Raw genomic sequence first — 42,253 nt, 5'->3', positions numbered from 1 at the left:
TTAAACCTCGCATCCTGAAGTTGCGTAATGGGTTTTATCGCACAAGTTTTAAATCTCTTACCCCTCACGGGGATGGAAACTTTGTGCCTGTCCCCGTACCAGTGGTCATTTCCTGCCACGTTTTAAATCTCTTACCCCTCACGGGGATGGAAACTCTGGAGGAAATTTGCTTAGGGCAGACTTCATCTGCTTAATGTTTTAAATCTCTTACCCCTCACGGGGATGGAAACCATTCCCAACAGCAGATGGGTTACCCCCGTTAGCGGGTTTTAAATCTCTTACCCCTCACGGGGATGGAAACAATTTGCACCCCAGCGGATACAACTTTTCCAATCACCACTGTTTTAAATCTCTTACCCCTCACGGGGATGGAAACAATTGCCAATTTTGACTTGAACAATTTTCTAGTAAGTTTTAAATCTCTTACCCCTCACGGGGATGGAAACAATCATTGTTGTGTTATTGAGGAGATGTAGAATATCTGGTTTTAAATCTCTTACCCCTCACGGGGATGGAAACCTTTGTCTATTTGTGCTTGAACATTGTAACCGTTTTCACGGTTTTAAATCTCTTACCCCTCACGGGGATGGAAACATTGATGAGGACTCTAGTCCTATCAATCGAACCCCCTTAAGTTTTAAATCTCTTACCCCTCACGGGGATGGAAACTAATACAACCAGACGTGCTTCGTCTGTTGAAATTTTGTTTTAAATCTCTTACCCCTCACGGGGATGGAAACTTTCCAGTCACCATACTTCCATCTGGAGTCCCCCAGTTGTTTTAAATCTCTTACCCCTCACGGGGATGGAAACTGTCTTCGGTATACAAACAAACATGAGGTTTTCTCTTGTGTTTTAAATCTCTTACCCCTCATGGGGATGAAAACGAATACCCATCTCTCTGTCAACCACACATCCAAGCGATAGGTATTTTAATTCCTTATAATTAACTGAAAATGACAATATAAGTAGGTAAGCATAAATTAACCTAACTATGTAACCAAATGAAAACCGTCAAAGTCCTTGTGATTGCTTTGTTAAACTGCATTTCAGTCGCAATGACATACTTATAAATTTTCCCACCCACCTAGCTTGAAAAAGGGGTGTAGGGGTGTAAGGGAAAGACTTTTTCATGTGTTCTGGTGTACGCAGTTCATGATGGCTACTTAAACTGACTCACTTTCATTGAAAAATGGAGGTAGATAAATGATTCAATCGCTACCAATTACTATTAATGTTGACCAGTTTCTAGACTGGTATCCTGCTAATTCAACGCAGTTTCGTTACGAACTGCATAATGGATTTATCAAGCAAATGCCACCACCAACAGGAGATCATGAATTACTTATCGCGTTCTTGATGAAGCAAATTTTGCTGGAGTGCGCCCGTCTTTCAAAACCCTATGACATTCCTAAAATGGGGTTTGTTCAATCATCTGAAAGTGAATCTGCTTTCTTACCCGACTTACTGTTGTTGAATCGCCTCAATTTAGTCAATGAGCCTTTGTGGAGAAGTAAATCAACAGTTAGTCAAGCGTCATCAATTCCATTAGTTATAGAGGTTGTCAGCACAAACTGGCGTGATGATTACTTTACCAAGCTTGGTCAGTACGAAGCTATTGGCATTCCCGAATACTGGATTGTAGATTATGCGGCTTTGGGTGGTAGAAAATTTATTGGCAATCCTAAACAAGCAACTATCTCAATTTACTCGTTATTTGAAGGGGAATACCAAGTGAAGCAGTTCCGAAATGGCGATTGTATAGAATCGTTAGCTTTTCCAGAGTTAGTTCTGACTGCTGAACAAATTTTTGAATCGGCCAATCCACAGACCTAGCCACGACTGAGCAAAACTGTTGCTATACATTCTTACTTTTTCTTTACTGGGTAAACGATTATGTAATTGCTTGAATAATTAAACTATGGCTAAGTCGGGGGTAGTACCTCCGGCTTTTTTTATGCCTTTTTAGCAACTCATATAACCCATATACGAACTCATATAAAAATAGCCTTTACGCAAATACGAACTCATATATCAACCTGACAAAATTGAAATATAGGTAAGGAAAGAAAACTTTCTCACCTACAACTAAACCTAGTTGACTTCAATTTATGTCTACCATTTACATCACAGAACAAGACGTATCTTTTCAAATTCAACACCAATATTTAAAGGTGTTTCATCAACAAAATCAACGCATTAGTATTCCAATTCGCAATCTCAGCCAGTTCATTATTTTTGGTAATATCAGATTACCAAAAGAAGTAATTAAACTTGTTACTTCACATCAGATTCCTGTGTTATATTTAACTCAAACTGGTGAATATTTAGGACGATTAGAAAATCCATCCCAACTACAAGCAAAATATCTCACCTACCAACGTAGACGCGCACGCGATATTGAATTTAACCGTGCTACAGCAGAAAGTATTATCTGGGCAAAACTGCACAATCAGCATACTGTTCTGCAAAACTGGACTCGCCACTATGCTAATCACACAACTCAACGAGCATTAAATTACTTGATGCTGTTGATGGATAACTTACCAGTAGCTTCAGGAATAGATCAACTGCACGAATATAGCCAGGAAGCTGATAACATCTATTACTGTGCTGTTGCTTCTTTAATCAGTTTCTACAATCAATGTCCGCCTATAACTGCAAAGCGCATTAGCGGACTAATCAATCTGGGAAATCAACTCCTACATCAATATATTTACACACTGTTGAACACGGTAGGACTTGACCCTAATTATCCAATTTTACACCGCGATATTCATCAAGAACTGCCCTTAGCATGGGACTTTACCGCCGAGTTTCGCGCCCCGATTGTTGATGATTTAGTGTTAAACTTTGTCCGCAATTCAACTAATACCAATGGTAACGGTAATGGGAATGGTAAAAGCCATTCACAGAAACTTCTACAAAAATTTCTCCAACATTGGGAAGGAAAACTGCGGACTTTTGTACTGCATCCTTACGCCGGAGAAGTAAGTTATCGCCAATGTCTTGATTTACAGGTACGGGAATATCTTGCATCTTTACTCGGAGATGTAGAGTTTTACCGTCCCCTAGCGTTAAAGTTTCATCCTGCAAATTCCGATTTCATCAACACTATCAAACCGCCAACTATTCCCCTAAAGCTGGTGAAACGATGATGTTTTATTTGGTTTGCTACGACATAGTGAGCGATACCCGGCGCAATAAAGTAGCGAAACTTCTGGAAGCTTATGGTTTGCGGGTGCAAAAGTCGGTTTTTGAGTGCGTTTTGGATGAAAAGCAGTATGAAAACCTATCCAAATACCTCTTCCGACTCGTTAACAAACGCGAAGACCAAGTGAGATTTTACCCTATGTCTGCACACAATCGTTGCAAGGTTGCAGTATTGGGAACGCAACCTGAGTTTGTAGTAGATGATGCTGCGTTTATAGTTTAGCTCACGCAACCCCTAACAAAGTATTACCCACACAAATTATCACAAAATGAACGCTTGGAAAAAAGCACGCGCTCCACCTGTGCAAAAATCTCTGCGCTTTCGGTCAAGGACATTCGGAAACTTTTGAATGCACATTCAAGCTGTCAAATTCCGTTTGATTTTCGCAGCAAAAGCCCAAAAACAACTTGATTCATTATCCCCAAAAGACCGCAAGCAATACGATAAAGCTTTTGAATGTTTCGCTAATAATGGGGCTGCATATCCTAGCTTAAGAACTCATCGCTATCGTTGTAAAGATGGTGAACTCTGGAGTTCTTCTGCATCAATGGCGAAACGGTTTTACTGGCATTATACGGAGGAACAGAGCATCATCATCACACATTTGGATTCGCACTAATCACGTAATAAATAAATTTGGAAGAACCCCTCTCCAAACCTCTCCCCGACGCGGGGAGAGGCTTAAGACCCTCATTTTTTGGTACTCAGTTATAGATTTTGAGCAGCCTTACCTACAAGAAGGGGTTAGGGTTAGGTTCTGTCCAACTCACGTTAAATAATAAGGACTTACGCAAGTGTCACAATTGGTGGTTGGTGCGTGACGCTATAAGTCTCATGACTATGTTCAAGTCGTCACACACCCTACAGGAAAAATATGCCAGTTGCGTAAGTCCTAATAATGTTGGGTTTCACTTCGTTACACCCAACCTACTACTTTTTACAACTTCTGAGCTTGGCTCTTTCTTTTGGTTTTTTACTTTTTACTTTTTACTTATTTATCATGTCTAATCTTCGTCGAATCACCACACGCGAACGACATCTGATTTTACTCTATAGCAATTGGGAGTTTAGCATAACACCAGCACAATTTTATGCCAAATGGGGTGTAAGTTATGAGCTAATTGCCTTGATATGTTCCCGTTCTGATTCAACCGTTCGAGGCTGGTTTAGAAATGGCTCTAATCGACGCTATCCCACCCATAACGATTTACTCCATTTAGCTTTGATGGATTTCTTTCTGGAACATTTTGAGGAGATTCCCGAACAGGTTTTGCATTGGTTGAATTTTGACAATACGCAACTTGATTTGAAGTAATCCACAAAATATTCATCTTGTCAATATCACCTTGCTCTGTCTTGTTTCATATTTTTTACCTACTGTGATGAAAGTCAACTTAAAAGCTGATTTTTAGATGAATTAATTACCAGCTTTTGTGAGGTAGTTTTATGAACTATTATGAGCAATTACATCCGTGGTGCATTATTCGTGTTTTATCTAATAAGCAGCAATTGGATAACACAGGTGTCTCATCGCCAGTTGATAACCTGGCTAAAAAGAACCAAAAAGCAATTGTTGTTGCACGATTTCGTCGCCGCGATGATGCAGTTGCTTACTCACAAGTGCTGAATAATTCCATCAAAGATGTCGATTTTGCGATTATTTTTGATGTGCAAGGAGTGCAAAATTCATCTAAAAAGGATGCTTTGAGTTGACTAATTTCCTATCACCTACGTTTTGATTAATGCCACTGACCCAAACAATTCGCAATTCGCAATTCGCAATTGCGGACGTAATTGTCAATTGGTTCACTCAGGGTACAAGCCCCCACTGATTTAATTGCGAATTGGTTTGACATTTATGCTTGGTAATAACTAGATTTCTCTAATATTGAGAGATATATCAAGCGATATCTGATGAAGTGGTATTACATATATTTTTTATCTCCAGTAGAGCTTTATGTTCTCTGGAGATTTTTATTATGGGGGGTGTGATAAGTCTATGTTGACAGTGTGACATTGTGAAGATTTATACTTAAATTCGCCAAGTCGCTTGAAGAGTCAAGCATGATTTGATATCATCACGGTCATGAAAACAGCAGCTTGAAAAGTTAATATTAAGTTTCCAAATGAAGTAAAAAGTATTATTTGTGACCAAATAATACGCAAATTTTTAGCGGGGTCAGGCGATCGCCAAAACCTGATTATTACACTAAACCGCGCTAAAAGCCTACTGATTAGGCTTTTAAGGAGAGTACAAGAGCCATCAATTCTCAATAATTTGAGCTAGTAATAATTTAGATGAAGACTCAGTTTTCAAAGAGTGTTGCTGAGACATACAGTGTGGGAATTTTGTTAGGAGTAAACCGTGAATTTGATGGATAAACGTAAACTCAAACGCTACGAGTTAGCTGTATATTGTCTGTTACTAGCTTTGTCAATAATTCTGAGTTTTATCGGTGATCAAATTCCTCAAGAAACTATAAAATCTATCACAATAAATCTAGCTTCAGAGATGCTAGCAGTTGGCATACTGTTCTTTTTAATTAATCGAATATTTTTATTAGGTGATGATAGTGGTCTTCCTAATAAAATATTAGATGAAATCCGCACAATTCAGAGTTCATTGCATAAAGAAGAACAAGAAAAGAAGCGTCAAGAACAAAAAATTTCAGTCATATTGCAAAGTGGTGCTAGGCAACGCTTAGAATTGCCAGTTGAACTTCGTCGTGCAGAGTTAACAAGGGCTGAAATACTAGGACGAATTGGAATGATCCCTATGAAAGTAAATGGTCAACGATTTTCATTAGATTATCTAAACACACCTGATTTTTTACGCCAAATCAATCGTATTTTGGCAAGTGACGGCGATGCAACACTGATGATTCCATGTAATGATAGTGAATATGCTCAATTTGATTTAGATCGCATCAACTATTAATATATTAAGTGTGGTAGGAATTGTAGGATAGCTCGCTACAAATTCCTACAAATGAACGGTTTTATTTAATTGTTATTACCATGAATAATTGGAGCAACATCAATACCTATAGGTTTGATTTCACCAACAGGTAATGGATGACCTTGCCAGTCACGTTGAGCATCCATATATTGCATCCGTCGTTTTGGCAATGCACAAGCCATAGCTAATGCTACAGACATCATTTTAGTTCCACCAGTGATGTCAGCAACTACAGCCTCATCTTTATAATCTGATTCCAGGAAAATATTATCTGCAATCAGCCAAAGCTTTTTGTAGTTCCAATCCTCCACACAATAACCCTCAGTCTTAACTTCCAAACGTTGGCCATATTCAAAAATTAAATATTGGGAAAAAATTTGAGCAGTAATTTCCGAACCTTTGACCAAATCATAGCTTTTAGAACTAATTAACCAAACATCACGTAAATTCCCTTCTTTGACATGATATTCTACAGCTTTGATTTGCGGGAAAAGATTGGAGTTAAATAAGTCAATAGCTTCAAAATCTGCAAGTTGTAACTTTTCAATAGGTGTCGTGAGAATATATTCCACTAATGGTTTAAGTTGTGTTTCATCTTTCAATGATGGTTGACGAGGTGAGTAAGGACTGAGTAAAAGAATCAATCCTTTAGCACCCTTGGCAGGTTCTTTACTATCAACAGATAATCCCAACTGTTTAGATAACTTTTTAGTTCGACGATAGTCCACCCAAAACCAATAAACAAATAAAGCCGCTACTCCTACAAATCCCAGAGGTTCAGCACCAGAGAGTAAATTTATAATTACTCCTACTACTGCAAATCCTAAGAAATCTACTGGAGAACGGGGTGAAAATAGATTTTCTAGCTGAGAATTGTTGTTATTTTTAGGTGTAAGCATTTTAGTTAATGTTGATAATTTTCTAATTCTTGTATTGCTTCTGAAATCATTTGTTGACGAATAGAGAGTGGAGCAATAACTTCACCATTTGGTCGCCATTCTCGCAAACGCATATAAACATTGATGTCACCAGCACGTATCCAAGCTGTGTAATAGATATCTTGTGGAGGAGATTTTCTAATAATTTCTAATAATTGTTGCCTCTCTTGTGAATTCCTAACATTTTGAGTAATCAACTGTGGTAATTCGTCATATAAAACCTCACGAAAGGTAGGATGTCTAGTAGTGTTATCTACATACCACTTAGCAAAATTTACTGAAAAACGGAGGAGCAACAATTCTTTTTTGAAATAGAAATTAAAACCCCAAGCCGCTTTCAACTCTTTAGCAATATATTCTGGTGTGGGTAAATCTCCTGTCCGCCACATCTGCTTTAATTCTTGTGGAACAAGAGGGTCGCCCCAAGGCAAAATTTTTAACTGATCTCTACGAGAGGCTGTGCCAATGCCAGCAATCCGATCCAACCGATAATTGTGCCATGCTATATTTCCATAGGGGTCTACTCCATAAGCACTCAAGTATTTGGCACGTCGCCAGTAATGCAGACATACTGGGTAGACAGTAACTTTGACTTTCTTTTCTTGGGCTGCAATCCAATAGTCAAACTGCACAACACCACCAGGGGGTTTACGCCAAAGTTCTTCTATCTGTTCTTGGTAGTTATCTACACGGTCTTGCATGGGCGGGGAAAGAATATAGTCCAGGTGCAAGAAAATTCTTTGGTGGGGGTCTTGGTCATATAACCTACCTGGTAAAGAATTATCTGTGATGCGCTCCCATAACTTACTGATAATTAATGACAGATTTGGTTGAATAAAAGAGATTGATTCTAAAACTCGTAGCAGTTCCCAAGTCTGTTGTTCAGAAAGGTCAGACAAACTATGTTGGCTGTTTGGAGTTGCTAATGTAGAGGCGGTTTCTACTTGAATGGCAATTGTGGGCAATTCTTCCCCTGTCAAATATTTATACTTTCCTGAACCACCTGCATCTAACCACCCTAGCTGCACCAATTGTTTTAAGTCATCGCGGATAGAACGATGCACTGTAGCAAAGGGACGTTCTTGCAGTACCGCTTGTAACTCTTGTTGCTCAATTCCAGTCAGCAAGATAATCTCAGCTTGCCATTGAGTTTCAGACTGCTGGAAGTTCTGCTCAAAGACAATTTCTGCGAAAGCTTGATGACAAATACAATTGCGATCGCTACACTGCATTGTAATCTGTCGAGAATTTAATCTATCGCTTTTGGGGTGACGATAGGCAAATAAGCGATCGCGTAACTCTGAGTAGGTAAAAATTGTAGGTAGTTTGTCTCTCCAATCGGTGTGACTGCCATAGAGTTTATTGATCAGCACCAATAACCGCAGCGATCGCACTAGCCGATTTGCCAATTGTCCGGCGGCCAGCAATTGTAATATTTGTGGTGTAGGCAATAAATAAAATTCTTTAGTCAAATTTAAAACCTAACTGATGAACTCAATTTTAGACTACGTTTTAACTTTCTCTAGAGATAAAAGTATTTAATGTTACGTAACATAAAGCATTTATATATACCTAAAAAAGCTGTTAAACTGTGAAAATTCATACATAATAGCTGTTATTTGATTAAATTAAAGAAAAGCCAGAGTTTTTATTCATCCTCTGTGTAATCATATCAAGTTTAGTAGAAGACCCATCTTCTACTCAGTATGACAGAATGGCAGAGAAACGAATATTACTAAAGATTTGGGGAGGACATTATTATATCTCTGCGTCTACACCTAAGTGAATCGCTGCTTATACAAAATTTAAAGTATCAAGTGCTATCGATTGAATTGACCACAAGCGATCGCGTCATAGAACCACAGGATCTCAAAAACCTAGAACTGCCCTCTGGTATTGATACTACAGGTGGTGTGGTCATTTCTGGTCGCGCACCCATGTGGCTTTATTCTTATTTAACCCACGCACTCCATCCTACAGCTTGGGTAGCTTGCTATGATCCTCGCCTGGGTGCAGTCGTATCTGCAACGAACTCACATCAAGTCTATATTGGTCAGGTAATTCCCGTGAGTCCACCAAATGGGCGACAAAATCATGGGCTTGCTCAAGAAAAAAGAAATGTTGAGACTGGGTTATGTCCGGCGTTGATGGTCGTAGGCCCGCCAGACAGTGGTAAAAGCGTACTATCTCATGCTTTATTTCAAGCTTTATTATTTGAGCATCCTGATATTTACCTGCAACGCGCTCACTGGGATGGAGAAGGTAACTATGTTTTGGAGTTAGACACCGAGACGACGACAGACGAGGAAATCGAAGCCTTCAAACTACGCAATAAGGGTAAGTTAACAGAACGGTTTTTTCCCTATCATGCTCAAGCAATACTAGAACTGCGTCGGCAGAAGTCTTTGGTGATTGTCGATGTAGGGGGAATGGTACAGCCAGAAAAACTGCCAATTCTAGAGGCTTGCACCCACTACTTGATTATTAGTTCTAAACCAGAAGCGATAGGTGTATGGCATGAATTTTGTCGAGATCGAGGAAATTTAATCCCTGTAGCAGTAATTCACAGTAGCTTGTCGGAGATAGAACAAGTGCATCAGTCAGAACCACATTTAGAAATTACAAGTGGCCTTTGGGTGCGGGGAAAAACAAAAGGTGTGCCAGAAAGTCTACTTAAGTCTGTCAAGTCTATTTTTAACTTCAAAAGCTAAATAACTTAAAAAGTATATTGATCTAGTCTCTATTTATCATGACAAGTTCACAAAATCCGTCACATCAAGAAGCTTTAATAGTCATTCAGCAAGCAGTATCAGATTTAGCTAACTGGGCAGGCTTGCAGTTAAGTAGACCTAATGATTCCGAAGCTATTCAAGAAGCAAAAAAGTATTTGCAATGGCCGAGCGATCGCACTCCCAAACCGTTAAGGTTATTATTTGACTCTGTAAAGCTAGAGCCGTCATCAGGACAAGATAAACAATATTTTTGGCGACCGCGAGAGATTGAAGCTCAAGACCCTACCATTCCTTATCCTCTACTCGAAAAACCAACAACTGAACTGAAAGCTTTACAAAAGAAGATTCACGAGGAAATAGGTTTTTTACAGAACAGTCCGCAAGACTGGGAAAATCTTTCACTACTGACATTAATTCTAGAAAAATTTGGCTCTTTCATCAGCTATGGTGAAGAGAATGTGGCATTAGTTGATATAGCAAAAACAACAGCAGCAGTTGCGGCGGCGATAGTTTATGCAGATGCTCAAAAAGCAGCAGAACTCAGGATTGTAGCTGGTGATTTATCTGGGATTCAGAACTTTATTTACACCATATCTTCTGATGGTGCGCTCAAATCATTGCGGGCGCGCAGCTTTTATTTAGAATTAGTTACAGAGGAAGTTGTAGCTCAAATTTTAACGCATTTAAAGCTTCCTCGTACAAATGTTATATACGCTGGTGGGGGCAATATATATATACTTGCTCCAGGTAATGAAGATACAAAAAAGACTGTTAAGGAAGTTCGGTTGCAGTTTAACCAATGGTTGCGAGATAAATTTCAAGGAAAAATTTATCTTGCTCTCAATAGTTCAAATAAATTTCCTATTGCAGATATAGGTAATGTCGAATTTAGCAATCATTGGTCAGAAGCTACCAAACAACTTGCAGTCTATAAAGCCCGTAAATTTGGCGATCGCATTGATGATATTGTCGCGTTAACCAAACCATATTACGCTCATACTCCTTGCAAAGTCTGCCATCGTGATGACGAAGAGGTTTTAAAACCGCTAAATGAAGAACCGGGTGCAGCAATGGCTTGTAGTACGTGTCGCACTATGTTCGGATTGGGAGGGAAGCTATTTCGTGTTGATGCTATTGTGCGATCGCAACCACAACAGGTAACAGGTGAACAGGAAGATGAGGAAGATAAGCTTTGGTTTCAACTACCTGCAAGCGATGGACTCAGTGAAATAAACGTTTGTTATCAGTTATTCAGCTATTGGAAACAAGTAGACTCGAATGCCGATAATGTTTTATTAGTTAATGATTGGGATTTAGACCATTATAAATTCCGTAGTTTTCGTAATTGTGCGCCGATTCTCCTTGGTAATTATGGCAAAACGGTGAAAGACGAAAATCGCTTTATGCGTGCTGAAGAAATGGCAGATATTTCCTACGGTATCAAACGAGTCGGTTACTTACGAATGGATGTTGATAGATTGGGGCAAATTTTCGCTAAGGGTTTAGGAGCTAATCAAACATTAGCAAGATTAGCTGGGTTATCAAGGCAGATGAGTTACTTTTTTAAAGTATACCTAAATAGTTTAGCTGCTAATCGTGAAGGTAATATTTCTGAAGGTACTAAGCATTTACCCAATAATAAAGATAAAGCATCATCCGAAGACAAGGGTAAAAATATACTGTTTATCTATGCTGGAGGAGACGATTTGTTTGTTAGTGGTGCTTGGAATGAAATTGTTGATTTTTCCTTCGATATTTACCAATGCTTTCGTGCCTATACAGGGCATAATCCAGATATTACACTTTCAGCAGGTGTTAGTATTGCTGAACCAAAATTTCCCCTTTATCAAGCAGCCGAAGAATCAGGAGATGCAGAAGGTAAAGCGAAAAATAACGGACGTGATAGCTTGGGCTTATTTAACCAAGTATTTAAATGGGATGAATGGTTGGGAATTGAAGTAAAAAATGATTTGGATAAAAATAATGAAGTGCGAAATGAAAATCTTAAGTATTTAGATGAAAAGGATGAGGTACAAAATAAGATTATTGGATACCTTAATCAAGAAGAGACTCCATCTCTTTGGGGTATATTACCTTTTGTCGATAGATTAGAACGTCAGGAAATAGGAAAAGATATTTCCCGTAACTTCGTTCGTAATCTATTGATTACAGCACAAGTTCAAGACCAAGCTTTAAATAAAATTGAAGACAAGAAATCAAATAATGCAATAGAAACGCGTTATTATTTACATCTTCCTAAAATAGCATATACATTAGCAAGATTACCGCAAGATGTGTTAAAAGATGAAAAATTTCGTACTTCTTTGAAAAACCCTTACAATGCTCCTTACTTTCGAGCGATCGCAACTTGGATTGAACTACTAAATCGTAAGTCTTAAAATATGTCACAACCTGATATTCAGAAACCAATTGTTGAGCAAATAACTACAACTATCAAAGGATTAAAAGATGGGCTAAAAACTTATCCTATCCGTGATTTAGTTAAGCACGCCGAGAAATTTGGCCCTTACCTCAAACAACAGCGCTTGGAAACCAACCAAGTTCGTAAATTTCTAGATGCCATTAATCAAATTAAAGCTCTACTTGCACAACAAGATGAGGACAAGAGTCTGCAAGAAGAATTAGAAAGTATTCAAAGACAGGCAGAAAAAGAAAAGGAAGAAATTAACAAAGACAAAAATATTGCAGAGAATAATTCTAATGTTAAACTCCAAAACATCCAAAAACAAGCTGATGAAAAGAAAGACAAATTGATTTTTGCAAAAATAGAGGCTGATGTCGTCCTGCTCAAACCAAAACTCGCTTATGCAGCAGCTCGCCAGCGTTCTGCTAAACCTTTAGAGGAAGTAATTTCAGTAGCAATTGATAAAGTTGAAAGCACAAAAGATTTTGAACGCCTCGTTCAATTAATCGAATCAATCATTGCCTATCATAAAGCCGAAGGTGGAAAATAATTATGCCCGCATCCCTCGAACAAAAACCCTTACTTGGTAAATTTACGCTCAAAAGCCAAATCGAAGTCAAAACAGGCTTACATATTGGTGGAGGTGGTGAAAATCTTGATATCGGTGGACTTGATAAACCAGTTATCCGCGACCCTTTAACGCAGTATCCTTATCTTCCCGGTTCTTCTATCAAAGGTAAATTACGTGCGATTACAGAAAGGTTAACAAATAAGCCTCTCAATCGTCCCAGTGGTAGTAATACTTATCGCTATGAAAGTGATGATTTAGTAGATGGATTTACCGAAGTTGATGGACTCTTAATTCGTTACCAAGGCGCTTCCACTTGTTTAGTTTCTCGATTATTTGGTTCCACAGGAGGTAACAATTGTTGGATAGATACAGATATAGTTGCATCTCAAGGATTGGAGCGCGTACCAAATGTTCAACGCAGATACATTGCTTGGGCTAATAATGGTCGCACGGGTAGGTTTGTTGAAAACGCTAACAGTCAATTAAACGCTGGAGAAACAGTTGGGGAATACATCAAAGTCAAAGGACGCAACTGCCCAGCACGCTTAATTGTCCGCGATTCTCATTTATCATCCCAATCAGCCGAACAACTCAAAAAAGTAGACACGGGTCTATTTATGACCGAATGGAAATTTGAAAACGGTATTGATCGCGTTACCGCAGCCGCTAATCCTCGGCAATTTGAGCGCGTCCCCGCAGGTTCGATATTCGAGTTTGAACTTGTTTACACCGTCGAAGACTCTGAACAAGCCATTGAAGATTTAAAAAATATTGCGATCGCCCTAGCAATCCTTGAAGACGATGCTTTGGGGGGTCACGGTTCTAGAGGTTACGGCAAAGTTGAATTTAAACAATTCAATTTCTTTTACCACGATTTGGAGTATTACCGTCGAATTACAAATACTCCTAGCAATGATTCAGGGATAGAAAAATTTCCATCTCCTAATAACATTCAAGAACTTTTAGATAACTTTACCGGATTAAGCAAAAATATCCAACAGCGATTACCAGGAAGCTAAATATGGGTAAATGGCAACTTGTCAAACTTAACTTTGGACGGTCAAGCGTCCATTTCGGGGAGTTGGGTATTGGTATGGAAGAGTCAAAAGAACGAGTGCGTTCGGATACTTTATTTAGTGCTTGGGTAAGTAATCACGCGCGATTGTTTGGGAAAAAACCAGTTGAAGAATTGTTGGCAAAGTTTCTTCAACCTAGGCCCCCGATGCGAATAAGTTCGACCTTTATCTACCGCGAGTGCAAAAATAATACCAAAAATAACACTATTTTCTACCTTCCCCGCCCCCTGAAATTTCCAACTAATTACCCGCATGGTGGCAATTTGGATAGTCAAAAAGATGATTTAGCGTTCTTTAAAACCTACAAATCTCTTAATTATTTACCGCTTGATATTTGGCATCGCTGGTATCAGGGAGAAGGCTTTACAACAGAAGATGCTCAAGACTTGATTGATAAAACCAAAGGAAACGCTAAAGGCAAACTCAAACAAGCAGGTACGTTTGATTATAAAGAAGCATTCAAAAATCATAAACTACCTAAAGTTGCCATAGATAGAACAACTAGCGCCACCAATTTTTACCATACGGGATACGTACAATTCGATTGGGAGCAAAATGGTAGCGGTATTAAAAGCTTATCCGGCCTGTATTTCTTAGTATATTTCGAGGATAACAATGCACAACTTATCGCAGAATTGAAAGCAGCACTGGATTTATTGGGGGAACAAGGAATTGGGGGAGAACGTTCAAGCGGTGCGGGACTATTCCAAGCTGAATGGTTGGATTTAAAAGATGCTTCCCCTAGTTGGGAAAATGTCGTCAAACCTTTAGAGAAATCCGCTTATCAATGCTTGATTAGCTTATTTTGGGATGATGATGAATCTATCCTTAAGCGATTAATTATAGACAACTCCCACAGCAACTACGAAGTACAAGAACGGGGTGGATGGTTTTCTGATGGAAATATTCGCCGCCAGATGGTAAGGATGTTTGTAGAAGGTTCGGTGTTTCCAATTGAACCACCGGGAAAACTAGCCGATGTAACCCCCAGTGAATTTAAAGCACACAAAATATATCGTAGTGGTATCGGTTTAAGTCTTCCTATCAAAGTACAAATCTAAAATGCTTGCCTCTATTGCCCTCGAAAAACCCGAAGTTTACGATTCAAAAAAGATACAGATAACTAGCCCTATCTTGCATATTGGTTCGTCTGTATCGAGGTTAAACCCATTTGAATACGTGCAAACATCGAAAAAAGTTTATCTTCCCAACCAAGAAGCCCTTGCTAAAGCCCTTCATAAGAAAGGTGGTAGATATCTCAATGACTACATCCAAGCAATTAGCGATCGCCGAGATATAGACAACCTACTAAAAGATGCGTTTGGGGAACAGTGGTGGAGTACGATTGATGCAAACGGAGAGTTAATTTTCCCTAAAAACGCCATTAGCCAAAAGCTGACAGATGATTGCATCACCGATTTGCGTCCAATGATTCGCAATGGGATGGGACAGCTATATATACCCGGTTCGTCGATTAAAGGGGCGATTAGAACTGCGATCGCATATTACTTGCTCAAACATGGCGATCGCTACAACGTACCTAAAAATCAAAAAGTGAGCGAAATCGAAAAAAAATTACGCAGCAGATTAGGAGAACTCGGTAATAAACACAAGCAAAAATCTGCCGATGACGACCTTTTTATGGATACTCTATTCTCAGAGTACACTCTTATATATCAAGATAAAAGATATAACGGTAGTAGTCAAAACACAGATTTTCTCAGAGCGTTGAGCGTCAGTGATTGCGCTCCTCTAATTGAAGGTAAGATTAATACTAAAAAAGGACAATCAATCCCTATTAACTTACCCATTGTAGCCGAAGTCATAGTATCCAGTCGCTTTCCAGATTATCTCGCAAAATATAGAGCATCTCTTTATGTTGAAATGGTACGAAATATCCAGACAACATTTACCCTGACACTCGATACAGAAATGCTCTCTTGGTTCCGACACAAACAAGGAATGAAATTACCATTTCACAATCTAGACGAACTTATCCAAATCTGCCAGGAATTTAGCCAAGAACAATGGGATTACGAACATGATTACTGGAACGATATCAAAAATAATCCCCGTGCAGCAGGAATAAACTTAGATTTTAATTACATTCGCCAATTTTATGAACCCGAAGACTGTCCCTTTAGTATGCGATTAGGTTGGGGTAGCGGGATGACAGGAACAACGGTAGGTTTATTATTTGATGATGAATTACGAGCAGATATCCGCGACACTTGCGGATTAAAAGCACCACAATTTGAAGCACCCAAATCTCGGCGTACTGTAGTTAATCCCAACGGCGAAATTAAGTTTGTGCCAGGATGGGTTAAATTTAAAACTTTGTAAATTATGCTAATTAATTCAACTTGGACATTAAGTGTATCTGAACCGACAGTTTTACCACGTTCTTATAATTTAGAACTTGTTAAACTGTTACACCATAAAATAGAATTAGAGCTAGGTAGTGAAGTAATACCCTCAACATCATTTTCAGGAATCTGCGGATTGCATACAACTTCATACGATTTTTTAACTTTTCACCCCCAAGAATTTTACCAACTATCGCTATGCGGATTGAAAGAATCATCTAGTAAAGCCTTATCATTGTTAAATCTAAACGAATCCCTCGAATTTCTCGGTGCTAAATTCAATATTATTAACCGTGATGATCAAATTACAAGTTATGAAAAACTCTATACAAATTTAGTAGCAAACGAACCTGAACCAATAAGACAGTTTAAATTTAAATTTATTACACCCACAGCTTTCGCTCAAGGCGGTGTTACCTTACCTATTCCAATACCAACATTAATGTTTCGTAGTTGGTTGGAACGCTGGAATAATTTTGCCCCTGTTTATTTAGGTGATGATGAATTAATTGCTTATTTAACTAATGCAATTTTCCTCAAATATCACAATATTAAAACTCGCAGTTGGCAATTACAAAGAGGTTATGTCAATGGCTTTGTAGGTGATGTGACACTGCAAATATTTAGCCGTGCTGACCCTTTATTAGCAAATGTGGCGAATTTATTAGTCCAGTATGCTCTATTTGCAGGGACAGGAATTAAGACGCGCTTGGGCATGGGACAGACTCAAAGTATCTAAGCAAATAATTTATACAAAAAATTGTTAGGAGATTTTAATATAGTGAAGACAATTATATGTTCTGTGGGAACCAGTGCTGCAAGAAATTTAGGAGTTAAACCAGCAGATTTAACTAATTGGGTTAATCAGCAAAAAGTTAAGGATGAAATAAGTATCGAGTACGCAGCAGAACAAGTATTTAATACTTTTCGTGATATCTCCCCGGAAGGAGAAAACTTAAAAAATAAATTATCTGCTGAAATTCACTCTCTTGTTAGGATTGGCATTACTAGTAAAGACAAAATAATTTTACTAGCATCAAGTACAAATGATGGATATTGCTGCGCTCTTGCAGTTGAGAAATATCTGAACTATTACTGGAATGGCATATATGTCAAAACCGAAAAAGTGTCAGGACTTCAAGTTAACAATGCTGAACTTTTCCGAACAAAAGGTGTTGTTGAATTTGTCAGGCTTATTCTCAGAGAAGTTGATAAGTATGACGTGAATAACATTATCCTAAATCCAACCGGAGGATTTAAAGCACTAGTCCCTTACACAGTTTTACTCGGTATGTTGAAAGGAATTAAGTGTGATTATATATTTGAGCAGTCAACTACATTACTTGAATTACCACCGCTTCCTGTAGAATTTAAGCGATCGCAATTTGAAGCCTATAGAAATTTATTTGAAAAAATTGAGCGCGAAACAGCAATTTCCACAGCAGAATGGGAAGAGAGAGTTCTTTATGCAGAAAGAAAAATGCTTGAACCACTAGTTGACTTCTCCGATGCACAGGTAACTCTTTCTGCTGTAGGTTTTTTGTTCCTTGATGAAATGCGTAGTCCTTCTGTGTTAGTTCCTTTTCTATCGCAAAAAGCCATTAAAGATTGTTTTGATAATCTAGCACAATTAGATGACTGCGATCCTTTCCGTTATTTATTACGAGTTGCCACTTCTAAAGAAGCTCTTGAGATAGCAAAACATATTAATGTAGGAAATGGGTTGTACTGGCTCAAACCTGGTAGAACTACTGACCGCTATTTAGTATCAACAGAAGGCTGGCGTATGTTAGTATGGAGGGCTATTCGTGAAGACCAAGAAGGTTCTAACTATGCCAGTACAGTTACGGTCAATCCTAATACTGAGCGGCAAAAATATTCTCCCTTCATGCGTATGGATTTTGTAAACTAATTTACGAGCATAATCATTGCAAGACAATTAATAAAAATTAACTCCCATGTCCAAAATCCTCCTCATCACCGTCGGCGGTTCTTTCCAACCCATCATCACAGCCATCCGCAGCTTACAACCTGATCGCGTAATCTTTATCGCCTCCGATGGTGAAAAAGGTAGCAAATCGCAAGTTATCGGAGAAGGAACCCCTTGTGAACTGCGTCGAGGTGCAGAAGTTCTTGAAAGATTACCCAATATCCCTACGCAGTTAGGACTGGGCGATCGCTTTCAAAAAGAACGAGATTTAATTCTGGTACAAAACCCGGACGATTTAAGTGAGTGCTACCCCAAGGTTCACACTTTCATCCGTGATTTGCAGGTAGATCCAAGTAATGAAATTATGGCTGATTACACTGGGGGGACTAAAACTCTATCGGCAGCATTGGTTATGGCAGCAGTTGATTGTGGAATTACTCTGTATATCACTATGGCGGCAAGAGACAACTTGGTAAAGGTAGAGCGAGCAGAGATTACCCAGAAAGTAGATACAAGTTTTCGCTCTTGATAGGTATTAGTTATTGATTGCACATATTTGGCTGACTCTGCTCAAGAACGGAAACAAGCGATCGCCCAATTCCCCAAAACCTACCAGAAAATTCCCCATAGGGGGATGAAATCGCCTAAAATATTCAACACATATTGAGTCAACCCAAGCGATGCCAAGAGCAGCCACAACGCCCAAACGCAAGCCTCAAGCCAAATCAGTGCCAACATCCTCAATACCCACTTGGGCAGATGAGACAGAATTGGTAGGCTTGGTGTTTGATCTGGAGGCAACTGACTCAGCTTCTCTCTACTCACAGTACACAATCGGACTTCATGCTTGGTTTCTGCATCAAGTGCAGCAAGTTGACCCAGGCCTTTCAGCCTATCTTCATGATGGAGAATCAGAAAAACCCTTCAATATCTCAGCATTAGAAGGACAACTGCTACCTAGTGGCAAGCAATTAAGGTTAGAAGCCAAGCAAACCTACCACTGGCATATCAATGCACTGTCTCAAAAAGTGGCATTGTTCCTCAAAGAATGGTTGACGAACTTACCAAAAACTATTGAGTTAAGTGGCACACCTCTACAGATAACACAGGTGAGTATCGCTCATGCACCAACAACTTATGCACATTTATTGCAAACATCAAAGCAACCATCATTAGTCAATCTAAGCTTTGTTTCACCCACCAGTTTTCGGCGTAAAGGTCATCATTTCCCTCTGCCAGTACCAGAAAATCTGTTTCATAGTTACTTGCGGCGATGGAACGACTTTTCAAATATGCCAGTGGATCAAGAGAGTTTTCTGCAATGGATAGATGAAAACGTGATCATTCATCAACATCGTTTGCAGTCAGAGAAAGTAGCAGCAGGGAAGCGGGGGTCAGTCACAGGTTTTACAGGTGCAATGTCTTTAGGTTTGAGCCGGGCAGGGTTAGCTAATGCAGACTTTACCCAGTTATTTTATGCTTTGGTGCAGTTAGCTCCCTATTGCGGTACAGGACATAAAACGACATTTGGTTTAGGGCAAACACGTTTAGACTGGTTAGAACAAAAGCCAACTACATCGGCTCAGTTGTTGGAGAATATGTTGGCAGAGCGGATCGAAGAATTGACAGAGTTATTTACAGCACAACGCAAACGCAAGGGTGGCGATCGCACTGATAAAATCGCCGCTACCTGGGCAACTGTTTTGGCTCGTCGAGAAATGGGAGAATCACTCCAGGCGATCGCTGATGATCTAAATATGCCGCCGTTGACTGTTAAAACCTATGTAAAATTAGCTCGGAAAGCTCTCAAGCAAGACAATCTTCAAGAAGAAAGATGAGCAGCAGAAAAAGTTGAAGAAGAAGAACAGGAGCATCCGTTGTCTTAGTAAGTTGGTGTCCACAGAGAAGGTAACTTTTCACCGCTACCAGCCAGTATACGGCGTTCTATGTCAACTGCCAGTTTAATATAAAATTTCTGCTCCTCAAGCAATCGCTCCCCCTATTGCTTAAGTTTCCTCTAAGAAAATTCTAGTGAGCGGCGAGCAGCTACGCTGGGCGGTTACGCCATCGCTCTTTCGGCGGATCGTAGCTGCTCGCTCACTTTTCCTCTAAGAAAATAGTTGTGGGTGTAGGCGTTCCCTTTTCATCTATCATCAGTTTATTGCTATCAAATTTGATATCAAATGACTGACCTAAAAACCCCACCAAGTGAAATGATTCGTGTGCCTACTGCCTTAATTCCAGCAGTACGCCAACTATCCAAGTTGCACCGTCAAGGGCATACAATTGCCTTGTTGCAAGCCTTAGAGGAATTGATAGCCCAGTTTGATAGCAGTATTGATATCAATAACTCAGGCAAATTGGAGGAGAAACTGGAGAAATTGGAATCCAATCTAGAAACTAAACTAGATACAATCACCAAGAAGCTGGAGCAGATGGAGAGGGCTATTAGCTCTGGGAGATATAACAGCAACAACAACAGACCGCGCAGACAAGTGTACTCACACCAACAACCCCAAGTTGAACTGTTACCCAGGACAAATGAAAGTTTAGCTCAAAGACTGGCTGTTAGTCCCCAAAGCCTGATTGTAGAAACAGAGAAACTAAGCCCCAAAGAATTTATTAGTTGGTCGCGTCACCGTGACCCCATGAGTGTGGGGTGGGAATGGGACGCTAGAACTGAACTTTACCATCCAGTGAAACAATAATTTTAATAGTATTTATGTACTAAAAAGATGTGTTATTTGAAGCGAAAATTTACCCAATATTTCTGGCGTTGCGTCCTGGTAATCCTGATAGCGTTGACTTTTTGTGGATGGAGTGTAAAACCAGCAGTTGCACTGCTGCGACAACATCATGACTCCCCTGGCGTTTTGCGCTACCACTCCCAAGTATCGATTAAAGATAAACAAGGTTACGCTTGGCAGGTGCTACTGTTCAAACAAAATTACAACAATCCAGTTCGAGATTTAAGGTTACGTTTAGTGGCGTTTCCTGGTGTAGTTGAAATTGCCCACCCCCAACCATTAGAAATTGAGGCAACATCAGGAAAATTGTTAAGTGCATCCGACGCTTACGCCATAACTGCACCAGCCCCCAATGTAGGGGAATATAACTTAACTGATGTTTTACCCAAACTGCCAACCACCGATGCCCTTCTTCTTTATGTACCAGTTAAAGGCGAAAAGCCATTGGTTCTAAATATTCCCCAATCTGTAGTCACCGAGTGGCAATGGCTAGTGACTGAGATTGATTAATCAACAAATAGTCTCCCCAATAGGGTTTAATAAAGGAGCATTCAACATAAGAATGAGTTGTGTCTAAGGCTTAAGAGCAGCATGACCTACTACTCAGGAATAGGGGCATTCACATCTGGGTAAAGAGCGTGGTAATGTTCCCACTGCTGACGGTAAAACTCCATCCCCACCTGAGTAACAACCAGCTTGGTTGAGTGTTGACCGTTTTTGTTCCAGTAGCCTACTTCTTTAACTAGGCCATTGTCTGTTCCGTAATAATCTACCAGTCTTAACCAAGTCCACCGCCAACTAAACCCAGCGTAATCACCCAAGCTTGCACCACTGTCTATTCCGTTCTCACCTGAAAGATAGGCAGTGACCAATGCTGCCCACTGCCTTGGTTTTAACTGTCCCTTGGGTGGTTTTTTGGGTGCTGATTCACCTAACCCCGCACGCACAACAGCACGTCCAGTTGTGGTCAGCTTAATAGAAATTAGTTCACTGCCGTCATAATTACATTGGATTAAGTTGTATCCTTCCAGCACTCGCAAAGTTGAACCTAGTCCTTGATCAACTACACCAGCCTTTCTCAGCAACCTATGCAATAAAGTTTCATGGCTTGTGGGTTCAAAATAATATTGCAGATTCCGCCACACAGCAGCAGATTCTCTGGGTGAACCTAATAGCCAAGCTTCTTTTTGTGCTGCCTCCGTCGATTGGTCAGCGTGGTAGATAGCGGTGAGGGTGGCTTGCTGTCGTTGGTTGAGTTTTTGCCATAGATTCAGGTGTTTACTCATTACTCATTACTCATTTATTACCACAAACCCCAAAGCTAAAGCGAAGGTTTAAGCGTTCTCTTCATACCAGCACATCCACTTAAGCTCTAGAATAAAATATAAGCTTCCTGAAAGCGCACTTCCAGGAAGTTAGATGTTTATGGTCGCGTAATTCTTGTTTCCCCAATGGATGTTACTAATATTGAGGTTAGCTCTGTAGAAATTCTTCCTGCCAATCCAGGGAAAATGGTAACGCCAAATACTTCACAGCAAGTAACCCCTCAATTGGTGGAGGAGGTAATCCGGCAATATTATTACCGCACCCCTGCTGTTGGTGACGACGAGGAGCTAATCTTAGCTTGGGCTGGCAGTCAAAACCGGGAGCAAACTAAGCGAAAATACTATCGATTTGGTCAAAAATTACTCGATTGGGTACGAAGTGAAGGCATACCCGATTTAAGATTGCTACAGCAACCAAAGTTACTCGAATTTGTTGCTTTTTGGGGTGAGGTTTCCCCTTATACTAAATCTAACCAAGTGCTGATGTTGCGATCTCTCTGGAGTTACGGGAGTGGGGAGAATGTTGGTTATTTTTTGCGGAATATAGCTAGTACCATTAATTACGACAATTTCAGTAATTTACCCAAAGCTGAACGTTATCTAGAAGATTGGGAAATGAAGAAGCTAGCTGATGCTGCTGTGCAGTTGGGGGGTAAGCATTGGCTAGTTTTTAATTTGCTTTTTTATAGTGGGATGCGAGTTGGTGAAGTTGGTAGAGTAACAGTTCCAGGTGATGAACCAAGGCTACCCAAGGAAGATTATCCGGGGTTATATTGGCATAATTTCCAGTGGTATCCCGACCCGATACCAGAGGATAGAAACCGGGGATACTATACGCTTAAGTTTCGAGGCAAAGGTGGCAAGTACCGCGAGATTGGGTTAGACCATCAGACTTCGCTCGTTTTCAAGAAGTATCGGGGGATGGCTAGTGACAAGATGCCAGTGTTCCCCAATATGTCGCCTGACCCGAAAAAGCGGGGGTTGCCGTTGAGCGATCGGGCGATTAAAAGATTGATTCAGGATATATCTGAGGTGGCGAAGGTGAAGTTTTCTTGTCACTGGCTCAGGCATTCTCACGCGACAAGAGCAGTCGAGCATAAAAATGTTTTTGAGGTGCAAAACCAGTTGGGGCATAGTAAAACCGATACAACCAAGGCTTATGTCCGCACAAAAAAAGACGCAGGGACAGGTACAGTGTTACCGAGGTTTTGAGGGAAAACACCTGCTTAGATAGAAAGCGATGGCGTAACCGCCCGCCGGAGGCGTTGGCGCAGCCTCTCGTAGAGATTGAGCTACGCTCCACCGTAGGTGATCGCTCTTCGTGTGTTTATCCCGATAGGTGCGTTCGCGCTAAAAAACGGATAGTGCATCAAACATCTTGACTGTCGTATGTAGTGAGTGAGGGAATTAAACCCCAAAACATACACTCAATACCATTCACAAAAAAATGAAGAACAGCAAGAAAAACATCAACAATAAAGAGTCCAGACTATCTCAATTGAGTCCAGAGTCCAAACTTCTCCCAGCAGAATTGGCAATAATTGCAGCAGGGGCTGAGGTCAAACCACCCACGACGGTGGTTATTCGGAGTCGTTTGTGACAAGGGTGAGCGCACCCCAAGAACTTGTTCACAGTTTTCTCCATTCCGGGGTGAAATGAGCAGTGATTCCGAAAGTTACGCTAAGGAATTGATGAGCCACTTTCAATGCGGCGATCGCCACTGATAAGACTGTACCAATTAAAGTCTCAGAAATTTAGGAGCTTCAAACCCTTGCTGTGTCGTATTAAATCGTTGCACCAAATAATCTATAGGTTAATTGATACATCGAGAATTGCGAAAAATATCGATTTTCAGAATGCTTATCCAGTAAGGGTTACAGCCTTAGCGTAACTTTCTGCACGGATGCTCATTTGACCCCATTCCCTAAATACATCACACCCCTATACCCGACTCTTCATCTACGCTAAGTTTTAATTCGTGAAAACCAGTAAAAGAAAAGTACATTTCTGGCTGGGCATCGTTCGGGGCTGAAGAGGTGCGATTGCACCTCTTCAGCTTTCCTGACCTATCCACTCACGCCCTGCTTTTTCTGCTGTTTCAGGAGTGTAGTAAAGTTTGCGCTCACCAAACACTGCACCACTGGGACTAATCAACCGGAACTGCCAGCAATCAACCTCTGTGTAATATACCAATATACCAATAGAGTTGTGTGCTGAATGCCTACAACTAAATGGATCTTGGTGGTTGTCATTAATGGCAGAACAAAATCTACTCCTGTTTTATCAAACTATTTTCTTAGAGGAAGTAATTGCTCAACAGGCGATGAGCTACGCTCCACGCCCAGGCGATCGCTAGTTTATCTACTAAGGTAGGAAATCAATCGGCACAGTGACAAACATATCCCCCCAGCTTTAGCCTAAAACCGACATGACTGGAGGGACATTGAAAAATTGCCATATTTATTGGGTGCAGCACAGCAAGAGAATCTTAATTTTAGCTTTAACCGACAGAAGCCCCACGACTGACACGTTCGCGTTAGCGTTCCGCAGGAAAGTGCAGCGTGGGATGAATGGTGGGGTGGTGACGAATTGACCTCCGACCACTATCAACCGCTAGGTTGATTAGGGAGTGGGGTCGATGATAGCGAAGCGTTAGCGGGTACTCCCGCGTCGGAATCACCATTTTTAACTTTGAGCGAGTCTATAAAGTCTTCAATTATATGAGTCATGGTTTTATCGTTCTGACTCGCATATAACCGTAGTTTATTCAATCTGCGCTCAGATATCCTTAAATTCAATGTTTTATTTTTCATAAATGCCAGTACAATGTCGTTACATTTATGCTAATGTATAAACAGGTCGAAAGTAAGGATAAAGCAATGAAGATATCATACCAATACAAAATCAAGCCAACTAAAGAGCAAGCAGGAAAAATAGATAAAACTCTAGAAATGTTGCGTCATCAATATAATTATTTACTTGCTCAAAGGTTTGACTGGTATGAAATGAATCGCTGTCCTATTGATAGATGTCCGTTAATTTGTCATCTACCAGAATTCAAAGAACAGCCTAATTACTACAATCAAAAAGCCTCTCTAGTTCAACTCAAAGTAGATAGACCTTGGTATAAAGAGATTCACTCTCAAGTATTGCAAGAAGTCCCTAAAAAAGTTGAACTAGCTTTTGACAGATGCTTAAAAGGTGATGTTAATGGTAAGAAGTCTGGTAGACCTAGGTTCAAGGGTAAAGGGCAATATAAAACTTTTACTTACACCCAATTTAAACATCACCACTTTGCTAACAATAAAATTACTCTGTCGAAAATTGGAGACGTTAAAGTAATTCTACATCGTCAAATACCCGATAGGTTTGATATTAAAACTGTGTCTGTCACTAAAAAAGCAGGCGGGTATTATGTGACGCTAAGTCTTGACGATAAAACAGTGCCAACTGTTAAACCTGATTTCAATCCTGACAATATTGTTGGTATTGACGTTGGCTTAATTGATTTTTATGTAGCCTCTGATTGCTATAGAGTTGCTGCACCTAAATATCTACGCAAAGCTGAACGTAGACTAAAGTCAGCACAACGCAAGGTTTCAAGGCGTAAAAAAGGCTCTAATCGTCGTAAAAAAGCTATTCAAAAACTGGGGAAACAGCATAAAAAAGTTGCTGACACTCGGAAAGATTTTCACTTCAAAACAGCCAAAACATTGCTAGATAAGTATGATGTTGTAGCTGTAGAAAAGTTGAATATAAAAGGACTAGCTAAAACAAGACTGGCTAAAAGTATCAATGATGCTGGATGGGGACAGTTTGTAACCATACTTTCAAACAAAGCCGTTCGCGTAGCGTGCCGAAGGCATAAATGCTGGTTTAAAAGTAATCACTGTGAATCCCAACGGTACAAGCCAAGAATGTTCTAACTGTGGTCACAAAGTTAAAAAATCGTTATCTCAAAGAATACACAACTGTCCTATTTGTCATACAAGTATTTGTAGGGATTTAAACGCGGCTATAAACATAAAGAACCGTGGGGCGCACGGTCTTAAAGCTCAATTAATGTCCTCATAGAGGAGTCGTTGAGAAGCCCACACTCACCCGTTCGCGTAGCGTCTCGCAGAGAAGGGGAGTGTGTGGAGTACGTCACCTATTACTCTTGTCTATAACCCAAGGTTGGTTTTGTTGGATCAACTGGTTAATTACTTCTGGGTTTACCGGACTGTAATAGCAGTAGATGACAGCATTATGAACTGGTACAGTTTCGCATGACGGCATATTACCATTGCCAACTAAAACCATCTTTTGAGGTACAAACACCTCATAGCTAACCAGCTTCCATTCGTGTTCAGGGTTGTTTCTATAACCAGCAGTCCACACTATAGATTCAATCTCAGCGATCGCATCATCGACTCCAGCACAAATTTCCATTCCTCCCGTAAGTTCATATCCTGGTGCATTGAAGCTAGGAAAAGTCTGGATGGATGTTAAAAGTGTGTCGCCTCTTAACTCGTTGAACTGTTCTAATTCTTGTAGGTTCATCTGTTATCTCCAAAACTTGTTGTTTCTCCAGGAAAAATACACCAGTATCCACCACCAACTGCAAGGTGACTTCTCTTGAGTGTTTTACCTAGCTTTTTACCAATCTTGTAACAGTCGGCGATAGTATTAGCCCAGTGAGCATCCCCTAGTTTTGCTGCCTCTATCCCAGAAATAGCTTTACTCTGCAAAGGCTTGGCTGTACCAACCAATCTTTCGGAATTGTTGATTTGTCCATTGGCATCGGCTGCATAATGCTTCCCGTTGCTGGATTGCCAAATATAGTAAGCAGTGCCACCTACAATAGCAACCCCAACTAACACACATCCCACCCCAGCCGTGCCTGCACAAAAAGCGGCGGGTGCAAGTACCGCAGGATTCGCGCTCACTGGGCGCGGTGGTAAGGCAGTACCAGATAGAACTAAGCTTGTCCCTATGGCAATAATTTTTGACTTGAATTTAAGCATATTTTAATGGCTTTGGCTGGCCAACTGAAGCAGTTTTTTGTGTACTTCTGCATCCTATCAATTTTGGGCGCATTTGTCCCAATATTGGGTCAATATTGGGACAATATATTTATTAATCCTTTTTTGTCCCAATTCTGGGGCAGATTTGGAAAAATAGAAGCACTTAGGTAGCAATATGAATGCAGTAGGTTTGCCCAGAAAGGATGAAATGCCCAGAAAAGATGAAAGGTTAGCAGTTCCCGCACTAGGCGAGTATTACAATGATTTACTCCATGTGGATTCATGGGTAAATGGTCGTACTAAGGTTGTCCAGGCACAATCATTGCTATGTGCCAAGCTTCAGGAACGCGACAAGCTAATTAAAGAGCGGGTGGAATATCTAGCTAAAAAGCGGGGTATCACCTTTGATGAGATGTGGGAGCAAATTCTTAATGGCACTGCTCAAAAGATGACTCCTGGTGAGGAAGGGCTAGAGTATAAGTCAGAGGATGAGGGCTGAAAACTGAAAATGGCGATGAATTATTGGCTCATGAAGTCAGAACCAGAAGTATTTAGCATTACTGATCTTCAACAGCAGCGTGAGACTATTTGGGACGGTGTTCGTAATTATCAAGCTCGTAACTTTCTGCGCCAAATGCAGCCAGGAGATTTAGCTTTTTTCTATCACTCCAACACCAATCCTCCTGGGATTGCTGGGCTAATGCGTGTAGTGAAAACGGGCATCGCTGACCCCACCCAGTTTGACCTAAATAGTATTTACTTTGATCCAAAATCAAGTCCTGAATCCCCACGTTGGCAAACAGTTGTAGTGGAATTCGTGGAAATTTTTGACCAACCTATCTTGCTATCAACGCTCAAAGAAGAATTTAACCCCGAAGAACTAATGGTGGTGAGAAAAGGAAATCGCTTATCGGTAATGAGCGTTCCTGAAGTGGTGGCGCAGAAGATTTTGGGGATGAGGTGTTCAATACCAACAAATAACTATCTTGAATGTCGCAATTCATCATCCCGTTAAGTCTTACGACTTAACGGGATGATGAATTGCGACCAGTGTAAAACCGACCGCAGGGAGACATTTTAGGAATCAAGCATGATAAAATAATCATGGCAATGCGCCCAGATGCGCCCAGTGAGCCAAGATTGGTGTTTCTCGCCAGATAACTCGCATCACCAAAAGGAAATACCGGAATACCGGGGGGTCGAATGTTGTCAATGAGATAACGATACATGAGAATAAGTATTTTTTAGTTTGCCGTCGGGCAGTCGGTGAACTTTAAACAGATGCTTGTGGAGGGGAATCTGGACGGGGTTTTGAGTCAGAGATGCTTCAAAACTAGACAAACCCATTGAAGCAAGAATCTCCCACTACAATGCAAAGCATTTAGTGGTGAGAGTGTCAAGAAGTGCTTGTGTGGTTGCTGCGGACTTTGCGAGTATGCAGATACTCAAGTATCCAAGTATTTAAACAAAATCAATGCAGCAACAGGCTTTGTATAGGAGAAAACATTACATTAGATAGAAACTGCAATTATGGCTGCACTTAACTAAACAATTTTCTTAGAGGAAAAGGCGATGCCTCCGGCAAGGCGATGAGCTACGCTCCACGCCCAGGTGATCGCCTACGCTCTGGTTGTGGGGGCGATGGCGTAACCGCCCGCCGGAGACGTTGGCGCAGCCTCTCGTAGAGATTGAGCTACGCTCCACGCCCAGGTGATTGCGCGGAGCGCAGTGCCGGAGGCAATCGCTCTAGGGTTGAATCCCCAAGTTATATTTTTCTACGTCTAGGAATCCGGTTGAGAAATTGATCCATACTCCGTTCTGCTAGAGCAGCAATAGTAAGCGACGGATTAGAGCAGGCTGTTGAACCGGGAATGAATGAACCATCAACAACAAACAAGTTAGAATAACCAAGCACCTGTCCATGACTGTTGCACACTCGTCCAACTGTTGCACCACCAAGGGGATGTGCTGTAAAACTGTAGTCAGGCGGTGCAGCAAGACTTGTACCATTAGCTTGGTTGAGCCGTTGGAGAGTATACAGGAGAGCCTGAGTATTTCTTTGACTATCGGCAGAGTTGTTAGGCCAGAACAAATCCGCTAACTGAGTAGCACGATTGTAGGTAAGATTGCCCTCTGGCTGGGAAATTCCCTGACCAAGAACAGGAAGAATACCTTGTGGTACAAAAGGAAGTCCGTGAAATGCTTCAAGTATTACTGGGGCAATAGGGTTGTCGAGATGCTCGACTGCGATTACACCTGGATTCCCCGGTGTTGGATTCGTCTGGCCAGCATTAATCATTGCAGTGCTTGAATCGGAATTCGTTCCCCAAAACTTTCCTACCTGATTATTTAGTCGGCGCAAAGTACGATTGGTTTTAGCACGCAGCAATAATTCAGTAGTGCCAATCGAACCCGCCGCTAAAAATAGATAGCGACAAACAAAGGATTTTTGGACAAGTACAACTCCTTGCTCGTTGATTTGATTGCAAACAACTCGATAACGCCCACGTTCTGCTTCCCCAATCGTAGTAACTATATGTAGAGGTCGAATGTCAACGTTACCAGTCGCCTCTGCCATACTGAGGTAGTTGCGATCTAAGCTGTTTTTAGCACCACTATTTGTACCGTAATAAACTTGACCATTAATAATTGAAGCAACCTTTTTACCCGCAATTTCCTGACGAACAATATCCCAATCAATGGCTGCGTCAATCTTGCGTGTATTCAAACCAGCTTTGGCTGCTTGCTCTTGAAGAATACGGCTGGCCAAATAATACTCAGTTTGTAAAATATCGTCTGGGATAGGAGATGCCTTGAGGATGGAACGCACTCGTGGATAATAAACTCGATCTAGTTCAGAGTATTTAATAGTACGGGGAAAGACTTTGTAGAATAGTTCTTCTGTCGGTTGATAAGTGATAGCTCCGTAAACAAGCGAACCACCCCCAACACCTGCGCCTCGATATACATTGATACCATTACCTCTCTTAATATCAAGAACGCCAGTAAATACATCAATGGGGATTTCTGGAACTGGTGGGGGTAAAACCGTAGTGGAACTCAGCCACGCAGCACGACCATCTGGGTTATCTGTTGTAGAGAAGGTATCGCCTGCATCAGTAATTTGCCATCGTCGTCCTCGTTCCAGTACGATTGTTTCGATTCCTGCTTGACCAAGGCGCAATGATGCGACTGCACCGCCAAAACCACTACCAATCACTATCGCCTCAACATACTCGTCAACACCACCAGCAGCAGTGCGAAGCGCGGATACACCTACGCTGGCTGCCGCCGCCGCCGATGCCTGAAGAAATCGACGACGATTTAGCATTTGGGACATACTTTATCTCCTCTTTTTTGTTTGCCTGCTATGTTTGCGTGGTTGTAAATCTTAAGTAGTTAGTTCAGTGACTTAGCAATTTTTGGTAGTCGCCGCCGGAAATTTTTAATTGGGAAAATTTTAATTGACTTACAACAATTATTGATACAAGTATCAGATTAATACTCAGTCAGCAATAGTGCTTATTTCAGTCAAATTTTGGGGGCTTTTTACTAAAAAAAAGCTTAAATTTTGGCAATGTCTCATCTTTATCTAAAGAAGCGATCACCTGGGCGTGGAGCGTAGCTCATCACACCTGCATAGGCGTTAGCGGAGCTTATCGTAGATATCGCTTTTTTCCTCTAAGAAAATCCCCAACATAAGTGGTTCTGATTACAGTCATCTACTATTGTTTGTCAAGTTGTATTGACACTTTGTAACAATATTGTTAAATTAGTTTACATAAAGTAACAAATACAGGAAAAGATTATGTATACCACCATTAACGAAGACGGCGTTCTCAATAACTATGCAACTGAACCCCAGATGTACTATGCTGAGTACCCCGCAATTTGGGAACAACGCAAATACATGATACAGAGTGTGTTCGCTACCTTAATTGTCACTACTCTAGTTTTGGTTGCTTTAAGTGTTAGCTAAGATTTTTAGACTTTGGTATCGCTGTATCTCATCGTAATTCGGACTTCTCCTATCAACCTCGGTTAGTTTCGCCGGGGTTTTTTGCTGTTGATGGATGAGCAATGGCTCAAGCTTCTATCCTGGAATTAGAATGCGCTGAAATTGACCGATGGTAAACTTTCTTAGAGGAAAAAAGGCGATCCGGTCTGAGACTGCGATCGCTCGTTAGACTTTCCCCCACATCTGTGCAGTAGACAAAAGCATACTACAAGTGTATTATTGAAATTAGTCTGAATTACAAATACTACAAACATTCAATGATCAGCAGATTCTCCTCAACCATTAGTAGCGCAACACATTGCCGACCCAACAAGGGTTTAGGCAGAGTATTCGCGCTATTTGCGTTTGAGGGAATGTATCTGTTCATTACAGATAAATCTGTAAGTGTTGGCATTTTGGGAGCGTTAGCCTGTTGGCTGAATCTAGACCAACTTATCCAAAGCGGGAGGTGCAAATGTCTCATAGCACCGATATAGGGCAAAAAGTATCAACGACCTGACCCCCGCTCCTGAATCTCAGAGGCGGGGGTTATTTTTTTAGGAGTGAATTAACTGATGGAAGCTCAACCACCTTTTCAGCAACCACACATATTACAAAATTCAGTTGTAGTCTTCTCTAAGAACTACCTACCACTAGCACGCATCAACATTAAACGCGCAATCGTGCTATTAGTTACAGGTCAAGCAGAATCGTTGAATTTTGGTACTACAAAACAGTGGGAAGTTCGCTCACCCAGTATCGTACTACAAGTACCAGAACACATTCGCTTGACCATTGGCAATCCTGAACGGCATTGGAAAGTCCCGCCTGTAACCCGTCGTGAGGTTTTGAAGCGAGACAACCACACCTGCCAATACTGCGGTAGCACCAAGCATTTAACGCTTGACCATGTAATTCCCCGCTCCAAAGGTGGACAGCATACCTGGGACAACGTTGTAACTGCGTGTGAAAAGTGTAACCAGAACAAGAGCGATCGCTTGCCACATGAAGCTGGAATGGTACTAAAAACCAAGCCCAAAGCCCCAATTCACCCAGCAGTAGCATTCGCAGAACAGTTTTGGAATGCACAACGCCTGACTGAAGCTGAGTAATTTACTCAAACTCAATCACAGAGGGCAATACAGCTATTAAGTAACCCTTGCCCTCTCACCTCTAAAAAAAGTTTGTAGTATGCCCTTGACACCTTTGTAGTATTTATGTAGTATAAATGTAGTGAAGCAAAAGAGCCTCCCAAAAAGGCACAGAGCAAACACTATCAGAACCATGAAAATTAAATAATTGCCACTTAATGTGGGGGTGTAACTCAGTTGGTAAGCGAGTGCCTGTCTGTCGAACAGGAAGCCGTGGGTACTGCTTCGCAGAAGCAAGCTACAAATCCCATCATCCCCGTGCAACATTGCGTCCAGGTCGCCAAGTGTTTAAGGCATCGGCTTGCAACACCGACAATCGTGGGTTGAAATCCCACCCTGGACTCCAAGTATTGCAGTGTAGCTTAATGGCAAAGCCCCAAGCTCATAACTTGGTTGATGCGGGTTCAACTCCCACCACTGCGACCAAATGCACAGATGGTGTAACGGCAGCACCAGGGTCTCCAAAACCTTTGGTCAGGGTTCAAATCCAAGTCTTTAGCGTTGCCGTGTCCTGACCGAAAAAGCTTACATACTCGCCTAATGGTAAGGCAACTGTCTCTTAAACAGTCTATGCAGGTTCAATTCCTGTTTATGAATCAACAGCTTTTTCAACTTACATGGCATATATGGTGCTGTAGGCAAATTGGTAAAGCCACCTGTCTTTCAAGCAGGAGATTGCGGGTTCAAGCCCCGTCAGCACTGCCTTATGGGTCGGCTCACCTATTGGCGTAGGTAACTGTCTGTAAAACAGCCGCGTTCGCGTTGTAGGTTCAAATCCTACTCGACCCATTCTGGAGAGATTGCTATTGGCAGAGCAAGCTGTTTGCTAAACAGTCGTGAGATTCATCATCTCACTGTGGGTTCAACTCCCTCTCTCTCCGCCTGAGAACGTGGTGTAACTGGATAACACATCGGTCTACGAAACCGAAAAGTGAAGGTTCAAGTCCTTCCGTTCTCGCCTTATCCCCTGGTAGCTCAGTTGGTAGTAGCGTCTGTCTGAAGAACAGAAGGTCGTCAGTTCGATTCTGACCTGGGGGACTGGCACATTGCCTCATAGCTCAATGGCAGAGCGACGCGCTGTTAACGCGGGGGTTGTAGGTTCGAGTCCTACTGGGGCAGCCATTCATTGCCGAGTGGACGAATTGGTAGAGTCACCTGTCTCTGAAACAGGAGTGTGTAGGTTCAAACCCTCCCTCGGCAGCCATTTATTGCCCTGTGGTGTAACTGGCAACATCCCTACCTTTGAAGTAGGAGATTCCAGGTTCAAATCCTGGTGGGGCAGCCAAATTACGCTCCTGTAGCCCAATTGGAAGAGGCGGCTGTCTCAAAAACAGGCGGTCGTAGGTACTGCTCCGCAGAAGCAAGCTACAAATCCCACCAGGAGTACCAAATTATGCTGCTGTAACCCAACTGGAAGAGGTGCTGGTCTTAGAAACCAGAGGTTGTGGGTTCAACTCCCACCAGCAGTATTATCCGGGTGTGGTGTAGCTTGGCAGCACTCCTGTTTTGGGAACAGGCGGTCGTAGGTACTGCTCCGCAGAAGCAAGCTACAAATCCTACCACTCGGATTCATGGGTCGTTAGCTCAATGGCTAGAGTTCCCGCCTTTTAAGCGGAGTGATCAGAGTTCGAGTCTCTGGCGACCCACCTTGGGCTGTTAGCTCAGTTGGCAGAGCAGCTGCCTCTTAAGCAGAAGTGCGTAGGTTCAACCCCTACACAGCCCACCAAATCAAACCCCTGTGACGCAATTGGCAGACGTAGCCCGCTTAAACCGGGTTTTCTACAGGTTCAAATCCTGTCAGGGGTATCAATTTATGGGAGTGTCGCCTAATGGATGAGGCAACCGTCTTCTAAACGGTTTTATGTAGGTTCAAATCCTACCACTCCTGCTGTCTGGGGTCATAGCTCAACTGGCTAGAGCATCCGCCTTGCAAGCGGAAGGCTAGGGGTTCAAATCCCCTTGATTCCACTTTTGGTGTCTGTTGGCGTAGCCGCTCCTATGGAGCTAGCCAAAGCGGTCGCGGCACTGGTTTGTGAAACCAGCCATAACGGGTACTCTTCTCCTTCGGAGACGCTAACGCGAACGAGAAGCCGCTTCACGTCTACAAGTCCCGTCAGACACCCCTTTAAGGAAGATGCCGCTAAATGGTCGGCAACCGGTTTTGAAAACCGGGGTGGGGTAAAACCCAGGGGTTCGATTCCTCCATCTTCCGCTTTCCACCAGAGGCTAAAAAGTGAAGCACCGTGCTGATAACGCGGCAACAGGAGGGGCAGTACCTCCCTGGTGGATTAACTTTTCCATTGGTTTGATACCAGCAAGAGTTTCCAAGAGAACGGCTGGATGGGTAGGCGCAGCCCGTCGTAGAAACCGTCTATGCCGATTGCGCTGCATTATCTATTGTACCTCCACCAAAAAACCCAGTTATTATGACTGGGCTTTTGTGGGGTTATATTCCCCTGGTTATTTATAGAAGTTATTTATAATTAAGCACTCTGATAGTTACTACCACCTGGGCATTAGCAATTTCGCAAAAGTTCTAAATAATTTCCCTGTATGCACTTGTAACCCCTTTTAAAGTTAAACATTTAACAATATTTAGCTTTAAACTATACAAGTAAATATGAAAAAATATTATTCACCATATAAATAATGTACGAAGCGGGACAATTGGTGGATAATGACCATGCTGGCAACCTCGCGGCAAGTCCCTAAGCAAAGTATTCACCATCATGATTGTCGCCTTTACCAATCAAAAAGGAGGCGTAGGCAAATCAACTGCTGCTGTTCATCTGGCGTATTGGCTAAGTCAACGCCAAAAAACACTGATGGTTGATGCCGATGCCCAACAAAGTAGTTCTGTCTGGGCTAAGTCTTTGGGTCTAGCTTATCAAGTTATCCAAGACCCAGAAGATTTGTTTGAAAAAATTCCTGAATTAGCCACCCAATATTCAGCCTTGGTCATCGATGCCCCTGGCTCACTTTCAGAAACCACAAAAGCAATACTGGCTCGTTGTGACTTGGCTTTAGTTCCCTGCCAAGCTTCTGGGTTAGACTTACACAGTAGTCATAAGATTTTACGTTTTATCAAACACGCCACTGAACTACGCTCTGGTTATCCCAAAGCGGCTTTATTTTTAAGTAGAGCCACCAAAGGCACAGTGTTAGAGCGAGAAGCAAGAGTTGCCCTCAGTGCCACGGGAACTCATTTAATGAAAGCTGCTATCTATCAAAAACAGTGCATTGCTGATGCTCCTGGTCAGGGGTGTACAGTATTTCAAATGTCAGGTAAAGCAGCCACCGAAGCCGCAGCCGATTATGAGGCACTGTTTCAAGAAGCTTTGGAGGTGCTAAATGTCCAATAAAAGGCGGGAACTCAAGGATTTTGTATTTGAAAACACCGAGCCGCCAAGTGATTCACAGCAGCCAACAGCAACAGTGGCTTTATCTGCTATTACTTTGCCCTCTCAGCAGCCGCGACGCTACTTTGACCCAATCAAGATGGAGCAACTAATTCAATCGGTAAAGCAGCATGGTATTTTAGAAAATCTGCTCATTCGACCAATACAAAATCAACCAGGACAATATGAATTAGTAGCCGGAGAAAGACGCTATCGGGCAGCGCAATCTGTAGGATTAGTGGAAGTCCCTGTTACTATTCGTGAATTAACAGATTCAGAAGCCGTTGCCATTGCCTTAGTCGAAAACCTGCAACGGGAAGACCTCAACCCAGTAGAAGAAACAGAAGGCATTTTGCAGCTAGTGGCACTGCGGCTAGAATGCGCCCAAAATGAGGTAATTTCCTTATTTTATCGAATGCAAAATGATGTTCAAAGATTGAATGATAACGTTATCATTCAACCCCAAGCTGAGTCTATTAAGGCAATATTTAGTGAGTTAGGGCTGATGGGGTGGGAATCTTTTGTTAGTAACCGCCTCCCCTTATTGAAACTGCCCGAAGACGTTTTAGAAGTGCTGCGTTCTGGACAAATCGAATACACCAAAGCACGAGCGATCGCACGAATTAAAAATGACCAGACAAGGAAAGAACTCTTAGAAGATGCGATCGCATACAATCTCTCACTGAGTGAAATCAAGCGCAAGATTAAAGAAATTGAGCAGCAATCTCAACCAGAGACTTCATCATTAAAAGACCTAGCTGATGAAACCTTTCGCCGCTTAAAAAAATCTCAAGTTTGGGATGACCCGAAAAAGAAGACAAAGGTAGAAAAGCTCTTAACTCAATTAAAGGCACTGATAGAAGATGATAATTCCAACTGAAGTAAGTCAGTGAATCGAAAACTTTTGGAAGTTAAGGAAATAATCTAGTGTGGTAAAACTTACTAGAGAAGACGACTCTCTAAATTAGCCAAGTAACCCTTGGGGTCTCTGCGAAATCGATATTGTTCAATTCTGGCTTTGTGGTGTTTTTGCAATTGAGAGCGTAATTCGAGCCAAGTATGAATATCAACTTGTGCTAAATCAGATGCGGTAAAAGAATGAAGTTTAGTAGCGATTGCACAGGCAAGTTTGACAGAACCACGAATAACGAGGGATGAGGGGGCAACCTTACGACCAGTACAACGGCGTTGATGATGACGCAGCATACCAAAAGCGTGTTCTAAGTCATTATTAGTTCTAGGAAAATCTTCGATTTCATAACAATGAAAAAGTCCAGACCAGTAGCTGCGGGTGGTTTTTATAAAGTTATCGATTGCAGTGTTCAGGGTACCCGCTTTCTGCTTTTGTTGGCACATTTCTGTCAACAGTTGATGATAACTTTGTTTGACACCAGCAGCATCAAGACCTATTTTATTATTGAGAATATTACTAGCTTTATCAACCCACTGATATGCAACCCTCACAGGTGAAAATAAAGATGCAGTCGCAGATAATCCCTTAGCTATCAGGTGTTTTAGGTTGACTAAAGGTGGTGGTAAAGCACTTCTTTTTTCCATCCGTTCTAAGCTTTGTTCTATCAAAGTCAAATTTTCTTGTAACTTTAATCCAGATGCCTCTAGCGGTGGATGACCATCATTGGTTATAGAACTACGGACTGCCGAACAATAATCTTCAATAATAGTCACCAAATCCTTATCTTCATTGGTATAGCTATAGCCAGCCAAGTTAGGACGTAGAGTATAATGATGACTTTCGGACTACCCGATTTCAATGGCTAAACCTTACAGTAATGACTTCCGGCAAAAAGTAATGCAAGCGATTGAGTTGGATGGTCTCAAGAAAAGTGAGGCGAGCCAACTGTTTAATATCAGTCGCAATACAATTAACTTGTGGTTTCAGCGCAAAGCCGAAACAGGGGAAATTAAGCCAAAGCCGAGGCAAGCATCCCAACAGAACAGCAAAATCAGCGATTGGGAGAAGTTTCGGGTATTTGTTAAAGCACATGGAGATAAAACTCAAGCAGAGATGGCACAGTTATGGGAAGTTCCGATTAGTCAGCGAACGATTTCCCGGGCATTACAGAAGATTCGTAATAGTCGTAAAAAAAAACATACGGATATTGCCAACGGGATGAAGCCAAACGTGCAGCTTTCTTAGAACAACTGGAGAACCCAAAAGCCCCTCACTTGGTCTATGTTGATGAGTCTGGCATGGATGAACGAGACAATTATGGCTATGGCTACTCACCTGTGGGGGAACGGTTTTACGACCTCAAATCAGGTCGGCGGCAGGGACGCATTAATATGATTGCTGGATACCGAGATGTTCAATGTCTCGTAATCCTCTAACTTTTTTTTTCAATTCCTTTTTTGCATGTCGATCCGCCTCATATATGGGTTTAATTGCTTCTTTCAGGTAATGGTAATGACATAAACCATGAGCAATACTAGGCAATGCTACTTTAACAGCTTTACGAATTGATTGTTGTCCATCACTAACAACGCCATCAATTGGTACATTTAGGGTATTAGTTACTTCTAATAATAACGCCACCAAATCTTCATTTCTTGATGATAATAAGGTTTTAGCTAGTAAAATTTCTCCTGATATGCAATCTCGAATTACCCATAATACTTCATGTCCAATTTCTGGCTGCATCCCATCAATTGCTAATATCACCCGTCCTTGATTAGCCACTATTGCTTTTAATCTTTTATGGTCTTTTAGCCATAAAGAAAGTAACTCGTCATATCTGTCAATTAGGTGCGTCACCGAACGCTTACCTTATACATATACCTTTTAATTCCAGGTGAGCGTGTATTTGGGGAACACTTCTATGTTCCTGATAGCGTAATGCTCCTATATAAGCAATCACATCCAAACCAAATTCGCTATGTGGTAGAGCAAGCAACCCTTCAAGCTCTGGTCGATATGCTTTTTTATACCGCAGACATGACTTATTTTGACATCGCCGAATTTTTAGCTGTAGTTCTACTACCCCATTTAACGTTCTTATATGTCGAGGATTATTGTATTCATTCCACATTGCTTGACCGCACGAGGGGCATTTTTTTTGAACACAATCGAGTACTTCAAAGGATGTTGCCTCTGGTTTTAAACTTTTTCTTGCCAAGTTTTTGCACCATTCTTTCGCTACAAGGTCAAGATTACAGGATTTCCGCTCTTCTCTAGTAAGTTTTACCACGCTAGCTTCAAGCCAAAGCTTTGATTCGGGGTGGTCAAGTTCTGTACCATTTCCAGCGATGGATGTTCCGGTACAAGGAAATCCAATTGTGTAGAGGTTGAATTGTCCCGATTTAGGGTAATAGTTTGTAATGTCGCTGTGGATTGGGATACTTGGATATCTGCATCTGAGAACTGCTTGAGCGTCGGGGTTGTTTTCAATGAATAATTCTGTTGTGATGATGTCCGAAGCTCCGGCTGCTTTGATTCCGAGTTCAAATCCTGCAATTCCTGCAAAGAAACTGGCGTGTTTGAGTTGCATTGTGTAGAATCCTTTTCGATATCTGCAATATCAACGGCTATGATGAATTTGCCACCCATCTTTACATCAATTTTCTTAGAGGAAATATTCTGAATAATTCCCCAATCCCAATCTGAGTAGTATTTTTCCTTGTGATGGGCGACTTTTACGCGTTCGCCTACTGAATAAGTCTCCTTATCTGTTGCGGCTCGCAATTATAAATGCTCTGGCTCGCAAACAAGGTAATTTCTGGCTCACATTATGGGTCTTGGCAACTTTTGGTAATCTTGGCTGGGGGAAGGCAGAGGGCAGAGGGCAGAAGGCAGAAGTAAGAAAGATATAATTGAATTGAGATACTTCAAACTTCACTCCATCAAACATTTGAGGGATAAGCCCGACTCTTGGTTATGTTAGTGCTAAGTCATCTATTACCAGATTCAGCAAACCTGAAACTTGAAAATTGCATTCTTGACGAGATAAAAACTCAGATAAATGTGATTGTTTCCGCAATCACTAGAGTAGTTAATTGTCCAGTTTGTAACCAACCAACTCATAAAATTCATAGTCGCTATGAGCGAAAGTTAGCAGATTTACCCTGGGCTGATTACAGCATTACCTTACAGTTAAGGGTGCGGAAGTTTTTTTGCATTAACACTTTATGTAAACGACGCATTTTTGCAGAAAGGCTGACCAATGTAACCGCACCTTGGGCGAGAAGAACTCTACGTTTAGCTCAACGACTAAGTGCGATTGCTTTAGCTAATGGGGGTGCAGCAGGGGTAAGACTCTCGCAGCAATTGGGGATAAAAGTTTCTCGCAATACACTATTGAATTTAGTCCGCTCCATCCCATTACCACCAATCGTAACGCCACATACTCTTGGAGTAGACGACTTCTGTTTTCGTAAATGTAAAACTTACGGCACAGCACTAATTGACCTGGAACGCAGACGACCAATTGCTCTACTAAAAGATGCTAAGGCTGAAACCTTGGCAGAATGGTTAAAAGCTCACCCTGGTGTCAAAGTCGTCTCACGAGATCGGTCAAAAACTTATGAAAGTGGTATTCGCCAAGGCGCGCCAGAAGCCATTCACGTTGCAGACCGCTTTCACTTATTGCAGAATTTAGCTGAAACACTGAACCAAGTTTTCGCTACGCATCATCAAGCTCTCAAAATTGTCGATGAAGCATACAATCTTTCATCAGTAATCCAAACTGACGGTACTGTAGTTGTGCAAGTACCACGACCAAGCCATGAACAACAGGCAATACAATTAGCAGACCGCAACCATGCCAGACGACTTGCTATCCATCAGCAAGTTTGGGATTTACATCACCAAGGTTGGAGTGGAAAAGCTATAGCTCGTCAAGTGGGGATTGGAGTAACAAGTGTATTCCGCTATCTACGTACTCCTACATTGCCAGAACCAACTAGACGAAGAAGCCTCGGTCGAAGTATCTTAGTTCCTTACCATGAATATATCCTTAAACGCTGGAATGAAGGTTGTCATGAAGGCTTAATTTTGTTTAAGGAAATTCAACAGCAGGGTTACAAAGGCAGTTATGATACTGTAGCTCGTTACACACGACGCATCCGTACTGTCCAAGCAATCAAGCCAAGAAAACGGTATTCGGTTAAGTCTTTACCAAAGGTCACTCAACCCAAAAAACTTTGTCTCACGCCTCGTCGTGCTGTATGGCTAGTGCTGCAAAGACCAGATTCGCAACAGCCAGAAGATGGGGAATTGATTGCACTGCTAACAGCACAACATCCAGATTTAGCCGAAGCCATCAAGCTAGCTCAAGGTTTCGCTCAAATTGTGCGCCAGCGACTGCCAAGAAAACTTCAACTGTGGCTAAATATGGCAGACAATAGTAATTTGACTGCTTTTCGCCGTTTTGCTAAACGGTTGCGTGAAGATTACGATGCAGTGAAGGCGGGTGTAACTATGTCAGTTAGTAACGGCCCAGTTGAAGGGCATATTAATCGACTGAAAATGTTAAAGCGGCAGATGTATGGACGCGCCAAGATAGACCTGCTTGAGCGACGATTCTTGTTAGCAACCTAGAGAAGGCAGGAGGCAGAAGGCAGAGGGCAGAAGGAAATACTGATAAATAAATTTAGGGAGTTCAACAAGCATACATTTTTTCTCATGTTATGTGTTCTTTGATAAATTTTCTTATCTTCTTTTCAGAAATTAAAATACTTTTAAACACTCTGGTAGAGAGCAAAATATATTTTCTTCCTTCTGCCTCCTGCCCTCTGCCATCTGCCTTTCTTCGGTATAATTCTTGAACTTCAAACTTTTTCTTGACTTCTGAAGTCTGACTTCCAACCTAGTTATGAGCTATAGAAATCAGTTCATTTGGCAAAGAGCAGTTCAACTTGCAATCAATTGTTATAAATTTACACGCCTATTTCCTCAATCAGAATTGTATGGTTTAACTAGCCAAATACGGCGTTCTTCTGTATCTGTAGCATCCAACATTGCTGAGGGCTATGGTAGGCGTTCAAAGCCAGAATATATACAGTTTTTACATATTGCTTTAGGTTCTTTGAGAGAACTAGATACGCAATTAATTATTGCCAAAGAAGTAGATTTAGCCGAGAAAAATCTTTTCACACCCCTATTAAATGAAGTTGAGGAAATGCAAAGTATATTAGTTGCAAGCTTAAATAAACTTAAAGCTTGAATTTACTACTTATTCCTTTCTTCCTTCTGCCCTCTGCCCTCTGCCTTCTGCCTTCCCCCAGCCAAGATCACCAAAAGTTGCCAAGACCCTTCCCCCAGCCAAGATCACCAAAAGTTGCCAAGACCCCAAGTGAACTGCAAATGGGCTTGCAAACATAAATTTAGGCTCTGATTTTTTATAGTTCCAAGCCTGTAACTGTTTTGGGGTATATTCTGCACTTAATCCGTTATCCCAAGTAA

41 protein-coding genes, 20 tRNA genes, 3 pseudogenes and 1 CRISPR repeat array are annotated in these 42,253 nt (G+C 41.4%); of the genes and pseudogenes, 53 read left to right on the top strand and 11 right to left on the bottom strand.

Annotation, left to right across the window (positions count from 1 at the left end; genetic code table 11):
* Nucleotides 1-45: 45 nt before the first annotated feature.
* Nucleotides 46-887: direct repeats of the CRISPR family, unit length 35 nt; unit sequence GTTTTAAATCTCTTACCCCTCACGGGGATGGAAAC.
* 319 nt (nucleotides 888-1,206) lie between these two features.
* The 7 genes from VB693_RS24755 (at nucleotide 1,207) to VB693_RS24725 (ending at nucleotide 6,152) form a co-directional block, all read left to right on the top strand.
* Nucleotides 1,207-1,836: a Uma2 family endonuclease gene (locus VB693_RS24755; protein ID WP_323268572.1), complete on the top strand. Its 630-nt coding sequence runs from the start codon at nucleotides 1,207-1,209 to the stop codon at nucleotides 1,834-1,836.
* Nucleotides 1,837-2,111: 275 nt separating this feature from the next.
* A complete protein-coding gene (cas1, locus tag VB693_RS24750) occupies nucleotides 2,112-3,158 on the top strand; it encodes a CRISPR-associated endonuclease Cas1 (protein WP_323268571.1) in 1,047 nt (348 codons plus the stop codon).
* Nucleotides 3,158-3,436 carry a CRISPR-associated endonuclease Cas2 gene (gene cas2 / locus VB693_RS24745; RefSeq protein ID WP_237996931.1) on the top strand — a complete coding sequence of 93 codons (279 nt, stop codon included), beginning with the start codon at nucleotides 3,158-3,160 and terminating at the stop codon, nucleotides 3,434-3,436. The genes cas1 and cas2 overlap by 1 nt, the downstream gene beginning before the upstream one ends.
* Nucleotides 3,437-3,563: 127 nt before the next feature.
* Complete coding sequence (locus VB693_RS24740; RefSeq protein WP_323268570.1) at nucleotides 3,564-3,833, top strand: hypothetical protein; 270 nt, start codon at nucleotides 3,564-3,566, stop codon at nucleotides 3,831-3,833.
* A gap of 381 nt (nucleotides 3,834-4,214) precedes the next feature.
* Nucleotides 4,215-4,529 (top strand): hypothetical protein, encoded by a 315-nt coding sequence (locus VB693_RS24735; protein WP_323268569.1) that lies wholly within the window; start codon nucleotides 4,215-4,217, stop codon nucleotides 4,527-4,529.
* Nucleotides 4,530-4,660: 131 nt separating this feature from the next.
* On the top strand, nucleotides 4,661-4,927 hold the full coding sequence (locus VB693_RS24730) for a hypothetical protein (protein WP_323268568.1): 267 nt from the start codon (nucleotides 4,661-4,663) through the stop codon (nucleotides 4,925-4,927).
* Between the two features lie 661 nt (nucleotides 4,928-5,588).
* Complete coding sequence (locus tag VB693_RS24725; protein ID WP_323268567.1) at nucleotides 5,589-6,152, top strand: hypothetical protein; 564 nt, start codon at nucleotides 5,589-5,591, stop codon at nucleotides 6,150-6,152.
* A gap of 65 nt (nucleotides 6,153-6,217) precedes the next feature.
* Here VB693_RS24725 and VB693_RS24720 read toward each other — a convergent pair whose 3' ends face one another.
* Together VB693_RS24720 and VB693_RS24715 are read right to left on the bottom strand one after the other, a co-directional pair.
* On the bottom strand, nucleotides 6,218-7,072 hold the full coding sequence (locus tag VB693_RS24720; protein ID WP_323268566.1) for a hypothetical protein: 855 nt from the start codon (nucleotides 7,070-7,072) through the stop codon (nucleotides 6,218-6,220).
* Nucleotides 7,073-7,077: 5 nt separating this feature from the next.
* Nucleotides 7,078-8,583 carry a TIGR03985 family CRISPR-associated protein gene (locus VB693_RS24715; protein WP_323268565.1) on the bottom strand — a complete coding sequence of 502 codons (1,506 nt, stop codon included), beginning with the start codon at nucleotides 8,581-8,583 and terminating at the stop codon, nucleotides 7,078-7,080.
* Between the two features lie 345 nt (nucleotides 8,584-8,928).
* Between VB693_RS24715 and crn3 the strand changes: the two genes are divergently transcribed.
* From crn3 to VB693_RS24655, 12 genes are all read left to right on the top strand, one after another.
* Nucleotides 8,929-9,822, top strand: coding sequence for a CRISPR-associated ring nuclease Crn3/Csx3 (gene crn3 / locus VB693_RS24710; protein WP_323268564.1), 894 nt, complete (start codon nucleotides 8,929-8,931; stop codon nucleotides 9,820-9,822).
* Nucleotides 9,823-9,860: 38 nt separating this feature from the next.
* Complete coding sequence (gene cas10, locus VB693_RS24705) at nucleotides 9,861-12,242, top strand: type III-A CRISPR-associated protein Cas10/Csm1 (RefSeq protein WP_323268563.1); 2,382 nt, start codon at nucleotides 9,861-9,863, stop codon at nucleotides 12,240-12,242.
* A 3-nt stretch (nucleotides 12,243-12,245) separates the two neighbouring features.
* Nucleotides 12,246-12,818 (top strand): type III-A CRISPR-associated protein Csm2, encoded by a 573-nt coding sequence (gene csm2 / locus VB693_RS24700; RefSeq protein ID WP_323268562.1) that lies wholly within the window; start codon nucleotides 12,246-12,248, stop codon nucleotides 12,816-12,818.
* A 2-nt stretch (nucleotides 12,819-12,820) separates the two neighbouring features.
* Nucleotides 12,821-13,858: a type III-A CRISPR-associated RAMP protein Csm3 gene (gene csm3 / locus VB693_RS24695; protein WP_323268561.1), complete on the top strand. Its 1,038-nt coding sequence runs from the start codon at nucleotides 12,821-12,823 to the stop codon at nucleotides 13,856-13,858.
* A 2-nt stretch (nucleotides 13,859-13,860) separates the two neighbouring features.
* The gene (csm4, locus tag VB693_RS24690) at nucleotides 13,861-14,976 is read left to right on the top strand and encodes a type III-A CRISPR-associated RAMP protein Csm4 (protein WP_323268560.1); all 1,116 of its coding nucleotides are present in this window, start codon (nucleotides 13,861-13,863) and stop codon (nucleotides 14,974-14,976) included.
* 1 nt (nucleotide 14,977) lies between these two features.
* Nucleotides 14,978-16,258, top strand: coding sequence for a type III-A CRISPR-associated RAMP protein Csm5 (gene csm5, locus VB693_RS24685; RefSeq protein WP_323268559.1), 1,281 nt, complete (start codon nucleotides 14,978-14,980; stop codon nucleotides 16,256-16,258).
* Nucleotides 16,259-16,261: 3 nt separating this feature from the next.
* Nucleotides 16,262-17,020: a CRISPR system precrRNA processing endoribonuclease RAMP protein Cas6 gene (gene cas6 / locus VB693_RS24680; RefSeq protein WP_323268558.1), complete on the top strand. Its 759-nt coding sequence runs from the start codon at nucleotides 16,262-16,264 to the stop codon at nucleotides 17,018-17,020.
* Between the two features lie 42 nt (nucleotides 17,021-17,062).
* Nucleotides 17,063-18,193, top strand: a complete 1,131-nt coding sequence (locus VB693_RS24675; protein ID WP_323268557.1) for a putative CRISPR-associated protein — start codon at nucleotides 17,063-17,065, stop codon at nucleotides 18,191-18,193.
* Between the two features lie 46 nt (nucleotides 18,194-18,239).
* On the top strand, nucleotides 18,240-18,740 hold the full coding sequence (locus tag VB693_RS24670) for a hypothetical protein (RefSeq protein WP_323268556.1): 501 nt from the start codon (nucleotides 18,240-18,242) through the stop codon (nucleotides 18,738-18,740).
* Between the two features lie 151 nt (nucleotides 18,741-18,891).
* Entirely contained in the window at nucleotides 18,892-20,049 is a 1,158-nt protein-coding gene (gene cas6 / locus VB693_RS24665) for a CRISPR-associated endoribonuclease Cas6 (RefSeq protein ID WP_323268555.1), read from the top strand.
* Between the two features lie 345 nt (nucleotides 20,050-20,394).
* Nucleotides 20,395-20,919, top strand: coding sequence for a hypothetical protein (locus VB693_RS24660; protein ID WP_323268554.1), 525 nt, complete (start codon nucleotides 20,395-20,397; stop codon nucleotides 20,917-20,919).
* Nucleotides 20,920-20,946: 27 nt separating this feature from the next.
* Nucleotides 20,947-21,468 (top strand): DUF3122 domain-containing protein, encoded by a 522-nt coding sequence (locus tag VB693_RS24655; protein WP_323268553.1) that lies wholly within the window; start codon nucleotides 20,947-20,949, stop codon nucleotides 21,466-21,468.
* 89 nt (nucleotides 21,469-21,557) lie between these two features.
* Here VB693_RS24655 and VB693_RS24650 read toward each other — a convergent pair whose 3' ends face one another.
* Nucleotides 21,558-22,244, bottom strand: coding sequence for a hypothetical protein (locus VB693_RS24650; RefSeq protein ID WP_323268552.1), 687 nt, complete (start codon nucleotides 22,242-22,244; stop codon nucleotides 21,558-21,560).
* A 165-nt stretch (nucleotides 22,245-22,409) separates the two neighbouring features.
* Here VB693_RS24650 and VB693_RS24645 point away from each other — a divergent pair, with 165 nt between their 5' ends.
* The 3 genes from VB693_RS24645 to VB693_RS29105 all read left to right on the top strand — a co-directional run bounded on the left by VB693_RS24645 (nucleotide 22,410) and on the right by VB693_RS29105 (nucleotide 26,357).
* Nucleotides 22,410-23,495 carry a site-specific integrase gene (locus tag VB693_RS24645; RefSeq protein ID WP_323268551.1) on the top strand — a complete coding sequence of 362 codons (1,086 nt, stop codon included), beginning with the start codon at nucleotides 22,410-22,412 and terminating at the stop codon, nucleotides 23,493-23,495.
* Between the two features lie 1,628 nt (nucleotides 23,496-25,123).
* Nucleotides 25,124-26,209, top strand: coding sequence for an RNA-guided endonuclease InsQ/TnpB family protein (locus tag VB693_RS24640; protein ID WP_416233422.1), 1,086 nt, complete (start codon nucleotides 25,124-25,126; stop codon nucleotides 26,207-26,209).
* Nucleotides 26,175-26,357, top strand: coding sequence for a zinc ribbon domain-containing protein (locus tag VB693_RS29105; RefSeq protein ID WP_416233421.1), 183 nt, complete (start codon nucleotides 26,175-26,177; stop codon nucleotides 26,355-26,357). Before VB693_RS24640 ends, VB693_RS29105 begins: the two co-directional genes overlap by 35 nt.
* A 72-nt stretch (nucleotides 26,358-26,429) precedes the next feature.
* Here VB693_RS29105 and VB693_RS24635 read toward each other — a convergent pair whose 3' ends face one another.
* Nucleotides 26,430-26,825 (bottom strand): hypothetical protein, encoded by a 396-nt coding sequence (locus VB693_RS24635; protein ID WP_323268550.1) that lies wholly within the window; start codon nucleotides 26,823-26,825, stop codon nucleotides 26,430-26,432.
* A complete protein-coding gene (locus tag VB693_RS24630; RefSeq protein WP_323268549.1) occupies nucleotides 26,822-27,289 on the bottom strand; it encodes a hypothetical protein in 468 nt (155 codons plus the stop codon). The genes VB693_RS24635 and VB693_RS24630 overlap by 4 nt, the downstream gene beginning before the upstream one ends.
* Before the next feature lie 175 nt (nucleotides 27,290-27,464).
* Here VB693_RS24630 and VB693_RS24625 point away from each other — a divergent pair, with 175 nt between their 5' ends.
* Both VB693_RS24625 and VB693_RS24620 read left to right on the top strand, forming a co-directional pair.
* A complete protein-coding gene (locus tag VB693_RS24625) occupies nucleotides 27,465-27,788 on the top strand; it encodes a hypothetical protein (RefSeq protein ID WP_323268548.1) in 324 nt (107 codons plus the stop codon).
* A gap of 15 nt (nucleotides 27,789-27,803) precedes the next feature.
* Complete coding sequence (locus VB693_RS24620) at nucleotides 27,804-28,304, top strand: EVE domain-containing protein (RefSeq protein ID WP_323268547.1); 501 nt, start codon at nucleotides 27,804-27,806, stop codon at nucleotides 28,302-28,304.
* Nucleotides 28,305-28,314: 10 nt separating this feature from the next.
* On the opposite strand, the gene VB693_RS24615 is transcribed toward VB693_RS24620, so the two are convergent.
* Both VB693_RS24615 and VB693_RS24610 read right to left on the bottom strand, forming a co-directional pair.
* The gene (locus tag VB693_RS24615) at nucleotides 28,315-28,518 is read right to left on the bottom strand and encodes a hypothetical protein (protein ID WP_323268546.1); all 204 of its coding nucleotides are present in this window, start codon (nucleotides 28,516-28,518) and stop codon (nucleotides 28,315-28,317) included.
* 536 nt (nucleotides 28,519-29,054) lie between these two features.
* Complete coding sequence (locus VB693_RS24610; protein WP_323268545.1) at nucleotides 29,055-30,629, bottom strand: GMC oxidoreductase; 1,575 nt, start codon at nucleotides 30,627-30,629, stop codon at nucleotides 29,055-29,057.
* 468 nt (nucleotides 30,630-31,097) lie between these two features.
* Between VB693_RS24610 and psb34 the strand changes: the two genes are divergently transcribed.
* The 25 genes from psb34 to VB693_RS24485 all read left to right on the top strand — a co-directional run bounded on the left by psb34 (nucleotide 31,098) and on the right by VB693_RS24485 (nucleotide 36,715).
* Nucleotides 31,098-31,268 carry a photosystem II assembly protein Psb34 gene (psb34, locus tag VB693_RS24605; RefSeq protein WP_323268544.1) on the top strand — a complete coding sequence of 57 codons (171 nt, stop codon included), beginning with the start codon at nucleotides 31,098-31,100 and terminating at the stop codon, nucleotides 31,266-31,268.
* Between the two features lie 593 nt (nucleotides 31,269-31,861).
* Entirely contained in the window at nucleotides 31,862-32,398 is a 537-nt protein-coding gene (locus tag VB693_RS24600; RefSeq protein WP_323268543.1) for an HNH endonuclease, read from the top strand.
* Nucleotides 32,399-32,599: 201 nt separating this feature from the next.
* Nucleotides 32,600-32,696: transfer RNA gene (locus VB693_RS24595), tRNA-Asp, on the top strand.
* 11 nt (nucleotides 32,697-32,707) lie between these two features.
* Nucleotides 32,708-32,783 (top strand) — tRNA-Cys (locus tag VB693_RS24590).
* A gap of 5 nt (nucleotides 32,784-32,788) precedes the next feature.
* A tRNA-Ile gene (locus VB693_RS24585) sits at nucleotides 32,789-32,863 on the top strand.
* A 100-nt stretch (nucleotides 32,864-32,963) separates the two neighbouring features.
* Nucleotides 32,964-33,031, top strand: a tRNA-Lys gene (locus tag VB693_RS24580).
* A 34-nt stretch (nucleotides 33,032-33,065) separates the two neighbouring features.
* A tRNA-Glu gene (locus VB693_RS24575) sits at nucleotides 33,066-33,139 on the top strand.
* 6 nt (nucleotides 33,140-33,145) lie between these two features.
* Nucleotides 33,146-33,226 (top strand) — tRNA-Tyr (locus VB693_RS24570).
* 4 nt (nucleotides 33,227-33,230) lie between these two features.
* Nucleotides 33,231-33,318 (top strand) — tRNA-Ser (locus VB693_RS24565).
* A gap of 3 nt (nucleotides 33,319-33,321) precedes the next feature.
* Nucleotides 33,322-33,395 (top strand) — tRNA-Arg (locus VB693_RS24560).
* A 6-nt stretch (nucleotides 33,396-33,401) separates the two neighbouring features.
* Nucleotides 33,402-33,475, top strand: a tRNA-Phe gene (locus tag VB693_RS24555).
* A 9-nt stretch (nucleotides 33,476-33,484) separates the two neighbouring features.
* Nucleotides 33,485-33,559: transfer RNA gene (locus VB693_RS24550), tRNA-Asn, on the top strand.
* A 5-nt stretch (nucleotides 33,560-33,564) separates the two neighbouring features.
* Nucleotides 33,565-33,641 (top strand) — tRNA-Gln (locus tag VB693_RS24545).
* Nucleotides 33,642-33,646: 5 nt separating this feature from the next.
* A tRNA-Gln gene (locus tag VB693_RS24540) sits at nucleotides 33,647-33,722 on the top strand.
* Between the two features lie 6 nt (nucleotides 33,723-33,728).
* Nucleotides 33,729-33,826, top strand: a tRNA-Leu gene (locus VB693_RS24535).
* Nucleotides 33,827-33,832: 6 nt separating this feature from the next.
* Nucleotides 33,833-33,906 (top strand) — tRNA-Leu (locus tag VB693_RS24530).
* 4 nt (nucleotides 33,907-33,910) lie between these two features.
* Nucleotides 33,911-34,005: transfer RNA gene (locus VB693_RS24525), tRNA-Pro, on the top strand.
* Between the two features lie 5 nt (nucleotides 34,006-34,010).
* A tRNA-Lys gene (locus VB693_RS24520) sits at nucleotides 34,011-34,083 on the top strand.
* 4 nt (nucleotides 34,084-34,087) lie between these two features.
* Nucleotides 34,088-34,163 (top strand) — tRNA-Lys (locus VB693_RS24515).
* Nucleotides 34,164-34,169: 6 nt separating this feature from the next.
* Nucleotides 34,170-34,243 (top strand) — tRNA-Leu (locus tag VB693_RS24510).
* A gap of 9 nt (nucleotides 34,244-34,252) precedes the next feature.
* Nucleotides 34,253-34,325, top strand: a tRNA-Arg gene (locus VB693_RS24505).
* A gap of 6 nt (nucleotides 34,326-34,331) precedes the next feature.
* Nucleotides 34,332-34,405: transfer RNA gene (locus VB693_RS24500), tRNA-Ala, on the top strand.
* A 265-nt stretch (nucleotides 34,406-34,670) separates the two neighbouring features.
* Nucleotides 34,671-34,907, top strand: coding sequence for a hypothetical protein (locus VB693_RS24495; protein ID WP_323268542.1), 237 nt, complete (start codon nucleotides 34,671-34,673; stop codon nucleotides 34,905-34,907).
* Between the two features lie 259 nt (nucleotides 34,908-35,166).
* Nucleotides 35,167-35,799: an AAA family ATPase gene (locus VB693_RS24490; protein ID WP_323268541.1), complete on the top strand. Its 633-nt coding sequence runs from the start codon at nucleotides 35,167-35,169 to the stop codon at nucleotides 35,797-35,799.
* Complete coding sequence (locus tag VB693_RS24485) at nucleotides 35,789-36,715, top strand: ParB/RepB/Spo0J family partition protein (RefSeq protein ID WP_323268540.1); 927 nt, start codon at nucleotides 35,789-35,791, stop codon at nucleotides 36,713-36,715. The genes VB693_RS24490 and VB693_RS24485 overlap by 11 nt, the downstream gene beginning before the upstream one ends.
* Nucleotides 36,716-36,777: 62 nt before the next feature.
* Here VB693_RS24485 and VB693_RS24480 read toward each other — a convergent pair whose 3' ends face one another.
* Nucleotides 36,778-37,521, bottom strand: a complete 744-nt coding sequence (locus VB693_RS24480) for a hypothetical protein (protein WP_323268539.1) — start codon at nucleotides 37,519-37,521, stop codon at nucleotides 36,778-36,780.
* Nucleotides 37,522-37,606: 85 nt separating this feature from the next.
* On the opposite strand from VB693_RS24480, the gene VB693_RS24475 reads away from it, so the two are divergent.
* Both VB693_RS24475 and VB693_RS29100 read left to right on the top strand, forming a co-directional pair.
* Nucleotides 37,607-37,993 carry a helix-turn-helix domain-containing protein gene (locus VB693_RS24475; RefSeq protein ID WP_416233420.1) on the top strand — a complete coding sequence of 129 codons (387 nt, stop codon included), beginning with the start codon at nucleotides 37,607-37,609 and terminating at the stop codon, nucleotides 37,991-37,993.
* Between the two features lie 53 nt (nucleotides 37,994-38,046).
* Nucleotides 38,047-38,184: a hypothetical protein gene (locus VB693_RS29100; RefSeq protein ID WP_416233419.1), complete on the top strand. Its 138-nt coding sequence runs from the start codon at nucleotides 38,047-38,049 to the stop codon at nucleotides 38,182-38,184.
* Here VB693_RS29100 and VB693_RS24470 read toward each other — a convergent pair.
* Together VB693_RS24470 and VB693_RS24465 are read right to left on the bottom strand one after the other, a co-directional pair.
* A pseudogene (locus VB693_RS24470) lies at nucleotides 38,162-38,882 on the bottom strand (ISNCY family transposase); the annotation flags it as partial. The gene VB693_RS29100 and the pseudogene VB693_RS24470 overlap by 23 nt on opposite strands.
* Before the next feature lie 174 nt (nucleotides 38,883-39,056).
* Nucleotides 39,057-39,341 (bottom strand): annotated as a pseudogene (locus tag VB693_RS24465) (DNA cytosine methyltransferase); the annotation flags it as partial.
* 386 nt (nucleotides 39,342-39,727) lie between these two features.
* Here VB693_RS24465 and VB693_RS24460 point away from each other — a divergent pair.
* Both VB693_RS24460 and VB693_RS24455 read left to right on the top strand, forming a co-directional pair.
* Nucleotides 39,728-41,389 (top strand): ISL3 family transposase, encoded by a 1,662-nt coding sequence (locus tag VB693_RS24460; RefSeq protein WP_323268538.1) that lies wholly within the window; start codon nucleotides 39,728-39,730, stop codon nucleotides 41,387-41,389.
* 274 nt (nucleotides 41,390-41,663) lie between these two features.
* Entirely contained in the window at nucleotides 41,664-42,014 is a 351-nt protein-coding gene (locus VB693_RS24455; protein WP_114085619.1) for a four helix bundle protein, read from the top strand.
* 9 nt (nucleotides 42,015-42,023) lie between these two features.
* Here VB693_RS24455 and VB693_RS24450 read toward each other — a convergent pair.
* A pseudogene (locus VB693_RS24450) lies at nucleotides 42,024-42,253 on the bottom strand (hypothetical protein); the annotation flags it as partial.

This window comes from Anabaena sp. UHCC 0399 (genome assembly GCF_034931465.1).
GTDB classification, from domain to species: domain Bacteria; phylum Cyanobacteriota; class Cyanobacteriia; order Cyanobacteriales; family Nostocaceae; genus Trichormus; species Trichormus minutissimus.
This window is presented reverse-complemented; position numbering and strand designations above follow the sequence as displayed.

Coding starts and splice junctions, on each gene's coding strand:
- VB693_RS24755 (WP_323268572.1), top strand. CDS start 1,207: ATGATTCAATCGCTACCAATTACTATTAATGTTGACCAGTTTCTAGAC.
- cas1 (WP_323268571.1), top strand. CDS start 2,112: ATGTCTACCATTTACATCACAGAACAAGACGTATCTTTTCAAATTCAA.
- cas2 (WP_237996931.1), top strand. CDS start 3,158: ATGTTTTATTTGGTTTGCTACGACATAGTGAGCGATACCCGGCGCAAT.
- VB693_RS24740 (WP_323268570.1), top strand. CDS start 3,564: ATGCACATTCAAGCTGTCAAATTCCGTTTGATTTTCGCAGCAAAAGCC.
- VB693_RS24735 (WP_323268569.1), top strand. CDS start 4,215: ATGTCTAATCTTCGTCGAATCACCACACGCGAACGACATCTGATTTTA.
- VB693_RS24730 (WP_323268568.1), top strand. CDS start 4,661: ATGAACTATTATGAGCAATTACATCCGTGGTGCATTATTCGTGTTTTA.
- VB693_RS24725 (WP_323268567.1), top strand. CDS start 5,589: ATGGATAAACGTAAACTCAAACGCTACGAGTTAGCTGTATATTGTCTG.
- VB693_RS24720 (WP_323268566.1), bottom strand. CDS start 7,072: ATGCTTACACCTAAAAATAACAACAATTCTCAGCTAGAAAATCTATTT.
- cas10 (WP_323268563.1), top strand. CDS start 9,861: ATGACAAGTTCACAAAATCCGTCACATCAAGAAGCTTTAATAGTCATT.
- csm2 (WP_323268562.1), top strand. CDS start 12,246: ATGTCACAACCTGATATTCAGAAACCAATTGTTGAGCAAATAACTACA.
- csm3 (WP_323268561.1), top strand. CDS start 12,821: ATGCCCGCATCCCTCGAACAAAAACCCTTACTTGGTAAATTTACGCTC.
- csm4 (WP_323268560.1), top strand. CDS start 13,861: ATGGGTAAATGGCAACTTGTCAAACTTAACTTTGGACGGTCAAGCGTC.
- csm5 (WP_323268559.1), top strand. CDS start 14,978: ATGCTTGCCTCTATTGCCCTCGAAAAACCCGAAGTTTACGATTCAAAA.
- cas6 (WP_323268558.1), top strand. CDS start 16,262: ATGCTAATTAATTCAACTTGGACATTAAGTGTATCTGAACCGACAGTT.
- VB693_RS24670 (WP_323268556.1), top strand. CDS start 18,240: ATGTCCAAAATCCTCCTCATCACCGTCGGCGGTTCTTTCCAACCCATC.
- cas6 (WP_323268555.1), top strand. CDS start 18,892: ATGCCAAGAGCAGCCACAACGCCCAAACGCAAGCCTCAAGCCAAATCA.
- VB693_RS24660 (WP_323268554.1), top strand. CDS start 20,395: ATGACTGACCTAAAAACCCCACCAAGTGAAATGATTCGTGTGCCTACT.
- VB693_RS24655 (WP_323268553.1), top strand. CDS start 20,947: ATGTGTTATTTGAAGCGAAAATTTACCCAATATTTCTGGCGTTGCGTC.
- VB693_RS24650 (WP_323268552.1), bottom strand. CDS start 22,244: ATGAGTAAACACCTGAATCTATGGCAAAAACTCAACCAACGACAGCAA.
- VB693_RS24645 (WP_323268551.1), top strand. CDS start 22,410: ATGGATGTTACTAATATTGAGGTTAGCTCTGTAGAAATTCTTCCTGCC.
- VB693_RS24640 (WP_416233422.1), top strand. CDS start 25,124: ATGCTAATGTATAAACAGGTCGAAAGTAAGGATAAAGCAATGAAGATA.
- VB693_RS24635 (WP_323268550.1), bottom strand. CDS start 26,825: ATGAACCTACAAGAATTAGAACAGTTCAACGAGTTAAGAGGCGACACA.
- VB693_RS24630 (WP_323268549.1), bottom strand. CDS start 27,289: ATGCTTAAATTCAAGTCAAAAATTATTGCCATAGGGACAAGCTTAGTT.
- VB693_RS24625 (WP_323268548.1), top strand. CDS start 27,465: ATGAATGCAGTAGGTTTGCCCAGAAAGGATGAAATGCCCAGAAAAGAT.
- VB693_RS24620 (WP_323268547.1), top strand. CDS start 27,804: ATGAATTATTGGCTCATGAAGTCAGAACCAGAAGTATTTAGCATTACT.
- VB693_RS24615 (WP_323268546.1), bottom strand. CDS start 28,518: ATGTATCGTTATCTCATTGACAACATTCGACCCCCCGGTATTCCGGTA.
- VB693_RS24610 (WP_323268545.1), bottom strand. CDS start 30,629: ATGTCCCAAATGCTAAATCGTCGTCGATTTCTTCAGGCATCGGCGGCG.
- psb34 (WP_323268544.1), top strand. CDS start 31,098: ATGTATACCACCATTAACGAAGACGGCGTTCTCAATAACTATGCAACT.
- VB693_RS24600 (WP_323268543.1), top strand. CDS start 31,862: ATGGAAGCTCAACCACCTTTTCAGCAACCACACATATTACAAAATTCA.
- VB693_RS24490 (WP_323268541.1), top strand. CDS start 35,167: ATGATTGTCGCCTTTACCAATCAAAAAGGAGGCGTAGGCAAATCAACT.
- VB693_RS24485 (WP_323268540.1), top strand. CDS start 35,789: ATGTCCAATAAAAGGCGGGAACTCAAGGATTTTGTATTTGAAAACACC.
- VB693_RS24475 (WP_416233420.1), top strand. CDS start 37,607: ATGGCTAAACCTTACAGTAATGACTTCCGGCAAAAAGTAATGCAAGCG.
- VB693_RS29100 (WP_416233419.1), top strand. CDS start 38,047: ATGGATGAACGAGACAATTATGGCTATGGCTACTCACCTGTGGGGGAA.
- VB693_RS24460 (WP_323268538.1), top strand. CDS start 39,728: ATGTTAGTGCTAAGTCATCTATTACCAGATTCAGCAAACCTGAAACTT.
- VB693_RS24455 (WP_114085619.1), top strand. CDS start 41,664: ATGAGCTATAGAAATCAGTTCATTTGGCAAAGAGCAGTTCAACTTGCA.